Raw genomic sequence first — 47641 nt, 5'->3', positions numbered from 1 at the left:
AGGCAACGGCGGCGGGCGAGGCAACGGCGGCGGGCGAGGCAACGGCGGCGGGCGAGGCAACGGCGGCGGGCGAGGCAACGGCGGCGGGCAGCACAACAGCCCCGGCGTGGCCAGATCTCGGTGCCGCCGTCGGGCGGGCCGTCGTCGAGGGAGTGGCCGACGTCGGGATCGTCATGTGCTGGACGGGCACCGGCACCGCCATCGCCGCCAACAAAGTGCCCGGCGTGCGGGCGGCCCTCGCGTGGGATCCGTGGATCGCCCGCGGGGCCCGGCTCTGGAACGACGCGAACGTGCTGGCCATGAGCCTCAAACGGCTCGCTCCCGACGTGGCGGTCGAGGTGACGGAGGCGTTCCTGGCCGTCGACACGCCCGACCCGGACGAGGCGGAGAACATCGCCGCGCTTGATCGGTTGCTGCCGCCCTAGAACCTTCGGTCTGTCGTCCACCCGTCAAAGTGCCCTGACCTGGGTATGCATGGAGTGCGATCTCGACAGATTGTGGCAGGCTGGAGACTCAGGGGGATCCAGCCTGGTGAGGGGGTCGGCGTGGCGGGGGGTCAGGCGGCACGAGCCGTACAGGTGACGCGGGTCGACCGCGGCGCCCGGGCGGTCCGGTCGAGCCTGCCGCCGGCACGGGTCCGGCAACTGCGCCGGGTCGCGCGTCCCCTGGAGGCTGTCCGCCAGGAGCAGCAGCGCCGCATCTGGCAGCGGACGGCGGCCAAGCGCGCGGCCCGCCAGGTCGAGACCGAGCAGGCCGTCCTCGAACGCGAACAGCGGCTGCGGGAGATCGGCGAGACGCCACCGGGTAACCGCGAGAACGGGCGACGCGGAAACGGAGACCGCGGGGAGCCGGAGACCTACGAGGGCTACGTCCGGCGGCGGAACGCCGAGGCGCGCGAGGCCACCGTCGCGGTCGGGGCGCGGTCGGCGGCGCTCGACGATCTGTGGACGACCGCGTTGGCCAGCCCGTTGCACGTCAGTTTCGGGTCGTTGCGGCGCAAGGTGACGGCCGAGCCGTTCGACGCCGGCGACCTGGCCACGCCGCTGGCCGAGCCGCAGCCGGAGGACTTCCAACCCGCCGGCGCCACCCTGCCGTCGTGGGTGCCCGGGCAGCGGGCCGCCCGCGAGCGGGCCCGGCAGGCCGCGTACGCCGACTACCGGCAGGCGAGGGCCGAGCACCGGGCCGCCGAGTTCGACCGGGTGCGGCGGCTGTCGGTCGCGCGGCTGGAGCACCAGCAGCGGGAGAACGCCATCGCGGCCGAGGCGAACGCCCACAACGCCACCGTCGACCGGCTCCGGGCCGGGTACCGCGAGCACGACCCGGGCGCGGTCGAGGAGTTCGCCCGCATCGTGCTGTCGGCCCGGTCGTGGCCGGATGGCGTCATGCTCCGGTGGCGGCTGACCTACCGGCCCGACTACTGCCAGATCGACGCCGAGTGCGACCTGCCCGGGCCGGAGATCGTCCCCGGCGTCCGGCGGTACCGGTACGTGGCGGCGGCCGACGCGATCCGCCGGCAACTGGTGCCGGAGGAGGAGTTGCGCCGGCGGTACGACGCCGCGGTCGAGCAGATCGCGCTGGTGGCCCTGTTCGACCTGTTCCACGCGCTGGCGCCCGACGTGGTCGACGTCGTACGCCTCGACGGCCGCCTCTCGGCGCCGCCGCCCGAGCCGGAGCCGCCGCTGGTCAGCGTCGCCGCGGCGCGGTCGGAATGGGACGCGCTGCCGCTGCGCGCCGAACCGCCGGCCGACCTGCTGCGCCGCCTCGACGCCCGGGTATCGCCAAGCCCGTACGACGCGGTGCCGGTAATACCCTGGTAAAACCTACTTCGACAGCGTCGAGCCGGACGTGTTCGGGCGGCTCGCGCCGAGGAAGAAGATGCCGGGCAGCCCGTCGGTCTCGAAGCCGGCGCTCGGGTTCCCCTTCAGCCGCGAGTTCAGGATCGACATCGTGCCGGTGCGGTCGTTGCTCACGAAGAAGATCGCGCCGCCGCCCTCGTTCGCCTTGTTGCCCTCGATGACCGTGCCGTTGAGCGTCAGCGTGTACTTGTCGCCGTCGCAGTAGATCGCGCCGCCGCTGCCGCCGCCCGGGGTGCCCGTCCGGGCCGGGTTCGCGCCCTTGCCGATCGCCTGGTTGTTCCGGAAGAGGCTGTTCAGCACCACCCACGACACGTGGATGCTGCTCAGGCCGGCACCGTTCGAGCAGACCCCGCCCTCGAACGTGCTGTTGACGACGTAGACCGGCAGGTCCTTGGACTGGTCGAACACGCGCAGCGCGGCGCCGCCGACGTCGGGGCCGGTCGACTCGCACTTGTTGTTCACGAACCGCGAGTTGATCACCTTGAACCGGCCGCCGCGCTGGAAGATCGCCCCACCGCCGCCGCCACCGTCGAACTCGGTGCGGGCGCCGTTGGAGTTGCCGTTCGTGAACGTCAGGTTCTGCACGGTCAGGTTGGGGGTGGCCTGGTCGGCGCAGTTGCCGCCGATCGAACCCTGTGCCTTGTCGCAGGTGTTCATGAACAGGATCCGGCGCTGGCCGGCGCCGCTGAGCGTCACCTTGCCCCCGCCGTCGAGAACCACGCGCGAGACGGTGTTGCGCACCTTCGCGGTCGCTTTCAAGGTGATCGTCACGGGGTCGGGTCCGCAGCTGAACGTCACGATCCCGCCGGCCGCGACCGCCGCGACCACCGCCTCCGACGTGCAACTCGCCGCGGTGCCGTTGCCGACCGTGCGATCGGGCTTCGACGTGTCGACCGCGCGGGCCTCGGCCGGGATCGCCGCCTTGCCGTTCGGGTTGCCCGCCTGCGGCAGGGCGGCGGCCGTGCGCGACGCCGACGCGGACGCCGAAGCCGACGGCGCACCCGACGCCGAGCCGGACGTCCCGGGCGCGGCGACCGCGTTGCCGGCCGGGTCGAGCCCGTCGCCGGTGCCGCGCGCGCCGGACTTCAGGCCGGCGCAGCCGGTGAGGACCAAGGCCGCGACCAGCGTCAAAGCCGACAAACGAGCGGTAACAGGGCGTGCGAGGAGGGGCCTGAACTGCACGCGTCGACTTTAGGGACGCCTGCGGGGCCGGCCGACCCCGTGTGCCCGTCTTAAGAAAGGCTTAAGACTACGAAAAGGTGAGCCGGGCGTTTTCCAGCGTTGTGTACCACTCGGATTCGGTGAAGGCAGGGCCGGTCTCCTCGCCGATGTAGACGTCGACGTGGCGGTCGCCGCCCAGGCCGGGCGTGAACTCGTCCCGGATGATCCATCGGGCCTCGCGCAGCCGGTCGCACACCTCGGCCGCGACGTCGTCGGCCGGGCCGCAGGAGGCGATCGTGAACTGCTTGCCGGCGCCCAGCACGTCGGCGTCGGCGGCGGCCGAGCGCCAGGGTTCCAGCACCCCGCCGGCGCTGTCGCGGGGTGCCGAGTCCAGCCAGAAGCCGACGTCGACCGACCAGTTCAGGTAGCGGCCGGCGTCGATCCGGCCGGTGCCCTCGTCGCGCACCGCCCGCACGAACGACGACGGGTAGGTACCGAGGTCGTCCGTGCCGGACGAGCACTCCAACCGAGGGCAACCGGTGACCCGCTCGGTCGCGCCGTCGTGGAACGAGGCGACCGCCGTGTAGTAGACGGTCACCGTCCACCCGTCCCCCGACGAAGCCGAGCACGACGAAAGTGCAAGGCAGAGGACCAGCACGAAGCGGATCACCGACCCAGTAAACGCCCTCTCAGCGGCGTGCGGTGCCGCGTCGCACACCGAGCCCGACGATCACCACCCCGGCGATCGCCACGATCGGCCCGACGACGGCCCACAGGGTCTGGCCCGTCATCGCGCTTCCCCCCAACACATTGAGCCCCTGCAACGTCCAGATCAGGCCCACCACCAGCATCAGGGCCCCGACCACCAGCAGGATCCAGCGCACCGCCAACACCCCCTCGCCCCCCGGGTTGTTCCATGGTCCCCACACGAAGCCCACCCGGCAACCAGAGAACGGAAGAACCACCGCGGATACCAAAAAAGCGCGGTAACGTCATTTTGTGGACGGTGCTGTGCTGCCTCTGTGGCTGTCCGCGATCGCGGCCCTGCTCACCGTCGGGTTGGCGGCGGTGTTGTCGATGGTCGCGCTGCGCGGCCAACGATCCGTGGTCAGCCAGTTGCGCATCATCCAGGACCTGTATCAACGGGACGCCGAGCAGCGCGCCCGTTCCCAGGCGCAACTCGTGGCGGCCTGGCCGGTGAGCGAGCGGTCGACGTACGAGTCGCTGCTCCGGCGCGGGATCGTGGGCGCCGCGGTGCGCAACGGGTCCGAGTCGCCGGTGTACGACGTCGAACTGATCTACCGGGACGCGCCGGCGGCCTGGATCGCGGTCCGCCAGCTCGGCACGGTGCCGCCGGCCGTCGCGGCCGAGGTCTTCGCCGGCTTCGACGAGGAGCGCACCGAGGGGACGCCGGACCCGTCGCGGGTCAACGAGGACGGCTCGATCAAGCTGGCGCCGTCGGCGGCGATGAAGGTGGAGATCCGGTTCACCGACGGGCTGGGCGTGCGGTGGTCGCGCGATTCCCAGGGCGTCCTCATCGAGCTGCCGCCCGGAACCCCGCCGATGTCGACGACCGCGCCCCAGGCCGAGGTCGAACCCGTCCAGTTGTAGACAGCATTTTCCCGGCCGGATCCCTTGTGCCCGGCCGATGTCATGCCGAACGTGAAACTCCTTCGGCTATTGGATGACATTTTCAACTCGTAACCCCTAGGGGCCGGCTGCCACCCTGAGCTGGACGCGAAAAGGCGTCATTAGCTCAATCCACATCACACCGGGCGCTTCCGCGTCCGGCTCCGCCGTGCCTGAATACGAGAAGGGAAGGCCGCCGTGCAGCATCAATTCGCAGCTGTGGCCCCCACGGACGGGTTCCGTCCGGCGGCCGCTCCCGGTCGCTTACTGTCCACTGTGGACGCCCGTGGCACCGGCCTCGGCCGGTGGGAGCGGAACACGCTCGTCGTCACCGACGTCACCACGATGGCGGCCCTCTCGACCGTCGCCGGTTCCACGGCGCCGGCCACCGCGACCCGCACCGTCCTGTGCGTGGTGCTGTTCGCGGTCGCCGGCCTGTACCGGCCGCGGCTGCACTTCTCCCCGCTGGACGACGTGACGCGCGCGCTGCTGTGCATGGTCGCCGTCCTTCCGCTCGGAGCCTGGTGGAAGCTACCTACGTTGCTGGCGCCGCCCTGGTTCACCGCGGCGCCTTTTTTGTGGCCGGTGGCCATGTTCGGCGGCTTCCTGATCGCCCGGTCGATCACCTACAAGGCGATCCACGGCACCCGCCGGCGCACCGTCGGTGCCTCGGCGGTCGTCGTCGGCACCGGCTCGATCGGCCTGCGCGTGGCCGAGATCCTGCGCGACGACCCGGCCTTCGGGCTGTGCCCGGTCGGTGTCGTCGGTCCGGCACCGGTCACGGGCGAGGAGACGCCGGTCCGGCGGCTCGGTGACGCCGACGACCTGGACGTCGTCATCGCCGAACACCGCCCCGACGCCGTCGTGGTGACGTTCCCCGGCACGCCCGACGAGGACCTGGTCGGCACGCTGCGTGAGTGCCGGCGGCTGGGCGTCACGGTGTTCGTCGTCCCGCGGCTGTTCGACCTCGCGGTGCGGAGCACCGAACTGGTGCACGGGATCCCGCTGGTGCGCCTGCCCGCCGGCCGGGGCGCGATCGCCCGGGCGGCAAAGCGGCTCGTGGACGTCATGGGTGCCGGCTCGGGGCTGCTGCTGCTCTCGCCGGTGCTGCTGGCGTGCGCGCTGCTGGTGCGGGCGGAGTCGCGCCGGGCCAAGGTCATCTTCCGGCAGGAGCGGATCGGGCAGGACGACCGGCCGTTCACCATCATGAAGTTCCGCTCGCTCACCCCGTCGTCGGACCTCGAGTCGCAGGTGCGCTGGAACATCAACAACGACGCGCGGGTGGGCCGGCTCGGCCGGCTGCTGCGCAACTCGTCGCTCGACGAACTGCCGCAACTGCTCAACGTTCTCCGCGGCGACATGTCGCTGGTGGGCCCGCGGCCCGAGCGCCCGTTCTTCGTCGAGCAGTTCCGCCGCACGTACACCGGCTACGGCGACCGGCACCGCATGCCGGTCGGCATCACCGGGTGGGCACAGATCCACGGGCTGCGCGGCGACACGTCGATCGAGGAGCGGACCCGCTTCGACAACTACTACATCGAGAACTGGTCGCTGGGCCTGGACCTGAAGATCATGGCCCGCACCGTCGGCTCGATGCTGAGCATCAACCGGAAGTGACGCCATGACGAGCATGACCGTTCACCCGCCGCACCGATGGCGCAGCCTCCCGTTGCACGTCGCCCTGACCCCCTTGGCATCGCTGCTCGCCGTCGGCCACGCGGTGGTGAAGCGCCCCAGCATCCTCGTGGCCGCCGCCCTGCTGATCGTCTGCGTCCCCAGCCCCTACCAGGACCTCGGGGCCAGCGTCACGGTCGCCGACGCCGTCGCCAGCCTCGCCGTGATCGCCGTCGCGGTGCGCATGAACCGGATCCGCTCCCGGCGCGGCTGGATTCCTTACGCCGCCGTGATCGTGGCCCTCGCCTGCGCCACCCTCGGCGCCCAGGACATCGGCGAGAGCGTGCGCGGGTTCGTGCGTTACGCCGAACTGTTCGTGCTCGTACCGGTCGCGGTCGCGATGTCCATCAAGGACCGGCTCGACATGGCCCTCGTCGCCGGCGCGATGATCCTCACCACGGTCGTCGAGGGCATCGTCGGCGTCTACCAGTCGGTGACCGGCACCGGCGCCTCCTACGCCGGCGACTACGTGCGCGCGGTCGGCACGTTCGGTGCCGAACAGGTGCTCGCGATGGGCGCGCTGATCGGCTACGGCATCGTGGTGACGCTCGCGCTCGCGCTGGCGTGTACGGGTCGCCTGCGGGTGCACCTCGTCGGGCTGACCCTGGCCCTCGGCCTGCCGCTGGCGCTGTCGCTGAGCCGCGGCGCGTGGATCGCCACCGCGGTCGCGCTCGCGGTCGTGCTGATCGCCTGGAACTGGAAGGCCGCCGCGATGTGCGGCGCGCTGCTCGTCGTCGTCCTCGGCGGGCTGACGTTGAGCGGCAACAAGACCTCCGCGACCTACACCGAGCGGGTCACCAGCATCGGATCGTCGGGCAGCGCGCCCGACCGGTCGGTGCAGGACCGGTACGCGTTGTGGGGCGCGGCCGTCGGCATGTGGCGCGACCACCCGGTGTTCGGCGTCGGGCTCAAGGACTTCCACCGCTACCGCGACACCTACGCGCCGATGTCGCTGTCGGCCGGCAGCGACGTCGACGACCTCACCGCGGGGTTCCGCCGCGAACCGCTGCTGTCGGCTCACAACCAGTACCTCATGGTGCTCAGCGAGCAGGGCGTGGTCGGCGCGGTCGCGTTCGGCGGCCTGCTGCTGGCGCTGGGCGCCAGCGCGGTGCGCCGCCGGGCGGCGTCCACTGTGGAGCACCGGTTCCTCGACCTCGTCGCGCCCGGCCTGCTCGTGTGGACGCTCATCGACTTCAGCTACGGCGACATCGGCGCCGGCCCCACGGGTGTGGTGCTGGCGGTGTCGTTCGGCCTGATCGCGCGCCGCGGCCTGATCGTGCCTCGTTCGGAGGACCCGACATGACCGTCGATACTCACAAGGGTCTCGTCCGCGCGGCCGTCGTCACCGTCGCCATCACGCTGTCCGGCTCGCTGCTGGGGTTCGTGCGGGACCTGCTCATCGCGCGCTACTTCGGCGCCGACGGCGGCACCGACGCGTTCCTCGTCTCCTGGACCGTGCCGGAGACCGCGTTCCCGCTCGTGGTCGAGGGCGCGATGGCCTTCCTCCTGGTGCCGTTGTTCAGCCGTGCGCTGGCCGACGGCCGGGAACCGCGCGACGTCGTGGCGGCGACGCTGCCGCGCATCGTGGTGGTGCTGTCGCTGGCGTCGATCGCGGTGGTGGCGTTCGCGCCGTGGATCGTGCGGCTGATCGCGCCCGGCCTCGCCGATCCCGCGCTCGCCGTCACCTGCACCCGGCTGACCGCGCTGACGATCCTCACGTTCGGCGTCGCCGGTTACGTGAGCGCGGCGCTGCGCGCCAAGCACGTGTTCGGCGCGCCGGCCACCATCCACCTCGCCTCCAACGTCGGCATCCTGGCGCTGATCTGGTCGCTGCACGGCCGGTTCGGCATCGTCAGCGCCGCGGCGGGTGTCGCGGTGGGCGGGGCGCTGATGGTGCTGGCGCAGCTGCCGAGCTTCCTGCGCCACGTCGGGCTGCCGCGCCGGATCAGCGTCCGCGGGAGTTCGCTCGTGACGCTCGGCGCGTTCGCGCCGCTGGCCGTCTACACGCTGAGCCGGCAGGCGCAGGTGTTCGTCGAGCGGTTCCTCGGCTCGCACCTGGAACCGGGGACGATCTCGCACCTGAACTACGCGCAGAAGATCGCCCAGTTGCCGATGCTGGTGGCGCTGCTGGTGTGCACGGTCACGTTCCCGACGTTGGCGAAGAACGTTGCCGCGCAACAGATTTCGGCGGCGCGCAAGCGGGTCGAGGAGGACCTGCGTACGGTGACTGCGCTCATCTTCGTCGCGGCCGCGTACCTGATCGTGTTCGCACCGGCGGTGATCGGGCTGCTGCTCGAACACGGCGCGTTCACCGCCGCCGACACCGACGCTACCGCCGCCATCATGCGGGTGTACGCGTTCGGCCTGTTCGGCCACGCGATGGTCGGCGTGCTGTGCCGGCCGTTCTTCACCGGCGAGCGGCCGCTCTGGTTCCCGGCCATGGCGATGGGCGCCGGCCTCGCCGTGAACGCGGTGCTCGCCGCGGTGGCGGTGCCGCACTTCGGCGGGCCGGCGATCGCGGCCGCTAACGGCATCGGCATCACGTTGACCGCCGTGCTGCTGCTGATCGGCATGCGGCGCACGGTGATCGCGGTCTCCCTCGGGTCGCTGGGCGCGGCGTCCGCGCGGCTCGGCGTGGCGGCGGCCGTCGCGGCCGGCGCGGGTGTCCTTTGTGGACGCGTGACGCACGGCGCCGTGGCCGCATTCTCCGGCGGCGTGGTGATGCTCGTCGTCTTCGTCGCGGCCGCCCATCTGCTCGGGGAGAAGGTGCGTCGTGGCAACTGAACCCGTGATCCTCATGTACCACTCGGTCGAGCCCTACACCGAGGACCCGTACCGCGTCACGGTCCGGCCGGAGCGGTTCGAGCGCCAACTGCGGTGGCTGCGCCGGCGCGGGCTGCGCGGGGTGTCGATGCGCGAACTGCGCGCCGCGCCCGACCCGCGCGGGCTGGTCGGCTTGACGTTCGACGACGGCTACGCCGACTTCGTCGCCCGGGTCGTGCCGGCGCTGCGCCGGTACGGCTTCACGGCGACGGTCTACGTCGTGACCGGCGAACTCGGCAACCACAACGCGTGGGACGCCGCCGGCCCGCGCAAGCCGCTGATGACCGCCGACGACGTGCGCCGCGTCGCCGACGCCGGCATCGAGGTCGGCTCGCACAGCCTGACCCATCCCCGACTGACCACAGTGGACGATGCCGCCCTCCAGGACGAGATCGGCGCGAGCCGGATCGCGTTGCAGGAACTGGTGCGGGGCCCCGTCGACGGGTTCTGCTACCCGTACGGCGCGGTCGGCGGGCGCGAGGTGGCGATGGTGTCGGCCGCCGGATACGCGTACGCGTGCGCCGTCGGCGCCCGCAGCATCGACGGCCCGCACGCGTTGCCGCGTACCTACATCGGCGACCGGGACTCGTCGCCCCGCCTGCACGCCAAGTGGATCCGGCACGGCCTGCGCAACCGCAAGGTGGGTGCGCGATGAGGGTCCTGCACGTGATCACCGGTCTCAACGCCGGCGGCGCCGAGCACCAGTTGCGGCTGCTGCTGCGCGGTCTCGACGGCATCGAGTGCGAAGTGGTGACGCTCACCGACCCCGGCCCGGTCGCCGACGCGATCCGCGCCGACGGCGTGCCGGTGCACGTCCTGCGGATGCGGGGCAACAACGACGTCACCGCGCTGCCCCGCCTGGTGCGGCTGATCCGCGCGGGCCGGTTCGACGTGGTGCACACGCACCTGTACCGGGCCTGCGTCTACGGTCGCGTCGCCGCCCGGCTCGCCGGGGTGCGGCACGTCGTGGCGACCGAGCACTCGCTGGGCGACGGGCAGATCGAGGGCCGGCGCACCACCGCGGCCGTCCGCGCGCTGTACCTGGCCGCCGAACGGATCGCGGCCGGGCCGACGGTCGCCGTGTCGCAGGCGGTCGAGCAGCGGCTGGTCGCCTGGGGCGTCAGGCCGTCGCGGATCACGGTGATTCCCAACGGGATCGATCCCGCCGAACTCGCCTTCGACGAGCGCAGGCGCCGCGCGACCCGGGCCCGGTACGGCATCGCCGCCGACGCGCGGGTGGTCGGCGGCCTCGGCCGGCTGGAGCCGACCAAGCGGTTCGACATCCTGATCGAGGCGGTCCGCACGCTCCCGGACGTCACCCTGCTCCTGGTCGGCGACGGCTCGGCCCGGCAGCAGTTGGAGGCGCAGGCAAAATGCATCGCCGACCGCGTGGTGTTCGCGGGCGCCACCGATCACGCGCGGGACGCGTTGTGCGCCATGGATCTCCTCGCCGCACCGAGCGAGCAGGAGACGTTCAACCTCGCCGTCCTGGAGGCGTTGGCGAACGGACTGCGGGTGCTCTACACCACCTGCCCGCCGCTCGACGAGGTGGCCGAACCCGTTGTGGTGGCGACGAAGCTGCCGCCCGAGGCGGCACGATACCGCGAGGCAATCCGCGTGGAACTCTCCACAATGGACGCCAGAGACGCGGCACAGACCCCTTACGCCGCCGGCGCGCTCGCTGACGCGGTGCGTGACCTCTACGCGAACCTGGCGAACCGCTCACCGCAAGCAGCAGGGAAACGACGATGACCGCACAGATCCTCCGCCGCCTCGTGCACAAGTTCGGGCTGCTGCTGGTGCTCACCGTTCTCGGTGGCACCGCCGGCGCCGTGTACAGCGCCACCAAGACGCCCACCTACCAGGCGACGGCGTACGTCGTGGTGACCGCCGAAGCCGGTGAACCGTTCGCCGCCGTCAACTTCGCGCAGGCCTACGGCCGGGTCGCCACCACCGGCCCCGCGGCGGAGAACGCCACGAAGACCATCGGCGCCGGAGCCGCCCGCGACCTCGCCCGGGTCACCGCGTCGACGTCACCGGACGCACCGGTCATCGAGATCACCGCGACCGGCACCGACGCCGGCCGGGTCCAGCTCGTGGCGAACGCGGTCGCGCAGGGTCTCATCGACTTCGCCGGCACCCGCCGGACCGAGACCCGCGTCGGGGTGTCGATGCTGGCGCAGGCGGCGAAGCCGACCAAACCGTCGTCGCCGAAACCGCCGCTGGAACTGGCCGTCGGTGCGGCCGCCGGGCTGCTGCTGGCCGGGCTGGCGGCGTTGGCCGGGGTGGGCCGCTCGGCGATCGCCCGCCGCCGCGACACCGAGACCGGCGAACCGGCGCCGGTCGGCGGGAACAGCGCGGCGACCCAGCACATCGTGGCCACGGGTCCGGGCGTCAGGGCGACGGTGCCGGTGCCGGTGCAACGCAGGCCGGCGATCGCGAACCGGAGCCCCACCCTGTCGGCCCTCGTGGGCGAGGTGTTCAACGCCCCCGCCGCCCCGCGCGCCACGGTGTCGGCCAGCGCACCGGTGAGCACCCCGCCGGCCACCGAGGAACCGGACGACCCCGCGTCGACCGTGAAGACGTCGCGCATCGTCGGCCGCGCCGTCGTGATCTACCGGGAGGAATCGTGACCACCATTCTCGCTCCACAGTGGACGGTCGAGATCAGGCACGATCTCACCGGCCTCCGTCCGGAGTGGACGGACCTCTTCCGCCGCTGCGCCGAAGCCACCCCGTTCCAGTCCTACGCCTGGAACCATGCCTGGTGGGCGGCGTACGGGGAGAACGGGCGGCTGCGCGTCGTGCTCGTGCGCCGCGGCGGCACGCTGGTGGCGGCGGCCGCATTCACGCTCGTCCGGCGGGGCGGGTGCGCCGTGCTGGTGCCGGTCGGCGGCGCGTTCTCCGACTTCACCGACGTGCTCGCCGACGACACCTGCCGCGCCGACGCGGTGCGCGAACTCGCCGGCGCCCTCCGCGCGATGCGCGGCTGGCAGGCCGTCGACTTTCCCGAGGTCCGGCCCGGCGGCGTCGCCACGCGGCTCGCCGCCGGCTGGCGGTCGAGCGTCGTGCTCCCCGCGTCGCTGTGCCTGGAACTGCCGGCGCAGGACTTCGAGGCGTTCGTCAGGGACCTGCCCGCGCACGCCCGCAAGACCGTGCGCCGCCGCGTCAACCAGCTCGCCAAACTCGGCCTCGACATCCGCGCCGTCGAGCCGGCGGACGCGGAACGGTCCACAGTGGACCTGCTGCGGCTGCACAGGGACCAGTGGCAGGGCCGCGGCGGCAACGCCGAACACCTGCGGCCGGCATTCGCGCAGCACCTCGCGGCGGCCGTACCCACGATGATCGCCGACGGCCAGGCCGTACTGCTGGAGTACCGCCTCGACGGCGCGCACGTCGCGTCGAACCTCGTCGTCGTCGGCACCGACCTCGCCGGCGGCTACCTCTACGGCGCCGACCCGTCGCTGCGCGACAAACTTGACGTCACCACGCTGCTCATCTCGACCACGCTCCCGGTCGCCGTCGACCACGGCTGCGCCACGATGAGCATGCTGCGCGGCGCCGAACCCTACAAGCAGCGCTGGCGCCCCACCGAGTCGGTCAACCGCCGCGTGCTGCTCGTGCGCGCCGGCAGCCCGCGCGGCCACGCCTACGCGGCCGCGGTCCGCGCCCGCGCCGCCGCCGTCCGGTTCGCCAAGTCCCGCGCCCCCTGGCTCCGCACCGTCCGCGCCTCCTCCTTCCGGATCTTGGACTCCGTGAGGTGCTACAGCCCCTTCAGGAGTCCAAGATCCGCGAGCGACGCAAGCGGGGTGGACCGGTGAGTACGGCGGTTCTGCATGTGGCGCAACCGGTCGACGGTGGGGTGGCCGCGTACGTTCTCGCGGCCTGCAAGGATCAGGTGGCCCGCGGCTGGCGGGTCGCCGTCGCCTGTCCCGATGGGAGGCTCGCCGAAAGTCTTGCCGACGCCGGGATTCCGCGCGTTACGTGGAGCGCCGGGCGCAACCCCGGCCGGAATTCGCTCGGGGAGGCGCGGCGGCTGGCGGCGATCGTCGAGCGGTACCGGCCCGACGCGCTGCACCTGCACGCGTCGAAGGCCGGGCTCGCCGGGCGGTTGCGCACCCGGTTCGGCCGCCGGCTGCCGACGCTGTTCCAGCCGCACGGCTGGTCGTGGCTCGCCGTCGACGGGCGGCTGCGCGCCGCCAGTGTGGCCTGGGAACGGGCCGCCGCGCGGTGGACCGACCTGTTCGTGTGCGTCGGTGCCGCCGAGGCGGAAGCCGGCCGGGAGCAGCACGTCGCGGGGCGGTACACGGTGGTCCGCAACGGCGTCGACCGTAGCCGGTACACGGTTGCCGGGCCGGCCGAGCGGGCCGCCGCCCGGCACCGCCTCGGCCTCGACCCGGACGCGCCGCTCGCGGTCTGCGTGGGGCGGGTCACCCGGCAGAAGGGCCAGGACGTGCTTCTCGCCGCCTGGCCACACGTCCGGCACGCCGTGCCGGACGCGCACCTCGCGCTGGTCGGCGACGGCGACCTGCTCGCCGGCCTCGCCGCCACCGCCGGCAGTTCGGGCGCGGGCGGTTTGGGCGCGGGCGGTTTGGGCGCGGGCGGTTCGGGCGCGGCCGGCTTGGCGGGCGGTTCGGGCGTGGCCGGCCCGGCGGGCTTTCCGCGCACCACGCCCGACGGCGTGACGTTCGCCGGTGCCGCCGCCGATGTGCGGCCGTGGCTGGCGGCCGCCGACGTGGTGGTGCTGCCGTCGCGGTGGGAGGGGTTGCCGCTCACCGTGTTGGAAGCGTTCGCCTGTGGACGGGCCGTGGTCGCGAGCCGTGTGCCGGGGCTCGCCGAGGTGGTGCCGTCGACGGTCGGTGCCCTGGTGCCGCCGGACGATCCGGGGGCGCTGGCCGGTGCCCTCGCCCGGCGGCTGGGTGACGCCGACCGGTGCCGGGTCGAGGGTGACGCGGCCGCGGCCCACGCGGCGCGGTTCGACCTGCGGCACACGTTCGACCGGCTGGCCGCGGCCACGACAACCGCCGTGGAAAGGACGGGACTGCGATGAAGGTTCTCACCGGAGCCGGCACCGGCCGGCGCGGCACCTGCCCCTACATTGACATCGATCTTGCCGAACCGCGGTTCTGGCGGCAGCCGGTGACCCGGCGCGAGGAGGCGTTCGCCCGGCTGCGGCACCTGCCCGAGCCGGTGTACTTCGTGGAGCGGCCGGCCGCACGTGGTAGGCCGATGACCGGGTTCCACGCCCTCGTGCGGCACCAGGACGTCGTCGACGCGAGCCGCCGCTCCGACGATTTCATCAGCGGCCCCGGCGTGACCACACCGAAGCCGGCGCGCTGGGTGCGGTTCGTGTTCGGCGACTCGATGGTCAACCTCGACGACCCGGAGCATGCCCGGCTGCGCGGCATCGTGCAGAAGGCGTTCACGCCGCGGGTCATCGCGAAGATCACCGACGACATGCGCACCGTCGCCACGGAAATCGTGGACGAGGTGGTGGCGCGCAAGGACGGCGACTTCGTGGACCTGGTGGCCGCCCAGCTACCGCTGCGCGTGATCTGCGCGATGATGGGCATCCCCGCGAAGTACCGGTCGACGCTGCTCGCCCGGCTCAACCGGACCACCGAGCACGCCGGCGTGCGGGTGCCGCGCTGGCGGCGCCTGCCCGGCCGCAGCCTGTTCGCGCTGGCCCGCCTGCAACGGGTGGTCGCCCGGGTGGCCCGGCAGCGCCGCCGCCACCCCGAGGACGACCTCGTCTCCGCGCTCGTCGCGGCGAAGCTGAATTCGCGCGAACTGGGGGCGTTCTTCTCCCTGCTGCTGGTGGCCGGCGTGGAGACCACCCGCAACGCGATCGCGCACGGGCTGCGCCTGCTCACCGAGAACCCGGCACAGCGCGCGCTGCTCGTCGAGGACTTCGACACGTACGAGCGCGGCTTCGTCGAGGAACTGGTGCGGCACTCGACGCCGATCATCCAGTTCCGCCGCACGGTCGCCCGGGAGACCGTCCTCAACGGGTACCGGCTCGGCGCGGGCGACGAGGTCGTGCTGTTCTACAACTCCGCCAACCGCGACGAGACGGTGTTCGCCGACCCGAACCGGTTCGACGTCACCCGGTCGCCGAACCCGCACGTCGGCTTCGGCGGCGGCGGGCCGCACTTCTGCCTCGGCACCGCGCTCGCGCGGCAGGAGATCTCCGTGCTGTTCCGCGAGCTGCTGACCCGCCTGCCGGACATCCGCTCGGTCGGCGAGCCGGAGCTCGTGCCGTCGAACTTCGACAACCGGATCGCCCGCCTCAGCTTCGCGACAGGAGCACACAGTGAGTAGGAAAGTGCGTAGGACGCTGGGGTTCGGCGCCGTGGCGGTGGGCGTCATATCTGCTCTTGCTCTTGTCTTTGCTCTTGGTGACGACGGGCCCGGCGGCCGGGCGGTGGCCGTGCCCCCGCCGGCGCACCAGGACGGTGACGGGCCGCCGCTCCCGGTCGGGCAGACCGGCGGGTGGGAGATGGCGTTCAGCGACGAGTTCGACGGGTCGTCGCTCGACGCGGGGCGGTGGGCCGACGAGTCGGGCGCCGAGGCCGACAACGGGCGCGGCAACAAGAAGAACAAGCAACTGGAGTGGAACCAGGCCGCGAACTGCGCGGTCGGCGACGGCGAGTTGACGATGACCGCGCGGCGGGAGGCGGTGACGTCGCCGTCGGGGGAGCGGTACGAGTGGACGTCGTGCCTGATCTCCAGCACGCCGTCGTACGGGTTCCGGTACGGGTACGTGGAGGAGCGGGCCGTGCTGCCGCGGGCGCGCGGCTTCTGGCCGGCGCTGTGGACGTGGCAGGCGCCGTTCGAGAACCGCTACATCGAGACCGACGTGTACGAGTTCTACTCGGAGACGCGGCACCGGCTCGACCTGACGCAGCACTCGGGCGCGGGCGGCAACTGCAAGCCGGCGCTGCCGTTCGACCCGGCCGACGGGTGGCACACCTACGGGGCGGCGATCGAGGAGTCCGGAACGACCTGGTATGTCGACGGGGTCGAGGTCTGCCGCACGCCGGCCACCTCGGACGGGGTGACCAACATCGTGTCGAATCTGGCGGTGTTCGCGGAGGTCCCGCCGGCGGCGGGCACCACCGAAGCGGTAAAGCGGGTCGATTACATCAGGGCCTGGGAGCGCTAATTATAATTGACGTGCGTCAATAGGTTTCAATTTTACCGTGACGGCGTAGGAGAGCGGGAGCAGCAGCGCCAGCACCACGAACGACGGCGCGATCACGCCGGTGCCGTGGCGGCCGACCAGCAGGCCGATCACGGCCGGGCAGATCACCGCGCCGAGCGACGCGGCGCCGATCTGCAGGCCGACGGCCGGGCCGGCGAGGTCGGCGCCGACGCGGTCGGCGGTGGTCAGCGTGAGCAGCGGGAACACCGGCGCGGCGAAGAGGCCGATCAGCAGCACGCCGAACACGGTGACCGGTGCCGGTGCGGGCAGCACGGCGACGAGCGCGCCGGCAAGCATCCCGCCCAGGCAGCCGACCAGCGCCTTCCCGCCGGGCAGGCGGTCGGCGACCGCGCCGTAGACGATCCGGCCGGCGAACAGCGCGCCCCAGTACGCCGAGACGCAGGTGCCGGCGACGCCGGTGGACAGGTGACGGCCGTCGGTGAGCAGGGTGAACGTCCAGAGGGCGACGGCCACTTCGGTGCCGGTGTAGAGCGCGAACGTCAGCGCGCCCAGCCAGACGGTCGGCAGCATCAGGGCTCCGCGCGGCGGTTCCGGCTCCGCTTCGGTTTGTCGGGGACGGTCCCAGGACCGGGCGGTGACCGCGAACGCGACCGCCAGCAGCCCCTGCACCGCCGCGGTGAGGCCGTACCCCCACCGCCAGCCGAGCCCGGCGCCGAGCACCGACGTCATGATCAGGGGACCGAGGGTCGCGCCGAAGCCGAAGCTGGCGTGCAGCCAGTTCATGTGCCGGGCGCCGAAGTGCTCGGCGGCGTAGACGTTGAGTCCGGCGTCGATCGCGCCCGAGCCGAGGCCCACCAGCACCGCGCCGACCAGGGCCAGGGCGAACACCGGCGCGGCCGCGTACGCGGTGAGCCCGAGCGCGACGAGGCCGGTGCTGCCGGCGAGCAGCCGCCCGACGCCCAGCTTCGCCAGCGCGAACCCGGTGGACACGCTCGACATCAGGTAGCCGGTGACGCCGACGGTCAGGATCAGGCCGACCGCCTCGATCGACACCCCGAACGTCGCGCGCATCGACGGCCAGCCGACCCCGAGCAGCGCGTCGGGCAGGCCGAGGCTGATGAAGCCGAGGTAGGCGAGCCCGAGCAGGGCCCCGCCGGAGAGCCGCATGAGATCCAATCGTGCCGTACGTGTTCGCGGCATACCCCGTTCGGGGGACGGAAATGCGACACCGAAGTCCGACATGCCACTTACGCGCGCCGATAGCGGACGCGAAAGCTTGCACAAATACGAATTGCCGGCGCTTTGGCGACGAACGCCGTGAGTGATGGACCCGAATGGTCGACAGATTTGGTGGCGCAACTGGTTTATCGTAATGGAATAGAATATCTCCTCAAGGGGTTCCGGCGATGATCCGAGTTCTCATGCTCGAAGACGGTCAATGGAATCGCGCCGGGTTCTCCACTCTTCTGAACCGTGAGCCCGATATCGCACTGGTCGCCACCGCCGATATCGAATTGGAGATCGCCCCGCTCGCGGCGCAATTCGCGCCCGACGTCGTGCTGGTGAACACCGATCTCATGGTCAGCCAGATACTCCCGAAGGTGGCCGAGTTGAAGTCGGCCGCGCCGAAGTGCGCGGTGATCGTCCTCTGTGACCCCACCAAGCGCGGCATGCTGCCGCCGCGCCGCCGCGCCCGCCGGGTCAGCTTCGTGGTGAAGGACACCTCCGTGCGCCAGCTGGCCGCGGCGATCCGGCACGTCGCGCGCGGCGAACGGGTGGTCGACCCGCGCCTGGAGGTGGCCGCGATCAGTACCGAAAAGGCGGTGAGCACCCGCGAATGGGAGGTGCTGGGCCTGGCCGCGGAGGGCGAGACGGTGGCCGAGATCGCCCGCCGCCTCTACCTGTCGCTGGGAACGGTGCGCAACCACATCTCCTCGGTCATCACGAAAACCGGCGCCCGCAACCGCCTCGACGCGATCCGCATCGCACGCAAGGACGGATGGCTCCGCTAGCCTTCCGAAATGCACCTGGAGATTCGCACGATCAGCGAGAGCGAGGTCGGGCCGTTCTGGGCCGCCATGGCCACCGGCTTCCTCAACCCGATCGGTGACAAGGACGCCGAGGCCCGCCGCGACGGCACGCACCTGGACCGGACGTACGGGGCCTTCGACGGGTCGCGCATCGTGTCGACGTTGCGCAGCTTTCCCACCGACCTCACGCTGCCCGGCGGCACGACGGTCGCCGCGTCCGCCGTCACCGCCGTGACGACCACCGCGACCCACCGCCGGCGCGGGCTCGCGACGCGCATGGTCCACCAGGACCTGGCCGCGAGCGTCGAACGGGGCGAACCGGTGAGCGTCCTGATCGCCGCGGAGTGGCCGATCTACGGCCGGTTCGGGTACGGCGCCGCCACCGAGCACCAGATCCTCACCGTCGACACGCGCACCGCGCGGCTCCGCGACCGTCCACAGGGGACGGTCGAGTTCGTCGACCGCGACTTTGCGCGCGACCTCATGCCCACGCTGTACGAGCGGCACCGGCAGGTCTCGCCGGGCGAGATCCGCCGGCCCGAGCGGTTCTGGAACGTCGACTACGGGCTGAAGCGGATCCCGAGCTGGGGTGAGCCGAAGCCGGCCTTCCACGTGGTCGCGCGCGATCCGGCGGGCGAGGTGGTGGGCGCGGCCCGCTACGTCGTCGAGGGCAGGTGGACCGACCGGCAGCCGGACGGCACCGTCGAGCCGCAGGCGATGTTCACCACCGGACCGCTGGGCGACGCGCTGCTCTGGGACCACCTGATCAGCCTCGACATGATCAACACGATCAAGGCGATCGACCGGCCGGTCGACGACGTGCTGCCGTGGCTGCTCTTCGACGCCCGGCACGCCAAGGCCAGCGGCCGGTTCGACTTCCTGTGGGTGCGGGTGCTCGACGTGGCGGCGCTGCTCGGCGCGCGGAGGTACGGCGCCGAGGGACAGCTCGTCCTCGACGTGGTCGACACCGACGGCTACACCGGCGGCCGGTTCGCCCTCGACGGCGGCCCCGACGGCGCGACCTGCACCCCGACGACGGCGACGGCCGACCTGACGATCGGGGTCTCGGCGCTGGGCGCGGTGTGCCTGGGCGGGCACCCGGTGCGGACGCTCGCGGCGGCCGGCCTGGTCGACGAGCACACCCCGAACGCGGTGGCGCGCGCCACCCGCATGTTCGCCGGTGAGCGCGCGCCGTGGTGCTCCACGTGGTTCTAGCGCGATCTTGGACTCCGTGCGGTGCTCCAGCACCGCACGGAGTCCAAGATCGGCTCAGGTTGTCGCCTCGTCGTTCGTGGTCTTGTTCGAGGCGCAGACGCCGGTGTACTTGGGGAGCGTGATCGTCACCGTGTCGCCCTCGTGGGCGGTCGAGCCGCCGTGCGGGTTCTGGGCGGTGACCACGGCGTCCTTGGTCTCCGTCGCGCCGCAGTAGTTCTCGTACCGCACGCTCGCCTTGAGCTTGACGTCGAGGATCTGCTGCTTGGCGTAGCCCTCCGGGTCACCGATCACGTCGGGGACGCGGATCGGCACGCCCTGCGAGACCACCACCGTGACGCGGCGGCAGTGCTCGAGCCGGCCGGGGCCGGGATCGGTGCGGATGACCGTGCCGGGCTGCACCGAGTCGGAGTCTTCCTTCTTGATCTGGTACTGGATGCCCGCGTTCTTCAGTTGCTGCTCGGCGTAGTCGCGGTTCTGGTGCGCGAGGTCGGGCACGTGGCAGGGCTGGGCGACGGGCGTCTGCGCGCCGGGCTTGCTCGCCAGGACCAGCTTCACCGCCGTGTTCGGCGGCACCTGCGTGTTCGCCGCCGGTTCGGTGCGGATCACCAGGCCCTCGCCGACCGTGGTCGACTCCTCGTACACGACGTCGCCCGAGGTCAGCCCCACGGCGGTGAGGCCGGCGACCGCGTCGTCCTGCGTCTTGTTGGCCAGATCCGGCAGCGCGACCGTGGCCGAACCGGGTGTGCGGGCGAGCACCAGCGTCACCTTGGTACCGGGGTCGACCTTCTTGTCCGCTGCCGGCTCGGTCCGGATGATCATGTTCGCCGGCACGTCGGTGGAGTCCTCGAAGATGATCGTGCCGACGTCGAGCTTGGCCGCCTTCAGCGTCGTGGTCGCGTCGTCCTGCGACCGGCCGGCGAGGTTCGGGACCTTCGTGCCCGAGTCGTCACCGGGCAGGTTCATCGCGATCACCACGGCCGCGACGATGATCCACACCGCGACCACGCCCGCCACGATCAGCCTGATCGGCGAGCGGCGTCCGGTCGTGGGCGCCGGCGTGGGCGCGGGTACCGGCGCCGGCGCGGCCGCCGGCTGCCGGCTGGCGGTTCCGGGACGCGGTGCGTCGTTGACGGTCCACACCGGGATGACCCGGCTGTCCCGGTTGTCCTGCGGCGGCTGCAGCGGCTCGACGGGCGGCACGCTGCCACCGGTGTAGACGGTGCCGGTGGTGTTCGGGCCCTGGTTCACGGTCTGGTGCGGTGCGGTCGGCACCGCGGCCCAGTGCCCGACGGGCGTGGCCGGGTGCGCGAAACCGACCCCGGCCGACTGGGGAGCGCCCCCACCACTGACCGGCGCCGCGGCGTACCCGTGCGGCGGAGTGCTGACCGGCGCGGCCGCGTACCCCTGCGGCGGCGTTCCGCCGACCCCGTGCGGCGGCGTGTAGGTGGCGTGCACCGGGGCACCCGACACGTGCGCCGGCGGGCCGGACACCGGCCCCGGTGCGCCGGACGTCGGGTAGACCCCGGCCGCACCGGAGACCGGCTGGCCCGGGAACGGCTGCCCCGAAACAGGCTGGCCCGAGACCGGCTGGCCCGAGACCGGCTGGCCCGGGAACGGCTGGCCGGAGACCGGGGCCGCGGCGTAGCCGGCGGGCACGCCGGACATCGGCGGCATCGGGACGCCGGAGACCGGGCCGCCGGGGACACCCGAGTACGGCTGGCCGGAGATCGGCTGGGCCGACACCGGCACCGCGCTCACCGGGTGCGCCGCCTGGGTGGCCGGTGCCACCGACTGCAGGGCGCCCTCGGCCACGATCAGTTCGGGCTGCTCGGTGGCGATGGGTGCGATGTTCAGCGTGCGGTGCAGCAACGTGGCGACGAGCGGCACCCGGCTGGCCCCGCCGACGAGCAGCAGGCCGGCGATGTTGTCCTGGGTGAGGTTCGCGTACCGGATGAGCGCGGCGGTGGTGCGCACCGTGCGGTTCAGCAGCGGCTGGGCGGCCGCCTCGAACTCCTCGCGGGTGAACTGCACCTCGAGGTCGAACGCCGGCAGCCGCAGGAGCACCGCCGGTGCGCGGGAGAGCATCTCCTTGGCGATGCGCACGTCGTCCCAGAGTTCGCGCCGCCGCCGGCGGTCCTCCGGCGCAACCGGGTTCTCGATCTTGGCCCATTCCTCGTCGCGGCCGGCGGCGGGGCCGTCGCGCAGCCACTTGACGATCGCGGCGTCGAGGTCGAGGCCGCCGATGTCGTTGAGACCGTCGACCGCGGCCACCTCGAACCCGGCCTCGACCCGGCGCACGGCGCTCGAGTCGAACGTGCCCGCACCCAGGTCGTAGACGACGAGTGCCTGGCCGACCGGTACGTCGCGGTTGAGGACGCGGGTGAAGTAGTCGGCCGCCGCCACCGGCTCCGGTACGAGGGTGACCCCGCCCAGCCCGGCCGCCTGTGCGGCGTCCAATAGTGCCCCGCGCCGGACGGTGCCCCAGCCGGCCGGATAGGCCAGCGCGGTCGTCGGCACGACGCCGCCGGTGACGCGGGCCGCCTCGGCCGCGACGTGCTTGAGCACGGCGGTGAACAGTTCGAGGACCGACACCTCGCGGTTGCCGAGCAGCAGGCCCTCGTCGTCGATCAGGCGCTTGGGGTTGGGTTCGAGCTGACTCGGCTCGAACCGGCCGTGGTGGAGTGCGTCGCTACCCACGACGAGGGGCCCCTCGGTGGGGGCGAATACCGCCGACGGCAGCAGGGGTGAGCCTTCGAAAAGGAGCGGCTTGACCCGGCCGTCGGGCCAACGCAGCATCGCGACGGTACTGGAAGTACCGAAGTCGACGCCGAGACCGAATGCCGCAGAGACCATGTGGAGACTCTAAGTCCGGTTACCAAGGCGATGATCTGCAGATTTCCTGGTTAGGCACGTTTCCGGGAGTATGCGAACCAGTCAGCTTCCCGACTGTCGGCCGTTCGCCGCGGGGGCTGGCCCGCCCAGCCACGTGCGAACCATGTCGAAGGCGCCCGGACCGTTGTCGGTCGTGACATCGCGGGCGAGTCCGGCGATTGTCACGGCCTTCAATGCCGACCGCCAGGCGTCGTCGGCCGCGCTCATCGCGCGGGAGATCGCGCAGGGCCTCGTGCACGCCTCCGGCGGGGTGGCGACCGGACCGCGCTGGCGGATCTCGGTGCACTGGAACGCGGGCGCCGCGCCGTCGACCGCCTCGACGACGTCGAGCACGGTGATCTCCGCCGCGGCACGGGTGAGCACGTACCCGCCGGCGTGTCCCTGCACCGAGTGGATCAGCCCGGCGCGCGACAGCGCCTGCAACTGCTTGGCGAGGTAGCTACCGGAGACCTCGTGCAGCTCGGCCAGCCGGGCGGCCGGAACCGGGTGGTCGGCGACCGTGAGGACCACACAGCAGTGCAGCGCCCACTCCACGCCGCCGGACATCTTCATGACCACAGTGTGGCGCGCGCCTCTTGACTCGGACACCCGGTGTCCGGGTAACTTCTTTCTCGGACAAAACTTATCCGAGTTGGGGAGCGACATGAAGATCGTCGTCATCGGTGGCAGCGGGTTGATCGGGTCGAAGCTGGTGGGGCTGCTGACGGCCGCCGGTCACGAGGCGGTGCCGGCATCACCCAGGACGGGCGTCGACACGGTGACGGGCGAAGGGCTCGCCGACGTGCTGGCCAGTACAAACGTGGTGGTGGACGTGACGAACCCGCCGTCGTTCGACACCGTGCTCGAGTTCTTCCGCGCGTCGACCGCCAACCTGCTCGCCGCCGGCCGCGCCGCCGGGGTGGCCCACCACCTGGTGCTGTCGGTGGTCGGCGCCGAGCGCGTGCCCGACAGCAGTTACCTGCCGGCGAAGGTGGCCCAGGAGGAACTGGTCGCCGCGGGCGGTGTGCCGTACACGATCCTGCGGGCGACCCAGTTCTTCGAGTTCGCGGCCGGAATCGCCGACGTCTCGACGGCCGGGGACGGCACGGTGGTGCTGCCGCCGGCCCTGGTGCAGCCGGTGGCGGGCGACGACGTCGCTGCTGTTCTTGCCGACCTGGTGACGGACGCGCCGGTGAACGGCACCGTCGAACTCGGCGGCCCGGAGTCGCTGCCGCTGGCCGACTGGGTGCGGCGGAGCCTCGCGGCGACGGGCGACCCGCGGACGGTGGTGTCGGACCCGGCCGCGACCTACTTCGGCGCGAAGGTCGACGACGACGCGCTGCGCCCGGGCGCCGGCGCCCGCACCGGCACCATCCGGTTGACCGAGTGGCTCAGCGGCTGAGCCGTCGCACCGCCAGTTCGGCCAGGAGGGCGGCGCCGTCGGCCAGCACGCTGTCGTCGAAGCGGGCGAGCGGCGAGTGGTTCGGCGGGGCCGCCTTCGGGTCGTCGGTGGGGCAGGCGCCGAGGAACACGAACGCGCCCGGGACCCGCTCCAGCACCCGCGAGAAGTCCTCCGAGCCGGTCGCCGGGTCGGGCATCGGCTCGAACCGCTCCTCGCCGTACAGGTCCCGCACGGTCCCGGCGAGGAACTCGTGCTCGTCGGCGTCGTTCGCGGTGACCGGGTACTCCTCGTCGTAACGCACGTCGACGTCGAGCCCGTGGGCGGCCGCGATCCCCTCGCACACCGTCACCGCCCGCTCCCGCACCTTCGCCCGCGCGGCGGGGGAGAAGCTGCGGACGGTCGCCTCGAACATCGCGTCGTCGGGGATGATGTTGCGCTTCGTGCCCGCCTGCAGGACGCCGACGGTGAGCACCACCGGGTCGAACACGTCGAAGCCGCGCGTCACCATCGCCTGCAGCGCCATGACCATCTCGCACGCCGCCGGCACCGGATCGCGCGTGTCGTGCGGCATCGCCCCGTGCCCGCCCTTGCCGACGACCCGGACGAAGAGCCCGTCGGAGGCCGCCATCAACGGACCGGGCCGCGAGGTGAAGATGCCCCGCTGGTACTCCGCCGCGATCACGTGCAGGCCGTAGGCGGCGTCGGCCGGACGCCCGGCGGCGTCGAGGACACCCTCGGCGATCATGTGCCCGGCGCCGTCGAAGCCCTCCTCGCCCGGCTGGAACATGAACACCACGTCGCCCGGCAGCTCGGCCCGGCGGGCGCTGAGCAGCCGGGCGGCACCGACCAGCCCGGCGGTGTGCAGGTCGTGGCCGCAGGCGTGCATGGCACCCGGGCTCTTGGACGTGAAGTCCTCACCGCTGCGCTCGACGATCGGCAGCGCGTCCATGTCGCCGCGCAGCACCACCACCGGCCCGTTCGCGTTCGCTCCGCCGCGCAGGACCGCGGTGATCGACGTCAGCGCCGTGCCGGTGCTGATCTCCAGCGGAAGCCCGTCGAGGGCCGCCAGCACGGTCTGCTGCGTGCGCGGAAGCTGGAGCCCGATCTCCGGGGTCTGGTGCAGTTCGCGCCGGAGGGCGGCGAGCTCGTCCTGGATGGCGACGGCGTCGGAATGCAGGGTCATGGGGGAACGCTACAGGGTCGTGGCCGCGCGGAGGCGGCGGCGGATTCCGGGGTCGTAGGCATCGGGATGGGCCCGCGTGGGGCTGAGGCCGTCGAAGAACTCACCGTTGGTCGCGGCATGTTCGGGACCGGTGACGAGCGCCAGCGTGGCCACGCCGCCCTCGTCCACTGTGGACAGCGGGGCGGCGCCGTACTCGCCGACCATCGCCGTGTCCATGAACGTGGCCGGATGGATGCACGTGACGGTGACGCCGCTGCCGGCCAGTTCCTCGGCGAGGTCGAACGTGAACGCGGCCAGCGCCAGCTTCGACCGCCGGTAGGCGGTGATGCCGTCGTAGCCGCGCTCCATGCCCAGGTCGTCGAAGTCGATCGAGACCTGGCCGAGCGAACCGACGTTCACGACGCGGGCGGGCGTGCTCGCCCGCAGCACCGGCAGCAGGTCCCGGGTGAGCAGCACCGGCGCCAGGTAGTTCACCGCCCACCGCAGTTCGTGCCCGTCGGCGCTGAGCTGGCGCGGGGCGCCCGGCCGGCCGAAGCCGACGGCGGCGTTGTTCACGAGGACGTCGAGCCGTCCGCGCGCCGCGACGTCGCCGGCCAGCCGCCGGGTGTCGGCGAGGCTCGCGAGGTCGGCGACGAAACCGTCGGTGTTCAGGTCGGCGGCCAGCGCCTTCACCTTCGCCGGGTCGCGGCCGTGGACGAGCACGGTGTGCCCGTCGGCGGTGAGGCGGCGCGCCAGCCAGGTCCCCAACCCGGAGGTGGCGCCGGTGACGAGAACCGTGCTCACTGAGCCGCTCTCATGGCCGCCGCCATCTTCGCGGGGTCGTGGTCGGGCCGGACCCCCTCGACGACGATTGCCGAGCCGGTGATGTTGTTCGTGCGCAGCGGCAGGATCTCCTGGTACCCCGGGGAGTCGTACCAGCGGCGGGCGTGGTCGGCCGACGGGAACTCGATGATGACGAGCGTGCCGGGCCACTCGCCCTCCCGCACCTCGACCTGCGGGCCGTGAACGAGGAACCGGCCCTCGAACGGTTCGAGCGTGCCCTGGATGCGCTCCAGGTACTCCAGCACCTCCGGGTGCGCCGACGGGTTGTACAGGTGGGCGAGCGCGTATGCCTTGGTCATCGACCCAGTAAACCGCGCACGTAGGCGGCCTGCCCCACGTGCTCCAGGTCGTCGTCGAGGACGCTGATCAGCCGCACACCGAGCGTCACCGGCGGGTCCCACCGCTCGTCGACGATCCGGTCGAGGTCCGCCGGGGTCAGGCCGCGCAGGAACGTGACGGTCTTCTCGTGGACCGCGTCGAAGTACTCCACCAGCGCGTCGGCGCTCTCCGGGTGGACGGTGTGCACCTGCTCGATCGTGTGGTCGTAGCCGGTCTCCTCGGGGTCGGGTTCCAGGCCGAACCGCTTCGACCAGGCGCCTTCGAGGTAGACCTGCCGGCTGCCGACCACCTCCGCGAGGTGGCTGTCCTGCACGCGGGTGAGGTGCCACACCAGCCAGCCGATCGGGTTGGCGGCCGGGCCCGGCGCCCAGCGCAGGTCGTCGGGGTCCAGGTCCTCCACGGCCGAGCGCACCAGGTCGGGCAGCCGGCCGAAGCCGTCAAGGAGCAGGTCGTTGACGTTCATGACATCGACCTTAGGCCGGTGGTCGAGAATGGGCCCCGTGGACCCGCGGGATGAGACGCTCACCATCGATCGTGCCGTCACCGAGCGTGGTGAGATCGTGCTGCGCCGGCGCGGCGACGACTTCGAGATCATCAGCAACGGCGTCTTCCTCATGGACACCCGCAACGGCGAGTCCGAGCGGCTGCTGGTGACCGCCGCCCTCGACGCGTGCCGGTCACCCGACCATGTGCTCATCGGCGGGCTGGGCGTCGGGTTCTCGCTCGCCGAAGCGGTGCGCAGCGCGTCACCGAAGATCATCACGGTGGTGGAGATCGAACCCACGGTGATCGCCTGGCACCGCGACCATCTCGGCGCCGGCGGCCTCGCCGACCCGCGCGTGCGCGTGGTCCGCGCCGACCTCATGGCGCATCTCGCTGACCGGGCGGATGAGTACGACGTCATCTGTCTCGATGTCGACAACGGTCCGGAGTGGACGGTGACCGACGACAACCGCGCCCTCTACGGTGATCACGGGCTCTCGCTGCTGCGGTCGCGGCTGCGGCCGGGCGGGGTGCTCGCGGTGTGGAGCGCCGCCGAGTCGGCGGCGTTCGCGGCGCGGTTGGCGGCGATGTTCGGCCGGGTGACGACGATCCGGGTGCCGGTGCCGCGCGGGGCGCCGGACGTGGTGTGGGTGGCTGCTTTGGAGGTTCAGTGACGACTCTGGTCCGCGGTCAGAACGCGCCGCTCGGCGGTGCGGCGCCGTACACGGTCGTGGTGACGCACGATCCCGGCCCGGAGGTCGACCTCACCGGGTTCCTCCTGGGCGAGGACCGGCGGGTGGTCAACGAGGACGGCATGGTCTTCTACAACCAGCCCGCCCTCGACGGCTATCCGGGTGTTTCGTGGCGCGCCGCGGCGGCCGGCCGGCACGAACTGGTGCTGGATCCTTCGTTCTGGCCGGCGGACCTGGTGCGGGTGCGCGTCGGCGTCACGGTGACGGGCGGAACGTTCGGCGGGGTGCGCGGCCTGGCGGCGCACGTGACCGACGCGTCGGGCGCGGTGGTGGCCACGCTCGACCTCGGCGCGCCCGACCGCCAGGACGCGCTGATCGTGGCCGAGGTGTACCGGCACGGCGGCGGGCTGAAGGTCCGCTGCGTGGGCGACGGCTTCACCGACGGCCTGCACGGCCTGGCGACGGACGCCGGGATCACCGTCGCCGAGGACGACGAACCGGCTCCGGCCGCCCTCAACAGCCGGGTCAATCTGACGAAGCCGGCGGCCGACGCGCCGAAGATCGATCTCCGCAAGTACGAGGTGTCGGTCGCGCTCACGAAGAACGATCTCGCCGACCGCACCTTCCGGGTGGTGCTGGCGATCGACGCCAGCGGCTCGATGAAAGCCATGTACCGCAACGGAACCGTGCAGCGCTCGCTGGAGCGCATGGTGGCCATCGCCGACGTTCTCGACGACGACGGGCGGATGGAGGTGTGGTTCTTCGGCGACTTCCCGGTGCGGTCGGCGCCGGCCACCGTCGGCACGATGGGCGACTACGTCGAGGCGAACGCGGCGGCGAAGAAGAAGGCCGAGGGCGGCAACTACGAACCGCGGGTCATGAAGGAGATCGTCGACTGGACGCAGGCCGAGCCGTCGCCGTATCCGACGCTGGTGCTGTTCTGGTCCGACGGGGGCGTGCACGCGGAGAAGAAGATCGTCGAGACGCTCGTGAAGTCGTCGCGGCTGCCGATCTTCTGGATGTTCCTCGGGCTCGGGCGGGCCGAATACGGGGTGCTGGCGCGGCTCGACAACGTCACCGGCGGGGTGGTCGACAACGCGGGGTTCATCCCGATCGACGACATCGACCGCTACCCCGACGCCGACATGTACGGCCAGATCTTCGGCAACTTCGTCAAGCCGTGGGTCGCGGCGGCCACCGCTGCGGGCGTCCTATAAGGCTTTCGTCGTTCGCACCACGGTCACCGAGTACGGCGGGAGCACCACGGCGCGTCCGTCGTCCATCGTGGTGTGGAACGGCGGGAGGTCGAGGTCGGGGTAGCTCCGCCCCTGCGGGTGGGCGACCCAGTTCCACTGCAACGGCGAGTACTGGAACAGGTCGAGGTCGCCGGTGACCGGGCGTTGGACGCCGTGCGTCTTTCGGGCCACGCGCATGGTCACCGGCCTGCGCGGGTCCTTGTTCAGCAGCAGCACCGACAGTTTGCCGTCGGGACGGCGCAGCGCGTACGCCGTCACCTGTGGGTAGTTGCCCTTGATTTTCAGGGAACACGACGCCAGGTACACGGTGTGCCGTCCGGTGCCGGGTTGGACCCAGTGCCGGTTCACCAACTGCGCCGCGTGGTAGGTCGGCATCGGCCGGACGGGTTTGCCGGCGACGTTCTGGAACAGCATCAGGTTGCCCCAGGTGTTGCACGGCTTGCTCTCGTCCTCCTGGAAGACGTCGTCGGGTTCGAGCCCGTACAGGTAGCTGGTCTCGCCGCCGAGCGCGAGCAGCAGCGCGGCCGTCTCGGCGTTGACGATCGCGCCGGGCAACTCGACCTCGGGCTGCCCGGCGAACGCGGAGTAGCCGTATTCGGTGATCACCTTCGGGATGTCGGGCGGCAGCCCGGCCGCCTCCTGCCGGCGGAGGATGTCGACGAGCATCGACGGGTGCCGGGCCAGCGGGCCGGCCGGGTCCTCGCACACGTCGTCGAACGGGTACCACTCGAACGAGAAGAAGTCGAAGTCGTCCATCCGGTTGCGTTCGCGCATGTACGCGACGAACTGGCCGGTCCACGACCGGACGCCGTTCGCGTCGGGCCAGGCGAACCAGTCCGGGATCACGGTCTGGTAGCCGGGGCCGCCGAACTCGAGGTCGGGGTTGACCGCCTTCATCGCGGTGGCCATCTGCAGGTACAGCGCGCCGTAGTCGCGCGGCTGGGTGATCTGACCGTCGGGCTCCTCGCCGACCTCGATCCGGCGCACCTTCTTGTTCCGTAGGTACGTGGCCAGCGCGGCGGCGTCGTCCGGCGTCCCGTACAGGGCCGGCACCGGCACCATCAGAGGCGCGCCCGCCGTGAGGCCGCTGGCGAACGTGCGCTCGAAGCTGGCGTGCTCGTGGTTCTTCTCGACGTCGGTCGCCCGGTGCCACGGGTCGGTCGAGGAGACCACCGTCATCGTCTGGGTCCGGTCGGCGCGGTGCCGCACGTGGTCTGTCGAGCCGCTCAGGATCGACAGTTCCCGCACGGCGTAGCCGAGGCGGTCGCGGACGTCGGTGCTGCCCGCCGGCGCGGTGTCGGAGTCGGCGGTCATGAGGATCCGGATGAACTGCGCCTCGACCGGGGCGTCGGCCACCCGCACGGTCTGCGCTCCGCCGCGGCCGGTGTGCGTGCCGCGCGGGAAGTCCTTCCAGTCGACCGGGCCGGGCTGGGCCGGGAACAACGCGTCCTGGCCGGTCCAGTACTGGACGCGGAAGCCGGTGGCGTACGGCGTGCCCCACTCGACGCGCACCTGGTCGACCGGCACCGCCTCGGGGAACGACAGCACCATCCACTGTGGATGGTCGGCGTCCGGTACGCCGGTGTAGTGCGAGTCGAGGTACGGGTTGCTCTTCCAGAACGTGGTCGGGTCGCCGTCGGTCAGGCGCGAGTAGCCGTCGTCCTTGGCCATGTCGAGGGTGTGGCCCCGGCGCGGCAGGTGGTACCCGTAGGAGACGCCGGGATCGTCGTGGACCTCGGTCGCCGACGTCCAGTAGCCCTGACCGCGGGCGGGATCGCTCCAGGTGCCCGCCGCGTTCCAGTGCCACGCCTTGACGCCGAGCTCGGTGCGCAGCCGGTAGCTGAGCGAGCCGAACCCGGCCGACCGCATCGCGTCGAGGTTCGCGGGCGTCCACACCTTGTCGATCTCGCCGCCCTCGAGGCCGTCGATGCCGGCGCCGAGCGCGGGGCTGCCGTCGAAGGTGTTCACCGGGTTGTCCCAGGCGACCTCGACGACCCCGTCGGTGGACGGGACGGCGGCCGGCGACCGGTCGAACGGTTCGAAGACGACGACCGCGGTGGTGCCGGCGGCCACCGCCGCCACGAGGAACTGGACGCCGGGTCGCCGCCACCAGCGCCGGCGCGTCGGCGGGGCTTCGTCGGGGGACACGCTGGCTGATTCTGGCGTGGTCGCGGGCCGGTGGTGCGCCGCTCGCAGCGATACGGGCCGATCGGCCTACCCCGATGGAGCCACCAGGTCGGCGTACTCGGGGTGACGGTCGACGTACCCGGTCATGAACGGGCACACCAGGCTGACCGTCGCGCCCCGCACCCGCACGTCGTCGAGCGCGCTGGTGGCCAGCCGGCCGGCCAGCCCGCGCCCTTCGTACCCCTGGTGGATCTCGGTGTGCAGGAACTCGACGTGGCCCGGCGACCGCCGGTACTCGACGAACCCGGCCACCTCGCCGGCGACCAGCACCTCGTACCGCCCGGCCTCGAAGTTGTCGACCACGCTCACGTTCGACGAGTCGAGCGTGTCGACCTGGGCGCTGCCGGCCACCCGCAGCTTGCGGCGGGCCCGCTCGTAGAACGTGGTGCGGCCCAGTCGCACCACGTGCGCGGCGCCGGGCAGCGGCGTGATCGGCACGCAGTCGCCGGCGCTGACGTAACCCCGCACGATCCCGTCGCCCTCCACCGCGAGCCGGCCGCTGCTCGGCAGCACGTCGAGCGTGAGCCGCTCGTCGAGCGACAGCAGCAGCGACCGGTTGAACGACGCGTGCGCCGCCGCCGCGTTGACGAGCAGACCGGGCACGGTGGGCGAGACGATCGGCCCGCCGGCCGAGAAGCTGTACGCGGTGGACCCGGTGGGCGTCGAGACGATCACCGCGTCGGCGGCGTACCGCACGAAACTGTGCCCCTCCACGGTGATGCTGACCGCCGCCAGCCCGTCGCCGGGCGACCGCACCAGCGCGATGTCGTTGAACGAGTTGACCTCGGTACCGTCGGGCAGCGTGGTACGCACGGCCATCCGCGGCTCGACGCTGTACTTGTGCTCGTCGATCGCCGACAGCGCCTCGCCGAGATGGGCGGCGTCGACCTCGGCGAGGAAGCCCAGCCGCCCGACGTTGACGCCGAGCACGGGGGTGTCGCGGCCCTGCACCAGCCGCAGCGCCCGCAGCATCGTTCCGTCGCCGCCGAGGCTCACCATCAGCCCGGACCGCTCGATGAGCTCCTCGGGCGACACGGCGACCGCCGAACAGTCGATGCGGCCGATTTCGTCCTCGAGGCCGAGCACGGTGGCCCCCCGGTCCTTGGCCCAGGCGAGAATCGTGTCGACGGCCGGCGTGCAGTCGCGCCGCGGATGCAGCACGATGCCGACCACGTGGATCATGCCCATGGTGCCGCCTCCGGATCGGTGGGACGGGCTGGTTCGCCCGCCCCACCGTATCCCTAGGGAAGCGTGTTCAGATGCGGACGCACGGTTCTCGCGAAGCCGTTGCCGTTGGTGACGTCCCAGTTGATCGACCAGGTCATCGCGCCGCGGATGCCGGGGTAGGTGCGCGGCGGGCGGAACGAGCCGCAGTTCGTGGCGCGGGCCAGGCAGTCGAGGGCGTTGGTGACCACCGACGGCGCGACCACGCCGCCGCCGGCCGCGCCCGGGCCCGCCGGGAGGCCGAGCGAGACCTGATCGGGTCGCAGCCCGTTCTCCAGTTGGATGCACGCCAGCGCGGTGAGGAAGTTGACCGTTCCCTGCCCGTACGCGGCCATCTGGTCGCACCCGAGCATGGAGCCCGAGTTGTAGAACTGCGTGTGGACGACGGTGAGGATGTCCTTGATGTTCAGCGCCAGCGCGAAGTAGCTGCCGCCCGTCGACTGCATGTCGATCGTCTGCGGCGCCATCGTGATGATGAGACCGCTGCCGACCTGGCTCCGCAACGTGCGCAGCGCCTGCGCCATCCAGGTGGGGTTGAGCCCGTTCTCCAGGTCGATGTCGACGCCGTCGAACCCGAACGACTGGATGATGCCGCGCACGCTGTTGGCGAAGTTCGTCGCGGACGTGGCGTCGTTGACCGCGACCCGCCCGAGTTCCCCGCCGACCGACAGGATCACCTTCTTGCCGCGCGCCTTCACGGTGGCGACGTCGGCGCGGAAGTCGGCGTCGGTGTACCCCCCGAGCGAGGCCGACAGGCCCGCGTCGACGCCGAACGTGACCGCACCCGGTGTCGAGGACGCCTCGGCGAACGCGACCGCGATGAGGTCGTACTCGGCCGGCACGTCGCGCAGGCGGAGCTCGACCGCCTGGTTGTTGAAGTTGTGCCAGTAGCCGGTGAGGAAGTGCTTCGGCAGCGGGCCGCCCGGATCGGGGTCGGTGCACCCGGTGGTGGTTCCGGTGACCGGCGCGCTCTGCGCCGACTCGCCGTTGGCGTTGTACGCCGTGACCGTGTACGTGCGCGAGGTGCACGCCGGCAGCCCGCTGATCGTCGCGGTGGTACCGGTGACGGTGGCGCGCACCGCCGTCCCCTCGTAGACGCGGTACCCGGTGACCGTTCCCGACGACGCGTTCCACGCGAGCGAGATTCCGCCGGCCGTGGTGCCGGACACCCGGACGTTGCCCGGCACGCCGGGCGCACCCGGCTGCGGGTTCGTGCCACCGCCGCAGGCGGCACCGTTGAGCGTGCAGTTGGCCGGGCTGCCCGACCCGGTGCCGATGAAGCCGAAGCTCACCGAGGCACCCGGTGCGAGGTGGCCGTTCCAGGAGAGGTTGCTGAACGTGTAGCGGTTTCCGCTCTGCGTCCGCTGCGCGTCCCAGGACGAGCTGATGCCGGATCCCGCCGGCAGGTCGAATGCCACCGCCCACGAACCGAGCGTGGTGGTGCCGCCGTTGGTGATCGTGTACTTGCCCTCCCAGCCGCTACCCCAGTCGGAGGTCTTGACGAAGGTCGCGGTGGGAGAGGCGGCCCGAGCCGCCGTGGTGGTTGCGGTGATCGCGGTCGCCGCCAGCGCCGCGATCACGAGAGCCCGGGCGAGCGGGCGGGCCCGCCGGGCAACTGTTGCTGGGGTCATGGATTGACGGTAGGCGATCGGACCAGTCCGGTCTAGACCAGACGGAATGTTAGCGTGCGGCCCATGACGGAACTGTTCCACCTGACCGAGGCCGCGACGTGGGAGGCCGCCCGCGCGGCCGGCGAGTACCGGCAGTCGACCCGCGGGGTGACGCTCGAACAGCAGGGCTTCATCCACTGCTCGTTGCGCCATCAGGTGCGCCCGGTCGCCGAAACGTTCTATGCCGACGCCGACGACCTGGTGCTGCTGACCGTCGACCTCGACAAGCTCACCGCACCGGTGAGATTCGAATCCGATTTCCCGCACATCTACGGGCCGATCCCGGTCGACGCGGTGGTGAACGTCGTTCCGGTGACCCGCGACGACACCGGTCGGATGGTCCTACCCGGGTAATCTGAGCGGCGATGGCCACGACGATGACGGCGCCGGAAAGCGTCGCGGCGCTCTTCCCCGGGCTGGCGGCCCACGCACGGGACGCCACGCGGCTGCATCCGCGCCGGGGCCGGCCGTCGCGGCGACGCAGCCACGTCGGCGGGCCGTTGTGGTGGCCGGCCGACGAGCCGTGGCCGGTGTGCTCGGCCGAGCACGTGGTTCCGACGCGCACGCCCGTCCCCCCGCCCTTGCTGGCGCGGCTGCACGCGGCCCGGCAGACGCGGAACTGGGCCGACCACGTCGCCGTTCTGGCCGAACTCGCCAGTGACATCCCCGGATTCAGCGGCATCGACCGGCGCGACGGCACGGCGCACGGCCACGTCTCGCGGCCCGAACCCGAACCGACGCCGTACGTGGCGATCGCCCAGCTCCGGCTCGCCGACGTCCCCTCGCTCGCGCCGCCACCGGGTGCGGACCTGCTCCAGGTCCTCTGGTGCCCGAACGACCACGACCTCGACGGCGGCGGCCTGGCGCCCGCGGTCACGTTGCGGTGGCGCAATTCGGTCGAGCTGCCGGCGCGGGCCGGCGACCCGCCGCCGAAGCCCGCCGTGAGCGAGGCCCGCTACCTGCCGCACCCGTGCGTGCTCAGCCCGGAGGGCGTCACGGAGTACCCGTGGTGGCAGGATCTCCCCGCCGAACTCGGATTCGCCGTGCACGCCTGGGATCTGGAGCACAACGGGCGGTACCACCGGCAACTCGCCACCGCGCCGGGCTGGAAGGTCGGCGGCTGGGCGGCGTGGCCCACCACCGACGCGGTTCCGTTGCTGTGTACGGGATGCGGCGACCGCATGGTGCACCTGCTGCAGGTCGACAGCGGCGAGTGGGGCGACCCGGCGCGCTGGCGGCCGGTGGAGGAGCGCGGCCTGCGTCCTGGAACCGCCGCGCACACGGCGGCGACCGAACCCACCGGCGTGATCGTCGGCCACTGCGGCATGTACCGGATCTTCCGCTGCCCGCGCTGCCCGGACCGGGTGCGGGTCAACCTCCAATGACCGCGCCGTTGTGGCGCTGCGAGGCCTGCGGGCGCACGTTCGCCAACCGCAACCAGACCCACACCTGCGCCCCGCTCGGTTCCCTCGAAAGGCATTTCGCTTCCTGTGATCCTATGGTGCGCGAGACATTCGACCGGATCCTCGCGGCGGTGGAAGCTGTGGGACCGGTGAGCGTACTGCCGGAGAAGACGCGCATCGCGTTGCATGTCAGGATGAGTTTCGCCGCGTTCACACCGCGCCGGCGGTGGCTCACCGGGCATCTGGTGCTGGCGCGCCGGATCGAGAGCCCGCGGTTCACCCGGATCGAGACGTACTCGCCGCGCAACGTGCTGCACGCCTTCCGGTTGAACTCACCGTCCGATGTGGACGGTGAGTTCACCGAATGGTTGCTGGAGGCGTACCGATCGGGATCCTAGCCCCGGCGCCACTTCTGGTTCGCGCCGCCGTGGCAGTCCCACTGGATCAGCACCGTGTGGTTGGCGGTGCCCCAGCCGTTCACGTCGACGCACTTGTTCGACTGCGGGTTCACGAGGTCGCCCGCGGCGCTCAGCACGAACTGCTGGGCCGGATTGCCGCTGCAGCCGACGATCTGGATCGCCGCGCCGTTGTCGCGCGAGCCCCACGCGACGTCCATGCACATGTTGTTGGTGCGCAGCGTGCCGTCGCCGACGAACGTCCACTGCTGGTTGATCATGCTGTGGCAGTCGTAGATGGTGAGCTGCTGGCCCTCGTTGAACGTCGGCGCGTCGATGCACTTCCCGGAGTGGGCGCCGATGAGCCGGCTCGTGCCGCCGCCACCGCCGGTGGTCGTGAGTGAGAGCCCATAGGTCTGCAGGATCTCGTTGACCGGCTGGAAGAACATCGTGCCGCCGCTGGTGCAGTTGCCCGACCCGCCGGAGGTGACGCCCTGCGCCTGGTTACCGGAGATCCAGGACCCGCCGGAGTCGCCGGGTTCGGCACAGGCGTTGCTGCGGGTGAGCCCGTACACCGCGCCCTGCGCGTAGTTGACGGTCTGCTCGCGGGCCTGGATCGTGCCGCAGCGCCAGCCCGTTGTGCGGCCCGACCGGCACACACTCGCGCCGACAGCCGCGTCCTGCGATCCGGCGACCGTCACGTTGCCGCCCGCGTAGTTGTTGACCCACGGCTGCGGCGTCCAGCTGCCGTTCGTCTGCACCCAGGCGTAGTCGTTGCCGGGGAACGACGAACCGCGGAACGTGCCCTGCGAGACGTTGTTGAACCCGAGGGTCGGCGAGCCGACGCCGCCGCAGTGCCCGGCGGTGACGAACCCGCCGGCCACGGAGAAGCCGACCGAGCACAACGTGTTGCCGTTGATGACGTACTGGTCGCCGCCGCGGATGTCGTACAACGGCTTCGGCGCGTCGGTGGCCGTCACGATTCGGACGTCCGTGTCCGGGAGGCCGCTCGCCGCGACGAACGCGCGGCCCGCGCCCTCGCTGGCGGCGGTCACCACGACGCTGTTGGTGGTGACGTCGACGTACCAGCCGTGCACGGCGCTGCCCGCTTTGGTGGCGTCGAGCCGCGCGCGTGTCTTCGTCAGCGCCTTCTCGGACTTCGCGACGACGACGGGTTCGCCGCCGGCCTGCCGGACCGCGTCGGCCAAGGCCTGGTCGGTGATGGCGACGGCGAGCCGGCTGGCGTCGGCCGTGATCCAGGCGCCGGCGAAGCTGTCGCCGGTCGCGGCGCGGGCCGCCTTCTCCACGACGGGTGCCGCGGCCTCGGTCGCGAGGCGGCCGCGGATCTGGTTGTCGGTGAGGCCCAGGTCGCGGCGCATGGCGTCGACCATGCCCGGGTTCAGTCCCTGGATCGCGGTGGTGGGGGTGTCGGGGGCCGGCTTCGCGTGGGCGACCGTCGTGGGGACGGTCGTGAGCGCGAGCACGAGGGCGAACGCGCCGGTGACGGCGCGCGGACGGGGAGGCATGGACGGGGTCCCTTCGACAACGGCCGGGCGGGGCCGTGGACGTCGGTCTAGACCAGAGAGCGCTCTCCGCATCCTCGCCGCCCACACTGATCCCTGTCAATGCCCGGCGGCCGCGATCTTGGACTCCGTGCGGTGCTATAGGCCCGTAGGGAGTCCAAGATCGCGGGGGGACCTACCGCGCGGGGAGGGAGAACTCCTCCATCGCCAGCAACGGGCGGAGACGGCGCTCGATGTCGGGCGACGCGAATGCGTTGCGGACGAGTTCTTTGCCCAACACGTTGCCGATGGCGCCCATCACCATGGCCTGGTCGAGGGAGAGGTGGCGGCGGGCGACGGTGCCGCTGCGCACCGCGACCGAGTCGTAGAAGCCGCCCGGGCCGTAGGCGCCCAGATTGCGCTTCAGCTTGGCCAGGGTGTCGAGCGACTCGCGCGGGGCGTAGCGCATTGCCAGGAACACCGCGTGCGGGGTGACCACGCCGTCCCCGTAGGTGACGGCCGGGCCGGGCGGCCGACAGTCGCCGAAGCCGGCGTCGTAGTTGGTGCCCTCCCGGTCGGACGGGTAGCCGCCCGGGTCCATGCCCATCGCCTCGACGCCGTACACGGCGTAGCCGCCGAACGGGTTCGACGCCGGCGAGAAGCCCCAGTAGCCGTACTTGGCGTCGTTCATGCCGTGGTCGATCTGGCCGCGCACGGTGGCCGGGTGGTTCCGTCCCCAACTGCGCGGGGCCCACCGGTCCTCGGGCACGAACAGGTCGGGCATCAGGGCCTCGAACATGTCGCCGCCCCAGCTGGGTACGAACTTCGTGCCGCGGTAGGTGTACGCGCCCTCGAACACCGGCACGCCCAGGTAGGTGCGGGTCACCCCGGTGGGCTGCTGTTCGAGCCAGGACCAGTCGCACGACGCGGGGAACGTGCGGTTGGTCGCGAAGTAGTGCTCCGGCGGGATCTGGCCGAACGCGATGCCGAGGTAGCTGGCGATCCGTGGCTCGGTCACCGTGATGTCGTAGTGGTTGCAGGTGTAGAAGACGTCCGGGCCGCGGTCGCGGTAGTTGCCGACGACGTTGCACTCGGGCGGCGTCAGCGGCTCCTCGTCCCAGAAACCGCCGCGGATCAGGCCGGGCAGGCCACCGCCGCGGGCGTCGGGGTTGTAGAAGAAGCCGAAGTCCATTGTGGACAGCAGGGCCGACGCCTTCGAACGCTGCTCCGGAACCGCGTTGCGCACCACGACGAGCGCGGCGCCGAGCCAGCCATTGTCCACACTGGACAGGAACGGGTTGCGGGGCGAGCCGTCCTCGGGCCAGGTCCTGATTTTGGTGCCGTTCAACGGGTCGTACCAGTTGTAGAACATGCCCGACGCGGGGTGCCGGTCCAACCGACCCAACGTGGTGAGAGTCTTCCCGATCCGGTCGCTGGCCTCGCGGCGGGAGATGATACCGAGGTCCCGGGCGACCACGGCCGACCACAGGTAACCGCCGATGTTGGTCGGCGACGTGTACCGCGAGCGGCTGGCCGGCGACAGGTCACCGCCGACGTTGTCGGCGACGAGCGCGGTCTCCTTGTAGAGCATCGCGTCCATCGACCGCCACGTGTCGACCGCGTACTGCTTGAGAGGGCTGGGCGGGGAAGCATTGGCGATGCCGGGGGCGAGCAGCAGCAGTGCCACCACCGGTACGGCGATCAGGCGTCGCATCGTCACCTCAATCCTGAGCGTGGGTTCCGCAGCTACGGCGTACGACGAGCTGCGTCGGGAGGACCTTTCTGTGCGGGGGAGAGGACGGGGACAGGATGCGTTCGTGGAGCCAGCGCGCCGCTGTCGCGCCGAGTTTGCGCATCGGTTGGCGTACGGTGGTCAGCCCGACGAACCGGGCCGTCATGATGTCGTCCCACCCCGCCAGCGCGAGGTCGGCGGGAACGTCCAGGCCGCGGTCGGCACACGCTTCCTGGACGCCGAGCGCGACCTCGTCGTTGGCGCAGATCACCGCGTGCGGGCGGGTGCGGCGCTTGAGCAGGGCGACCGCGGCGTCGTACCCGGCCGTCACGTCGAAACCGCACCGCACCGGGGCCGGCGGCCGCACCCCCGCGTCGGACAGTGCCGCCGCCACGCCGGTGTACCGGCCGGCGACGTCGGGCGACCCGGCCGGATCGCCGAGGAACGCGAACCGGCGGTACCCGTGGTCGAGCAGGTGTCGGGCCAGGCCGGCCGCGGAGACCTCGTTCTCGGCCGTCACGGTGTCGGTGTCGCAGTCGAGAGCCGGTGGACGCGCGAGCAGCACCACCGGCAGGCCACCGGCGACGATCGACGCGACCACCTCGTCGGCGACGGTCTGGCCCATGACGACCAGCCCGTCGACCCGGCCGGCGAGGTCGAGCACCTGGGCGGTCGGGTCGGCCCGGCCGCGGGTGCCGAGGATCAGCACGCTGCGGCCCAGCTCGGCGGCCGCCTCCTCGTAGCCGAGCAGCACCTCGGCGTAGTACGGCCCGACCAGGTCGGGGAACACGATGCCGTTCGCCGCGTGCCGGCCCTCGGCGAGCGACCGGCCGAGCCGGCTGGGCGTGAAGTTCAGCGCGGCGACGGCCTCCTCGACCCGCGCCCGCGTGGCCGCGGCCACGAGACCGGGGTCGCGCAGCGCCCGCGACACGGTGGCGATCGACACCCCGGCCCGCTCGGCGACGGCGTAGATGGTGACCGATGTAAGCGCTTTCATCGCCACGAGGGGACCGTACCACTCCATCGATCCGCGCGCTCGGTGTCGAATACGGGGTGGGCCGTTCGTACAGGGGGCAACAGGCCGGAGCGAAGGAGAGAACCGATGGCGAACTACATGCTCAGCGTCGTCTACCCGGAGGGCCGCACGAAGCCGGAGCCCGAGCAGCTGGCGAAGATCGGTGCGGCCGTGACGGCGGTGCACGAGGAGATGGAGCAGGCCGGCGCCTGGGTGTTCGGCGGCGGGCTCGCGCCGACCAGCTCGGCCACGGTGGTCGAGGCCCGCGACACCGACCCGCTGATCACCGACGGCCCGTTCGCGGAGGGCAAGGAGTATCTGGGCGGCCTCAGCATCATCGACGTGCCGGACCTCGACGCGGCGCTGGGCTGGGCCGAGAAGCTGTCGCGGGCCACCACGGTGCCGATCGAGATCCGGCCGTTCGTTTCCTGATGGCGGGCGTCGAAGAGGTCTACCGCGCCGAGTACGGGCGCGCGGTCGCCGTGCTCACGCGCGTCACCGGTGATCTTGACATTGCCGAGGACGCCGTGCAGGAGGCGTTCGCCGCGGCGGCCGCGCTGTGGCCGTCCCATGGAACGCCCCCGAGCCCGGCGGGTTGGATCATCACGACGGCACGGAACCGCGCGATCGACCGGTTGCGCCGGGAGACGCGTGGCCGGGACAAGCACGCGGAGGCCGCGCAGGTCGCGGCCTCCGCGCACAGCGAAGAAGGAGCGGTGGACGACGACCGGTTGCGCCTCATCTTCACCTGCTGCCACCCCGCGCTCGCGCCGGCGGCCCGGGTCGCGTTGACGCTGCGCCTGCTCGGCGGCCTCACCACGGCGGAGATCGCGCGCGCGTTCCTGGTGGCCGAGCCGACCATGGCGCAGCGCATCGTCCGGGCGAAGAACAAGATCCGGGACGCGCGCATCCCGTACCGGCTGCCGGGGGACGCCGACCTGCCGGCCCGGCTCGGCGGGGTGCTCGCCGTGGTCTACCTGATCTTCAACGAGGGGTACGCGGCGTCGTCGGGCGGCCTGATCCGGACCGGGCTGTGCGCGGAGGCGATCCGGCTCGGGCGGCTGCTCGCCGGGCTCATGCCCGACGAGGCCGAGGTGCTCGGGCTGCTCGCGCTGATGCTGCTGGTGGAGGCGCGCCGGCCGGCGCGGGTCCTGCCGGACGGCACGTTGGTGCCGCTCGACGAGCAGGACCGATCGTTGTGGGACCGCGACCTGATCGCCGAAGGGCGTTCGTTGTTACGCGCGTCGCCCGGGAGATATCAGGTGCAGGCGGCCATCAACGCCGTACACAGCTCTCCCGGCGGCACCGACTGGGCGCGCGTCCTTGCACTTTACGATCTCCTGTTGCGGGTTGCGCCGTCGCCGGTGGTTGCGCTGAACCGGGCGGTCGCCGTCGCCGAGACCGACGGACCGGCGGCCGCCCTCGACCTGCTCGACGGCCTCGACCTGGCCAACTACCACGTGTTCCACGCCGTGCGCGCCGATCTCCTGCGCCGCCTTGGCCGGGATTTCGACGCGGTGGCGGCGTACGACGCGGCGATCGCGCTGGCCGGAAACGACGCCGAACGGGCATTCCTCACCGACCGGAGGCGAACGCTGTCCCGGTAACGTATGTACTCTTATGCGGCTCCGGCGTCTTCTCCCTCTCGCCGCCCTGGTTCTCGCGATCGGGCTCGTCACCGTGGTCGTCGCGGTGCGCAGCCCCGACCGTCGCGTGCTGCCCTCGGCCGCCGACCAGCCGCCGACGCTGCAGGGACGCGTCACCGCGTTCCTGGCCACCCAGTACGCCGAACAGCCCTACCGCGATCCCACCGAGGCCGAGCGGGCGGCCGCGGTCGGCAGCCGGTTCGCCGAGTTGGGGTTCAGCAGCGTCGAGGGCGTCGACGAGGTCACCGGCCGGCGTTACGCGCTGCACACCTCACCGCCCGACGAGCGGGCCTGGGGCGCCGTGCTGGTCGACCTGTCGGCACCGGTCCGGTTGGCGGTCGAGGTCCCGCATCCCCGCACCGACATCGGCACCGAGTGGATCGGCCTCGACCTGTTCCGCGCCGTGCCCGGCAGCGTCCTGCTGATCGCCGGCGCCAACCGCCGCGCCGCCGGTGAACTGGCCGACGTGGCGCACAACGAGAACTCGCTCTACCAGGCCCTGTCGCTCGACCTGGCGCGCCGCGGCGTCCCGCAGCTTCAACTGCACGGCTTCGCCGACCTGAACCTGCCCGACCACGACATCGCCGTCTCCACCGGTGCCGACAAACCCAATCCGCTGGCTGTCCGCATCGCCGACGGCCTCGCCGAGGCCGGCTTCGACGAGTGCCGGGCCTGGGCCCAGAAGTGCGGCCGCCTCGAAGGCACCACCAACGTCCAGGCCAAGGCCGCGGCGCTGGCGAACGCGCCGTTCGCGCACGTGGAACTGAGCAACCGCGTCCGCACCGACGAGCCGCGGCGGGCCGCGCTGGTCGAGGCCCTCGCCACGGCGGTCTGACTACTCGTCCTCGATCCACATCAGCGCCCGCTCGATCTCCACGGCCGCGGTCCGGGCCGCCTTGTCGTTGTCGCGGTCGAGCCGGTCGAGGACGCCGGTGAGCCGTGCGCGGAGTTCGGAGACGTCGACGTCGTGGGCGGCCGGCACCGGGCGGGCGGCCGCACGCCGCATCGACCACCAGGAGGCCAGGTCGTAGACGCCGACGAACGCGCCCACCGCGGCCAGGATCACCAACGGCCGACCCGGGTCGGTGACGGCGACGAGAACACCGATGAACAGGGCGTGCGCCACCGCGAAGACACCCAGGTTGACCCACACCGGCCGGGGCATCTCCGGGCCCAGCGCGTGGGCGGCCGTGGCCAGATCGTCCTTGACCCGCCGGGCGGCGGCCACGAAGTCCGGGTCGTCGGTGCGGCCGGTCCACCAGCCGTACCGGATCCCGGCCGAGCGCTCGGCCAGCAGGGCCGAGACTTCCCGGAGTTCCCGCAATATCCGCTGGCTCATCCGGGCGACGCCTCCTGCCAGACGTCGAGGCTGTACGCGGACACGGCCAGCGCCTCCTCCGCGAAGAGGACCAGGTTGAACACGCTGTCGCGGTCGGCGGCGGCCATGACGTCGGCACCGGTCACCGCGGCCGGGCCGCGCTCGTCGAGCAGCCGTACCAGCAGGGTGCCGGCGGTCGAGCGCAGCCCGGTGAGGTCGGCTCCGAGCCGGCTGAGCCGGACGCCGACGGGCTGAAGCACCGCATCGTCGTCGGGTTCCGGCGCCGTGTCGGTGCCGGTCGAGCGGGCCGCGGCCAGCCGGGCGCGGGTGAACCGACGGTCGAGCCCATCCGCTGCCCGGCCGTTCAGCCATCCACCGAGTAACGAGCCCGGTACGGCGGCGACGGCCATCCAGGCCACCGACGCGTCGAAGATCCACGCCGCGGCGGCCACGACCGGGAACATCACCGCCACCAGCTCGCCGGCCCGGAGCAGGCGTGCGGCCGGCGGACGTGTCCCGTCGGGCCGGTGCAGCCGGCTGACCGACCGGCGCAGCGCCATTTCCAGCGCGTCGGCGCCGACGTCCAGCCGGGCCCGCGCCTCCTGGATGCGCGCGTGGTCGAGGCCCGTCGTCGCACCGGCGAGCCGGGGCCGCAGCGCCCCGACCTCCGCCGACAGCCGCGCCAGCACCTCAGGCAGCGACCCGGCGGTGTCGATCCGGGACCGTGCCGGCGGTTCGGGCGGCGCACCTCGGGGAAGCCGGAAGTACAGCCACCCGTCCTCGTCGTCCACGTCGAGGCCGAGCGAGCGCAGCAGCGCGGCGATGCGTTCCCGCGACTCCGGCTCCGGCACGATGTAGGCACGGCCGTGTCCGTCGCTGTCCTGGCACGCGCTCACCGTGTCGCCGACGGTCCACACCCGCGCGAGGAGACCGGCGAGGTCCTCGTCGACGCACGACTCCCGCTCGCCGACCTTGACGTGCACCTGCCGGTGCAGGGTCGCCACCAGCCCGCCGTTGCGTTCCCGGCAGGTGTCGCACAACGGGAACGGACCGAGTCGCACCTCCACGCCGAACCCCCGTCCCCGATGGGGTTCAAAGATAGGACCCGGTCGCTACAAGCGCCTGACCGTGCGGAACTTCGTCGCGAAGTGGCCGCCGCCGTCGAGGATGGCCGGGCCGCCGAAGTCGCCGAAGGTCGGGCCGTTGGCCTTGCTGCGGCTGGACAGGAAGCGGTGGTGGCCGGCGTCGTCGACGCCGAGGTAGATGCCCGAGTGGTCGGCCTGCGTGCCGTCGGACGGGTCGAGGTTGAAGAAGACCAGGTCGCCGTTCTGCATGCGGTTGAAGTCGCGCACCTGGGTGCCCTTGTCGGCGGCGATCGCCACGCCCGGGCCGAACTGCGACATCGCGAACGCGCGGCGGGGCAGGCCGGCGCCGGCGGTGTTCTGGCTGCGCACCGGGTAGCCCAGCCGGTAGCCGTAGACGATCCGTACGAAGCCGGAGCAGTCCAGGTCGCCGTTGCGGTCGGCCTGCGGCTGCGACCGGCCGCCGTCGCTGAACTGGTACTGGATGCCGAGGTAGTCGAAGAAGTCGGAGTTCTCGGCCCGGCCGTCGGGGTCGGTCTCGGAGAACGGGCCGAAGTCGGCGTCGCCGGCGAACCGCACGCCCTTGGCGTCCTTCTGCTCCGGGGCGCCCTGCACGTACTGCATGGCGACGGCCAGCGCGTCGGGGGCCTTGTCGGCGAGGGCCGCGGTGATCCACGGCTTGTACCAGGCCGCCTTTTCCTCGCCGGCCTTCCACTCCTGCGGGGCCAGCCGGATCCAGGCGTCGGTGGTGACGGTGGCGGTCGTGAACTTGGGCTCGGCGAACCGGCGCACGGGGCCGGACAGTCGCACGCTGCGGGCGCCGTCGGTGAACACCGCGACGGTGCGGCCGGCGGCATCCTTGGCGATCGTGCGGTTCGGATCGGCCACCCGCTGGTAGGTGAGGTTGGTCGGGTCGGCCGGTGGAACCGACGCCGAACCGGCCACCTCCAGCGGCGCGCCCTCGACCGCCACCTCGTCGGACGTCTCCGCCGCCGTGTCCGGCGTTCCACCGACCCGCTGGAACCCCAGCCAGGCCAGCGCGGCGACCACGAGGATGGCGGCCAGCAGCACGCTCACCAGCACCGACCGGTCGTTCCGCCCGCTCATTCCACTCCTAAGCCGATTAGAGGGCCGGCACGACGCCGGCCAGGATGCCGCTGATCATCACGCCGTACGTCGCCGCGGACACGATGCCGGTGGCCAGCATCGTGGCGGCCGGCGGCTGCCGGATGAGCTGGTACACGATCAGGCCGGGCGCGATGAAGCCCAGCGTCTGGTGCACGAACAGCAACGGAAGCTCACCCTGGATGATCAAAAACAAGGTCAACTGCAAGAGGACGCCGAGGAGCACGATCGCGGCGAAGAGTCTCTTCCCGTACAGGATGGTGATCTTCAGCAGGACGCTCATGGCCAGGAACGTCACGATGGTCATCGCGAAGATCACGACCACCTGCAGGTAGTCCTGCACCATGGCGATCGCCAGCCAGCCCGGCGTGATCATGCCGCCGGGGGAGAGGTTGGTGGTCAGGTAGCACAGCAGCGAGAAGACCAGGCCGACGCCCAGGCTGAGCGCCGCCGTCTGCGGGTTCAGGTCGGTGGTGATCATCGGGTCGGCAGCTTGTCCAGCTCGTCGAGGAGGGCCTCGCCCTGGCCGTGGATGTTGCCGACGGCCACCACCGACGCGCCGGAACCGACCGCGTTCAGTAACGCATCGAGCAGTTCCGGTGCCGGCTGCCGGCCGCCGAGGTCGACCACCCGCTTCTGGAACTCGCCGGAGATCGTGGCGGCGGCACTCCGGGTCGGCTCACCGATGAGAACCACCCGGTCGGCGCGCAACTTCGACACCAGTCCACCCATCTGGCCGTTGCGCTCCACGCGGTCGGGCCGGCAGTTGATCAGCAGGCACAGCGGCCGGCCGATCAGGCCCTGCCGGCCGAGTTGTTGGATGTTCTGCAACGTCGACTCCGGATCGTTCGCCGCGAACACGTTGGCGAACCGGATCGACGTGTCGCGAACCTGATACTCCTTCACCGTGAGTACGCCGGGATCGGGCGGCGCGTTCCACATCCCGTTGAGTGCCGCCTGACGGGTGACGCCCAGCCGCGCCGCCACCTCGAGCGCGATCGCCACGTTCTCCTTGAACGTGAAGTAGCTGAACCCGCGCATCTCCTGGTCGGTGACGTCGTTCGGGTCGACCACGATGAGGTCGCACTTCCGCTTCGCCGCCTCCTGGTACAGCACCGGCAACCGTTCCCGCTCGGCGGTGACGCACACCCCGCCCACCGGCATCGACCTCGACAACGAGCGGGCGATGTCGTCGAGCGTCGGGCCCATCTCGGCGACGTGGTCCTCGCGGACGTTCGACAGCACGCCGATCGTCGACTGGATCAGCTTGGTCTGGTTGACCTCCTGCAGCGCCGGCATCACCGCCATGCACTCGATCACCAGCGCGTCGGGGGAGAACGCCGCCGCCCGCCGCACGATGCCGACCTGCTCGATCACGTTGGCGATGCCGAACTTGCGGTACACCGGCTCCTCGGTGGCGTCGGGGTAGATGAAGCGGGCCGCCGTGCCGGTGGTCTTCGCGACGACGATCTTTCCGCCACCCCGGAGAGCTCCCGCGCACAGCCGGGTGATCGAGCTCTTGCCGCGGATCCCGTTCACCAGCACCCGCTGCGGGATCCGGCGCAGGTGCGAGTAGTGGTTGCGCTGTTCGATGACGCCGGCGACGAGCAGGCTGAGGCAGCCGATGACGTACACGATGTACATGAACGACATCGTGTTCAGCGTCCCTTACGAGACGACGCGCGGCGGGCGCCCGGTCCGTCGGCCCGCTTCGGGCGGACGATCGGCAGCACCATCGTGATCTCCCGACCGATGCCCTTGAGCCGGGCCGCGCCCGCGAGCCGGGTGGTGCCCTCGGCCATGGTCTGCCGGACGATGTCCAGGCACACGGCGATCGCGCCGATCTCGTCGTGCCGCACCGGGCAGACGGTGTCGCGGACGTCGCCGTCGGCCAGCCGCTCGGCCGCCTCGGCCATCTGCCGCAGCGGACGGATCACCACCAGCCGGTACCAGGCGAACAGCAGTACGGCGACGACCAGCGCGAGGAACGCCACCAGCCAGGTGCCCCGGTTCAGGTCGTTCTGGGGCAGCCGGAACGTCGCCAACGACCGCTCGGAGACGACGGCCCAGCGCACGTCGGGCAGGTCCTCCTCGCCGCCGACCGTGGTGCCGGCCAGCAGCATCGTGCTGCCCTGCGATTTGCCGATGCTGGTGCCCGCGTTGTTGCCCAGCGCGTCGGTCGCGGCCTTCCGCACGGGTGCGGCGGCCGGCACCCGGAAGGGCACGTAACCACCCGTGTCGAGGATCGTGCGCAGGTCGCCGTCGACGACGCGGACCCGTCCCTCGGCCCGGCGCAGCAGCCCGGCCAGGTACCGCACGCCGAACTCGGCGATCACCGTCTGGCCGTCGGCGACCTGGAAGTACGCGTAGACGACGGGCACCGGGCCGGTGACCCGGTCGAGCTTCACGCCGTTGCCGGGCGGCGGCGCCGCCTGCTGGCGGGCTGGCTCCTCCCCGACGATCAGAGCGGGTTTTCCTGTCTTGTCCGTGACGTAGGCGCTACGGATGTCGCCGCTGTCGATCAGTTCGTTCAGCGGTCCCCGGAACTGCTGGGGGTCGATCGCACTGACTCCACTCGCGGCGGCGGCGCCCGCGCGCGTCCCGTTGGCCGCCGGCGCCGACGCGGCGGGTGACGGCTGAGCTTGTGAAGGCGGGGCGGACGCCGCGGGGGACGGTGTCGCCGCCGCCGCGGTCGCCGCGGCGGTGCTGGCCTGGCGCAACCGGGTGACGCCGCCGGTGAGC

At 71.9% G+C, this 47641-nt stretch carries 46 protein-coding genes (1 of these 46 only partly in view); 24 read left to right on the top strand and 22 right to left on the bottom strand.

Annotated elements, in window-relative coordinates; translation table 11 throughout:
* Both Vau01_RS65020 and Vau01_RS17225 read left to right on the top strand, forming a co-directional pair.
* Positions 1–425 (top strand): RpiB/LacA/LacB family sugar-phosphate isomerase (locus tag Vau01_RS65020; protein ID WP_203993450.1); only part of this gene is annotated, 425 nt, incomplete at its 5' end.
* Between the two features lie 120 nt (positions 426–545).
* Positions 546–1817, top strand: a complete 1272-nt coding sequence (locus Vau01_RS17225) for a hypothetical protein (protein WP_203993448.1) — start codon at positions 546–548, stop codon at positions 1815–1817.
* A 3-nt stretch (positions 1818–1820) separates the two neighbouring features.
* Here the strand turns inward: Vau01_RS17225 and Vau01_RS17220 are convergent, their stop codons facing one another.
* The 3 genes from Vau01_RS17220 to Vau01_RS17210 form a co-directional block, all read right to left on the bottom strand.
* Positions 1821–2987: a hypothetical protein gene (locus tag Vau01_RS17220; RefSeq protein ID WP_239151648.1), complete on the bottom strand. Its 1167-nt coding sequence runs from the start codon at positions 2985–2987 to the stop codon at positions 1821–1823.
* Between the two features lie 118 nt (positions 2988–3105).
* Positions 3106–3687 (bottom strand): hypothetical protein, encoded by a 582-nt coding sequence (locus Vau01_RS17215; RefSeq protein WP_203993446.1) that lies wholly within the window; start codon positions 3685–3687, stop codon positions 3106–3108.
* 19 nt (positions 3688–3706) lie between these two features.
* Positions 3707–3901: a hypothetical protein gene (locus Vau01_RS17210; RefSeq protein WP_239151647.1), complete on the bottom strand. Its 195-nt coding sequence runs from the start codon at positions 3899–3901 to the stop codon at positions 3707–3709.
* Between the two features lie 115 nt (positions 3902–4016).
* On the opposite strand from Vau01_RS17210, the gene Vau01_RS17205 reads away from it, so the two are divergent.
* From Vau01_RS17205 to Vau01_RS17155, 11 genes are all read left to right on the top strand, one after another.
* Positions 4017–4628: a hypothetical protein gene (locus Vau01_RS17205; protein WP_203993444.1), complete on the top strand. Its 612-nt coding sequence runs from the start codon at positions 4017–4019 to the stop codon at positions 4626–4628.
* 237 nt (positions 4629–4865) lie between these two features.
* Positions 4866–6263 (top strand): sugar transferase, encoded by a 1398-nt coding sequence (locus Vau01_RS17200; protein ID WP_203993442.1) that lies wholly within the window; start codon positions 4866–4868, stop codon positions 6261–6263.
* A 4-nt stretch (positions 6264–6267) separates the two neighbouring features.
* The gene (locus Vau01_RS17195) at positions 6268–7623 is read left to right on the top strand and encodes an O-antigen ligase family protein (protein WP_203993440.1); all 1356 of its coding nucleotides are present in this window, start codon (positions 6268–6270) and stop codon (positions 7621–7623) included.
* The gene (gene murJ / locus Vau01_RS17190; RefSeq protein WP_203993437.1) at positions 7620–9104 is read left to right on the top strand and encodes a murein biosynthesis integral membrane protein MurJ; all 1485 of its coding nucleotides are present in this window, start codon (positions 7620–7622) and stop codon (positions 9102–9104) included. The genes Vau01_RS17195 and murJ overlap by 4 nt, the downstream gene beginning before the upstream one ends.
* Positions 9094–9798 carry a polysaccharide deacetylase family protein gene (locus tag Vau01_RS17185; RefSeq protein WP_203993434.1) on the top strand — a complete coding sequence of 235 codons (705 nt, stop codon included), beginning with the start codon at positions 9094–9096 and terminating at the stop codon, positions 9796–9798. The genes murJ and Vau01_RS17185 overlap by 11 nt, the downstream gene beginning before the upstream one ends.
* Positions 9795–10895, top strand: a complete 1101-nt coding sequence (locus Vau01_RS17180; protein ID WP_203993432.1) for a glycosyltransferase — start codon at positions 9795–9797, stop codon at positions 10893–10895. The genes Vau01_RS17185 and Vau01_RS17180 overlap by 4 nt, the downstream gene beginning before the upstream one ends.
* Entirely contained in the window at positions 10892–11776 is an 885-nt protein-coding gene (locus Vau01_RS17175; RefSeq protein ID WP_203993430.1) for a Wzz/FepE/Etk N-terminal domain-containing protein, read from the top strand. The genes Vau01_RS17180 and Vau01_RS17175 overlap by 4 nt, the downstream gene beginning before the upstream one ends.
* The gene (locus tag Vau01_RS17170) at positions 11773–12963 is read left to right on the top strand and encodes a GNAT family N-acetyltransferase (protein WP_203993427.1); all 1191 of its coding nucleotides are present in this window, start codon (positions 11773–11775) and stop codon (positions 12961–12963) included. Before Vau01_RS17175 ends, Vau01_RS17170 begins: the two co-directional genes overlap by 4 nt.
* The gene (locus tag Vau01_RS17165) at positions 12960–14192 is read left to right on the top strand and encodes a glycosyltransferase (RefSeq protein WP_203993425.1); all 1233 of its coding nucleotides are present in this window, start codon (positions 12960–12962) and stop codon (positions 14190–14192) included. Before Vau01_RS17170 ends, Vau01_RS17165 begins: the two co-directional genes overlap by 4 nt.
* Positions 14189–15463 (top strand): cytochrome P450, encoded by a 1275-nt coding sequence (locus tag Vau01_RS17160; protein ID WP_203993423.1) that lies wholly within the window; start codon positions 14189–14191, stop codon positions 15461–15463. Before Vau01_RS17165 ends, Vau01_RS17160 begins: the two co-directional genes overlap by 4 nt.
* Positions 15456–16307 (top strand): glycoside hydrolase family 16 protein, encoded by an 852-nt coding sequence (locus tag Vau01_RS17155; RefSeq protein WP_203993421.1) that lies wholly within the window; start codon positions 15456–15458, stop codon positions 16305–16307. The genes Vau01_RS17160 and Vau01_RS17155 overlap by 8 nt, the downstream gene beginning before the upstream one ends.
* On the opposite strand, the gene Vau01_RS17150 is transcribed toward Vau01_RS17155, so the two are convergent.
* Positions 16308–17474 (bottom strand): MFS transporter, encoded by a 1167-nt coding sequence (locus Vau01_RS17150; protein WP_203993419.1) that lies wholly within the window; start codon positions 17472–17474, stop codon positions 16308–16310.
* Positions 17475–17728: 254 nt separating this feature from the next.
* Here Vau01_RS17150 and Vau01_RS17145 point away from each other — a divergent pair, with 254 nt between their 5' ends.
* Both Vau01_RS17145 and Vau01_RS17140 read left to right on the top strand, forming a co-directional pair.
* Entirely contained in the window at positions 17729–18319 is a 591-nt protein-coding gene (locus Vau01_RS17145) for a response regulator transcription factor (protein ID WP_239151646.1), read from the top strand.
* A gap of 9 nt (positions 18320–18328) precedes the next feature.
* Positions 18329–19552 carry a GNAT family N-acetyltransferase gene (locus Vau01_RS17140; protein ID WP_203993415.1) on the top strand — a complete coding sequence of 408 codons (1224 nt, stop codon included), beginning with the start codon at positions 18329–18331 and terminating at the stop codon, positions 19550–19552.
* 54 nt (positions 19553–19606) lie between these two features.
* Here the strand turns inward: Vau01_RS17140 and Vau01_RS17135 are convergent, their stop codons facing one another.
* Positions 19607–22405, bottom strand: a complete 2799-nt coding sequence (locus Vau01_RS17135) for a PASTA domain-containing protein (protein WP_203993412.1) — start codon at positions 22403–22405, stop codon at positions 19607–19609.
* 81 nt (positions 22406–22486) lie between these two features.
* Positions 22487–22996, bottom strand: a complete 510-nt coding sequence (locus Vau01_RS17130) for an RrF2 family transcriptional regulator (RefSeq protein ID WP_203993409.1) — start codon at positions 22994–22996, stop codon at positions 22487–22489.
* Between the two features lie 91 nt (positions 22997–23087).
* Between Vau01_RS17130 and Vau01_RS17125 the strand changes: the two genes are divergently transcribed.
* Positions 23088–23825: an SDR family oxidoreductase gene (locus Vau01_RS17125; protein WP_203993406.1), complete on the top strand. Its 738-nt coding sequence runs from the start codon at positions 23088–23090 to the stop codon at positions 23823–23825.
* Here Vau01_RS17125 and Vau01_RS17120 read toward each other — a convergent pair.
* Genes Vau01_RS17120 through Vau01_RS17105 form a run of 4 tightly spaced genes read right to left on the bottom strand, consistent with a single transcriptional unit; the run spans position 23815 to position 26632 of the window.
* A complete protein-coding gene (locus tag Vau01_RS17120; RefSeq protein ID WP_203993403.1) occupies positions 23815–25008 on the bottom strand; it encodes a M20 metallopeptidase family protein in 1194 nt (397 codons plus the stop codon). The genes Vau01_RS17125 and Vau01_RS17120 overlap by 11 nt on opposite strands.
* A 9-nt stretch (positions 25009–25017) precedes the next feature.
* The gene (locus Vau01_RS17115; RefSeq protein ID WP_203993400.1) at positions 25018–25791 is read right to left on the bottom strand and encodes an SDR family NAD(P)-dependent oxidoreductase; all 774 of its coding nucleotides are present in this window, start codon (positions 25789–25791) and stop codon (positions 25018–25020) included.
* A complete protein-coding gene (locus tag Vau01_RS17110; RefSeq protein WP_203993397.1) occupies positions 25788–26129 on the bottom strand; it encodes a DUF1330 domain-containing protein in 342 nt (113 codons plus the stop codon). The genes Vau01_RS17115 and Vau01_RS17110 overlap by 4 nt, the downstream gene beginning before the upstream one ends.
* On the bottom strand, positions 26126–26632 hold the full coding sequence (locus tag Vau01_RS17105) for a mycothiol transferase (RefSeq protein ID WP_203993394.1): 507 nt from the start codon (positions 26630–26632) through the stop codon (positions 26126–26128). Before Vau01_RS17105 ends, Vau01_RS17110 begins: the two co-directional genes overlap by 4 nt.
* 37 nt (positions 26633–26669) lie before the next feature.
* Between Vau01_RS17105 and Vau01_RS17100 the strand changes: the two genes are divergently transcribed.
* Together Vau01_RS17100 and Vau01_RS17095 are read left to right on the top strand one after the other, a co-directional pair.
* Positions 26670–27326, top strand: coding sequence for a spermine/spermidine synthase domain-containing protein (locus tag Vau01_RS17100; RefSeq protein WP_239151645.1), 657 nt, complete (start codon positions 26670–26672; stop codon positions 27324–27326).
* On the top strand, positions 27323–28561 hold the full coding sequence (locus Vau01_RS17095; protein WP_203993388.1) for a VWA domain-containing protein: 1239 nt from the start codon (positions 27323–27325) through the stop codon (positions 28559–28561). Before Vau01_RS17100 ends, Vau01_RS17095 begins: the two co-directional genes overlap by 4 nt.
* Here the strand turns inward: Vau01_RS17095 and Vau01_RS17090 are convergent.
* The 3 genes from Vau01_RS17090 to Vau01_RS17080 form a co-directional block, all read right to left on the bottom strand.
* On the bottom strand, positions 28556–30748 hold the full coding sequence (locus tag Vau01_RS17090) for a discoidin domain-containing protein (RefSeq protein ID WP_203993385.1): 2193 nt from the start codon (positions 30746–30748) through the stop codon (positions 28556–28558). The two genes, Vau01_RS17095 and Vau01_RS17090, sit on opposite strands and share 6 nt — an antisense overlap.
* Positions 30749–30814: 66 nt before the next feature.
* Positions 30815–31975, bottom strand: a complete 1161-nt coding sequence (locus Vau01_RS17085) for an NAD(+)/NADH kinase (RefSeq protein WP_203993382.1) — start codon at positions 31973–31975, stop codon at positions 30815–30817.
* 53 nt (positions 31976–32028) lie between these two features.
* Positions 32029–33642 (bottom strand): chitinase, encoded by a 1614-nt coding sequence (locus Vau01_RS17080; protein ID WP_203993380.1) that lies wholly within the window; start codon positions 33640–33642, stop codon positions 32029–32031.
* A 63-nt stretch (positions 33643–33705) separates the two neighbouring features.
* Between Vau01_RS17080 and Vau01_RS17075 the strand changes: the two genes are divergently transcribed.
* From Vau01_RS17075 to Vau01_RS17065, 3 genes are read left to right on the top strand one after another with little or no spacing between them, the layout of a single operon-like run.
* Positions 33706–34035: a DUF952 domain-containing protein gene (locus Vau01_RS17075; RefSeq protein WP_203993378.1), complete on the top strand. Its 330-nt coding sequence runs from the start codon at positions 33706–33708 to the stop codon at positions 34033–34035.
* A gap of 11 nt (positions 34036–34046) precedes the next feature.
* Positions 34047–35066, top strand: a complete 1020-nt coding sequence (locus tag Vau01_RS17070) for a hypothetical protein (protein ID WP_203993376.1) — start codon at positions 34047–34049, stop codon at positions 35064–35066.
* A complete protein-coding gene (locus Vau01_RS17065; protein WP_275423945.1) occupies positions 35063–35482 on the top strand; it encodes a DUF5655 domain-containing protein in 420 nt (139 codons plus the stop codon). The genes Vau01_RS17070 and Vau01_RS17065 overlap by 4 nt, the downstream gene beginning before the upstream one ends.
* Here Vau01_RS17065 and Vau01_RS17060 read toward each other — a convergent pair.
* The 3 genes from Vau01_RS17060 to Vau01_RS17050 form a co-directional block, all read right to left on the bottom strand.
* Complete coding sequence (locus Vau01_RS17060) at positions 35479–37005, bottom strand: ricin-type beta-trefoil lectin domain protein (RefSeq protein WP_203993372.1); 1527 nt, start codon at positions 37003–37005, stop codon at positions 35479–35481. The genes Vau01_RS17065 and Vau01_RS17060 overlap by 4 nt on opposite strands.
* Before the next feature lie 172 nt (positions 37006–37177).
* Positions 37178–38695, bottom strand: a complete 1518-nt coding sequence (locus Vau01_RS17055; protein ID WP_239151644.1) for a glucoamylase family protein — start codon at positions 38693–38695, stop codon at positions 37178–37180.
* 7 nt (positions 38696–38702) lie between these two features.
* Positions 38703–39710, bottom strand: a complete 1008-nt coding sequence (locus Vau01_RS17050) for a LacI family DNA-binding transcriptional regulator (protein WP_203993370.1) — start codon at positions 39708–39710, stop codon at positions 38703–38705.
* A 105-nt stretch (positions 39711–39815) separates the two neighbouring features.
* Between Vau01_RS17050 and Vau01_RS17045 the strand changes: the two genes are divergently transcribed.
* The 3 genes from Vau01_RS17045 to Vau01_RS17035 are packed head-to-tail and all read left to right on the top strand — an operon-like array spanning position 39816 to position 42209.
* Positions 39816–40160 carry a YciI family protein gene (locus tag Vau01_RS17045; protein ID WP_203993368.1) on the top strand — a complete coding sequence of 115 codons (345 nt, stop codon included), beginning with the start codon at positions 39816–39818 and terminating at the stop codon, positions 40158–40160.
* Positions 40160–41335, top strand: a complete 1176-nt coding sequence (locus tag Vau01_RS17040; protein ID WP_203993366.1) for an RNA polymerase sigma factor — start codon at positions 40160–40162, stop codon at positions 41333–41335. The genes Vau01_RS17045 and Vau01_RS17040 overlap by 1 nt, the downstream gene beginning before the upstream one ends.
* A gap of 13 nt (positions 41336–41348) precedes the next feature.
* Positions 41349–42209 (top strand): hypothetical protein, encoded by an 861-nt coding sequence (locus Vau01_RS17035; protein ID WP_239151642.1) that lies wholly within the window; start codon positions 41349–41351, stop codon positions 42207–42209.
* Here Vau01_RS17035 and Vau01_RS17030 read toward each other — a convergent pair whose 3' ends face one another.
* The 6 genes in view from Vau01_RS17030 to Vau01_RS17005 are tightly spaced (at most 45 nt apart) and all read right to left on the bottom strand, a layout consistent with a single transcriptional unit that may run on beyond the window.
* Complete coding sequence (locus tag Vau01_RS17030) at positions 42210–42713, bottom strand: hypothetical protein (protein WP_203993364.1); 504 nt, start codon at positions 42711–42713, stop codon at positions 42210–42212.
* Positions 42710–43759, bottom strand: a complete 1050-nt coding sequence (locus tag Vau01_RS17025) for a serine/threonine-protein kinase (RefSeq protein WP_203993362.1) — start codon at positions 43757–43759, stop codon at positions 42710–42712. The genes Vau01_RS17030 and Vau01_RS17025 overlap by 4 nt, the downstream gene beginning before the upstream one ends.
* Before the next feature lie 45 nt (positions 43760–43804).
* Positions 43805–44881 carry an NlpC/P60 family protein gene (locus Vau01_RS17020; protein ID WP_203993360.1) on the bottom strand — a complete coding sequence of 359 codons (1077 nt, stop codon included), beginning with the start codon at positions 44879–44881 and terminating at the stop codon, positions 43805–43807.
* 16 nt (positions 44882–44897) lie between these two features.
* Positions 44898–45380 carry a poly-gamma-glutamate biosynthesis protein PgsC/CapC gene (locus tag Vau01_RS17015; protein ID WP_203993358.1) on the bottom strand — a complete coding sequence of 161 codons (483 nt, stop codon included), beginning with the start codon at positions 45378–45380 and terminating at the stop codon, positions 44898–44900.
* Positions 45377–46552 (bottom strand): poly-gamma-glutamate synthase PgsB, encoded by a 1176-nt coding sequence (gene pgsB / locus Vau01_RS17010; protein WP_203993355.1) that lies wholly within the window; start codon positions 46550–46552, stop codon positions 45377–45379. Before pgsB ends, Vau01_RS17015 begins: the two co-directional genes overlap by 4 nt.
* Before the next feature lie 5 nt (positions 46553–46557).
* On the bottom strand, positions 46558–47641 hold the 3' portion of the coding sequence (locus Vau01_RS17005) for a HAMP domain-containing protein (protein ID WP_203993352.1). The gene runs 1337 nt beyond the window's last position; only the last 1084 of its 2421 coding nucleotides appear in the window; the start codon falls outside the window, past its right edge; the stop codon is at positions 46558–46560.

The organism is Virgisporangium aurantiacum, assembly GCF_016863635.1.
GTDB lineage: Bacteria > Actinomycetota > Actinomycetes > Mycobacteriales > Micromonosporaceae > Virgisporangium > Virgisporangium aurantiacum.
This window is presented reverse-complemented; position numbering and strand designations above follow the sequence as displayed.

What these genes read in the sequence shown, in the direction of transcription:
- Vau01_RS17055 (WP_239151644.1), bottom strand. Translation starts at nt 38,695, where the DNA reads ATGCGACGCCTGATCGCCGTACCGGTGGTGGCACTGCTGCTGCTCGCC.
- pgsB (WP_203993355.1), bottom strand. Translation starts at nt 46,552, where the DNA reads ATGTCGTTCATGTACATCGTGTACGTCATCGGCTGCCTCAGCCTGCTC.
- Vau01_RS17195 (WP_203993440.1), top strand. Translation starts at nt 6,268, where the DNA reads ATGACGAGCATGACCGTTCACCCGCCGCACCGATGGCGCAGCCTCCCG.
- Vau01_RS17080 (WP_203993380.1), bottom strand. Translation starts at nt 33,642, where the DNA reads ATGACCCCAGCAACAGTTGCCCGGCGGGCCCGCCCGCTCGCCCGGGCT.
- Vau01_RS17160 (WP_203993423.1), top strand. Translation starts at nt 14,189, where the DNA reads ATGAAGGTTCTCACCGGAGCCGGCACCGGCCGGCGCGGCACCTGCCCC.
- Vau01_RS17125 (WP_203993406.1), top strand. Translation starts at nt 23,088, where the DNA reads ATGAAGATCGTCGTCATCGGTGGCAGCGGGTTGATCGGGTCGAAGCTG.
- Vau01_RS17045 (WP_203993368.1), top strand. Translation starts at nt 39,816, where the DNA reads ATGGCGAACTACATGCTCAGCGTCGTCTACCCGGAGGGCCGCACGAAG.
- Vau01_RS17145 (WP_239151646.1), top strand. Translation starts at nt 17,729, where the DNA reads ATGCTCGAAGACGGTCAATGGAATCGCGCCGGGTTCTCCACTCTTCTG.
- Vau01_RS17175 (WP_203993430.1), top strand. Translation starts at nt 10,892, where the DNA reads ATGACCGCACAGATCCTCCGCCGCCTCGTGCACAAGTTCGGGCTGCTG.
- Vau01_RS17040 (WP_203993366.1), top strand. Translation starts at nt 40,160, where the DNA reads ATGGCGGGCGTCGAAGAGGTCTACCGCGCCGAGTACGGGCGCGCGGTC.
- Vau01_RS17035 (WP_239151642.1), top strand. Translation starts at nt 41,349, where the DNA reads ATGCGGCTCCGGCGTCTTCTCCCTCTCGCCGCCCTGGTTCTCGCGATC.
- Vau01_RS17030 (WP_203993364.1), bottom strand. Translation starts at nt 42,713, where the DNA reads ATGAGCCAGCGGATATTGCGGGAACTCCGGGAAGTCTCGGCCCTGCTG.
- Vau01_RS17075 (WP_203993378.1), top strand. Translation starts at nt 33,706, where the DNA reads ATGACGGAACTGTTCCACCTGACCGAGGCCGCGACGTGGGAGGCCGCC.
- Vau01_RS17070 (WP_203993376.1), top strand. Translation starts at nt 34,047, where the DNA reads ATGGCCACGACGATGACGGCGCCGGAAAGCGTCGCGGCGCTCTTCCCC.
- Vau01_RS17015 (WP_203993358.1), bottom strand. Translation starts at nt 45,380, where the DNA reads ATGATCACCACCGACCTGAACCCGCAGACGGCGGCGCTCAGCCTGGGC.
- Vau01_RS17135 (WP_203993412.1), bottom strand. Translation starts at nt 22,405, where the DNA reads ATGGTCTCTGCGGCATTCGGTCTCGGCGTCGACTTCGGTACTTCCAGT.
- Vau01_RS17180 (WP_203993432.1), top strand. Translation starts at nt 9,795, where the DNA reads ATGAGGGTCCTGCACGTGATCACCGGTCTCAACGCCGGCGGCGCCGAG.
- Vau01_RS17140 (WP_203993415.1), top strand. Translation starts at nt 18,329, where the DNA reads ATGCACCTGGAGATTCGCACGATCAGCGAGAGCGAGGTCGGGCCGTTC.
- Vau01_RS17150 (WP_203993419.1), bottom strand. Translation starts at nt 17,474, where the DNA reads ATGCGGCTCTCCGGCGGGGCCCTGCTCGGGCTCGCCTACCTCGGCTTC.
- Vau01_RS17130 (WP_203993409.1), bottom strand. Translation starts at nt 22,996, where the DNA reads ATGAAGATGTCCGGCGGCGTGGAGTGGGCGCTGCACTGCTGTGTGGTC.
- Vau01_RS17110 (WP_203993397.1), bottom strand. Translation starts at nt 26,129, where the DNA reads ATGACCAAGGCATACGCGCTCGCCCACCTGTACAACCCGTCGGCGCAC.
- Vau01_RS17060 (WP_203993372.1), bottom strand. Translation starts at nt 37,005, where the DNA reads ATGCCTCCCCGTCCGCGCGCCGTCACCGGCGCGTTCGCCCTCGTGCTC.
- Vau01_RS17065 (WP_275423945.1), top strand. Translation starts at nt 35,063, where the DNA reads ATGACCGCGCCGTTGTGGCGCTGCGAGGCCTGCGGGCGCACGTTCGCC.
- Vau01_RS17105 (WP_203993394.1), bottom strand. Translation starts at nt 26,632, where the DNA reads ATGAACGTCAACGACCTGCTCCTTGACGGCTTCGGCCGGCTGCCCGAC.
- Vau01_RS17020 (WP_203993360.1), bottom strand. Translation starts at nt 44,881, where the DNA reads ATGAGCGGGCGGAACGACCGGTCGGTGCTGGTGAGCGTGCTGCTGGCC.
- Vau01_RS17050 (WP_203993370.1), bottom strand. Translation starts at nt 39,710, where the DNA reads ATGAAAGCGCTTACATCGGTCACCATCTACGCCGTCGCCGAGCGGGCC.
- murJ (WP_203993437.1), top strand. Translation starts at nt 7,620, where the DNA reads ATGACCGTCGATACTCACAAGGGTCTCGTCCGCGCGGCCGTCGTCACC.
- Vau01_RS17085 (WP_203993382.1), bottom strand. Translation starts at nt 31,975, where the DNA reads ATGGGCATGATCCACGTGGTCGGCATCGTGCTGCATCCGCGGCGCGAC.
- Vau01_RS17120 (WP_203993403.1), bottom strand. Translation starts at nt 25,008, where the DNA reads ATGACCCTGCATTCCGACGCCGTCGCCATCCAGGACGAGCTCGCCGCC.